Origin of the sequence: Streptomyces sp. NPDC057302 (assembly GCF_042667685.1) — a bacterium.
GTDB lineage: Bacteria > Actinomycetota > Actinomycetes > Streptomycetales > Streptomycetaceae > Streptomyces.
Window position 1 is genome coordinate 56,762 of the sequence record NZ_JBHUZJ010000026.1, and the last position, 45,101, is coordinate 101,862.

Annotated in this window: 38 protein-coding genes (1 of these 38 cut by a window edge); 13 read left to right on the top strand and 25 right to left on the bottom strand. The window is 71.1% G+C overall.

Translation table 11 applies throughout. The features are described from left to right. Nucleotides 1-909 carry the 5' portion of a sensor histidine kinase gene (locus ACFUPX_RS19990; protein WP_383323853.1) on the bottom strand. 390 nt of this gene lie to the left of the window's left edge, so the window shows 909 of its 1,299 coding nt (coding positions 1-909); its start codon is at nt 907-909; the stop codon falls past the left edge of the window. Between the two features lie 159 nt (nt 910-1,068). Here ACFUPX_RS19990 and ACFUPX_RS19995 point away from each other — a divergent pair, with 159 nt between their 5' ends. Further along, entirely contained in the window at nt 1,069-1,275 is a 207-nt protein-coding gene (locus ACFUPX_RS19995) for a hypothetical protein (RefSeq protein ID WP_383323856.1), read from the top strand. A 44-nt stretch (nt 1,276-1,319) separates the two neighbouring features. Here the strand turns inward: ACFUPX_RS19995 and ACFUPX_RS20000 are convergent, their stop codons facing one another. The 4 genes from ACFUPX_RS20000 to ACFUPX_RS20015 form a co-directional block, all read right to left on the bottom strand. Continuing rightward, nucleotides 1,320-1,739, bottom strand: coding sequence for a ribonuclease domain-containing protein (locus tag ACFUPX_RS20000; protein WP_383323859.1), 420 nt, complete (start codon nt 1,737-1,739; stop codon nt 1,320-1,322). Nucleotides 1,740-1,831: 92 nt separating this feature from the next. After that, nucleotides 1,832-2,278: a hypothetical protein gene (locus ACFUPX_RS20005; protein WP_383323862.1), complete on the bottom strand. Its 447-nt coding sequence runs from the start codon at nt 2,276-2,278 to the stop codon at nt 1,832-1,834. Between the two features lie 57 nt (nt 2,279-2,335). Next, nucleotides 2,336-3,241: a DMT family transporter gene (locus ACFUPX_RS20010; RefSeq protein WP_383323865.1), complete on the bottom strand. Its 906-nt coding sequence runs from the start codon at nt 3,239-3,241 to the stop codon at nt 2,336-2,338. A gap of 162 nt (nt 3,242-3,403) precedes the next feature. Next, entirely contained in the window at nt 3,404-4,012 is a 609-nt protein-coding gene (locus ACFUPX_RS20015; protein ID WP_383323867.1) for a dihydrofolate reductase family protein, read from the bottom strand. A gap of 215 nt (nt 4,013-4,227) precedes the next feature. Between ACFUPX_RS20015 and ACFUPX_RS20020 the strand changes: the two genes are divergently transcribed. Continuing rightward, a complete protein-coding gene (locus ACFUPX_RS20020; protein ID WP_383323870.1) occupies nt 4,228-4,968 on the top strand; it encodes an SDR family NAD(P)-dependent oxidoreductase in 741 nt (246 codons plus the stop codon). Between the two features lie 145 nt (nt 4,969-5,113). On the opposite strand, the gene alc is transcribed toward ACFUPX_RS20020, so the two are convergent. Beyond that, nucleotides 5,114-6,229 (bottom strand): allantoicase, encoded by a 1,116-nt coding sequence (gene alc / locus ACFUPX_RS20025; protein WP_383323874.1) that lies wholly within the window; start codon nt 6,227-6,229, stop codon nt 5,114-5,116. Between the two features lie 5 nt (nt 6,230-6,234). After that, nucleotides 6,235-7,569, bottom strand: coding sequence for an allantoinase AllB (gene allB, locus ACFUPX_RS20030; RefSeq protein WP_383323877.1), 1,335 nt, complete (start codon nt 7,567-7,569; stop codon nt 6,235-6,237). A 394-nt stretch (nt 7,570-7,963) separates the two neighbouring features. Here allB and ACFUPX_RS20035 point away from each other — a divergent pair, with 394 nt between their 5' ends. Continuing rightward, a complete protein-coding gene (locus ACFUPX_RS20035; protein ID WP_383323880.1) occupies nt 7,964-8,779 on the top strand; it encodes an IclR family transcriptional regulator in 816 nt (271 codons plus the stop codon). 163 nt (nt 8,780-8,942) lie between these two features. Here the strand turns inward: ACFUPX_RS20035 and ACFUPX_RS20040 are convergent, their stop codons facing one another. Then, nucleotides 8,943-9,593, bottom strand: a complete 651-nt coding sequence (locus ACFUPX_RS20040; RefSeq protein ID WP_383323883.1) for a response regulator — start codon at nt 9,591-9,593, stop codon at nt 8,943-8,945. Next, complete coding sequence (locus ACFUPX_RS20045; RefSeq protein ID WP_383323886.1) at nt 9,590-10,816, bottom strand: sensor histidine kinase; 1,227 nt, start codon at nt 10,814-10,816, stop codon at nt 9,590-9,592. The genes ACFUPX_RS20040 and ACFUPX_RS20045 overlap by 4 nt, the downstream gene beginning before the upstream one ends. 291 nt (nt 10,817-11,107) lie before the next feature. Between ACFUPX_RS20045 and ACFUPX_RS20050 the strand changes: the two genes are divergently transcribed. Beyond that, nucleotides 11,108-12,193, top strand: a complete 1,086-nt coding sequence (locus ACFUPX_RS20050; protein ID WP_383323889.1) for an ABC transporter permease — start codon at nt 11,108-11,110, stop codon at nt 12,191-12,193. Next, the gene (locus ACFUPX_RS20055) at nt 12,190-12,888 is read left to right on the top strand and encodes an ABC transporter ATP-binding protein (RefSeq protein ID WP_383323891.1); all 699 of its coding nucleotides are present in this window, start codon (nt 12,190-12,192) and stop codon (nt 12,886-12,888) included. The genes ACFUPX_RS20050 and ACFUPX_RS20055 overlap by 4 nt, the downstream gene beginning before the upstream one ends. Before the next feature lie 248 nt (nt 12,889-13,136). Here the strand turns inward: ACFUPX_RS20055 and ACFUPX_RS20060 are convergent, their stop codons facing one another. Then, complete coding sequence (locus ACFUPX_RS20060) at nt 13,137-13,439, bottom strand: DUF5955 family protein (RefSeq protein WP_383323894.1); 303 nt, start codon at nt 13,437-13,439, stop codon at nt 13,137-13,139. Between the two features lie 222 nt (nt 13,440-13,661). Here ACFUPX_RS20060 and ACFUPX_RS20065 point away from each other — a divergent pair, with 222 nt between their 5' ends. Beyond that, nucleotides 13,662-14,294: an NTP transferase domain-containing protein gene (locus tag ACFUPX_RS20065; RefSeq protein ID WP_383323897.1), complete on the top strand. Its 633-nt coding sequence runs from the start codon at nt 13,662-13,664 to the stop codon at nt 14,292-14,294. 226 nt (nt 14,295-14,520) lie between these two features. After that, a complete protein-coding gene (gene aceB, locus ACFUPX_RS20070; protein ID WP_383323900.1) occupies nt 14,521-16,140 on the top strand; it encodes a malate synthase A in 1,620 nt (539 codons plus the stop codon). Between the two features lie 111 nt (nt 16,141-16,251). Here aceB and ACFUPX_RS20075 read toward each other — a convergent pair whose 3' ends face one another. The 3 genes from ACFUPX_RS20075 to ACFUPX_RS20085 are packed head-to-tail and all read right to left on the bottom strand — an operon-like array spanning nt 16,252 to nt 19,643. After that, entirely contained in the window at nt 16,252-17,157 is a 906-nt protein-coding gene (locus tag ACFUPX_RS20075; RefSeq protein ID WP_383323903.1) for a HipA family kinase, read from the bottom strand. A gap of 33 nt (nt 17,158-17,190) precedes the next feature. Beyond that, nucleotides 17,191-18,693 (bottom strand): cytochrome P450, encoded by a 1,503-nt coding sequence (locus ACFUPX_RS20080; protein WP_383323905.1) that lies wholly within the window; start codon nt 18,691-18,693, stop codon nt 17,191-17,193. Next, the gene (locus ACFUPX_RS20085) at nt 18,690-19,643 is read right to left on the bottom strand and encodes an SDR family NAD(P)-dependent oxidoreductase (RefSeq protein WP_383323908.1); all 954 of its coding nucleotides are present in this window, start codon (nt 19,641-19,643) and stop codon (nt 18,690-18,692) included. Before ACFUPX_RS20085 ends, ACFUPX_RS20080 begins: the two co-directional genes overlap by 4 nt. Before the next feature lie 98 nt (nt 19,644-19,741). Between ACFUPX_RS20085 and ACFUPX_RS20090 the strand changes: the two genes are divergently transcribed. Continuing rightward, nucleotides 19,742-20,257, top strand: a complete 516-nt coding sequence (locus tag ACFUPX_RS20090; RefSeq protein ID WP_383323911.1) for a nuclear transport factor 2 family protein — start codon at nt 19,742-19,744, stop codon at nt 20,255-20,257. A 47-nt stretch (nt 20,258-20,304) separates the two neighbouring features. On the opposite strand, the gene ACFUPX_RS20095 is transcribed toward ACFUPX_RS20090, so the two are convergent. The 12 genes from ACFUPX_RS20095 to ACFUPX_RS20150 all read right to left on the bottom strand — a co-directional run bounded on the left by ACFUPX_RS20095 (nt 20,305) and on the right by ACFUPX_RS20150 (nt 39,581). Continuing rightward, on the bottom strand, nt 20,305-20,724 hold the full coding sequence (locus ACFUPX_RS20095; RefSeq protein ID WP_383323914.1) for an ester cyclase: 420 nt from the start codon (nt 20,722-20,724) through the stop codon (nt 20,305-20,307). An 81-nt stretch (nt 20,725-20,805) separates the two neighbouring features. Then, on the bottom strand, nt 20,806-23,217 hold the full coding sequence (locus ACFUPX_RS20100; RefSeq protein ID WP_383323917.1) for a KR domain-containing protein: 2,412 nt from the start codon (nt 23,215-23,217) through the stop codon (nt 20,806-20,808). A 42-nt stretch (nt 23,218-23,259) separates the two neighbouring features. Then, nucleotides 23,260-29,352: an SDR family oxidoreductase gene (locus ACFUPX_RS20105; protein WP_383323920.1), complete on the bottom strand. Its 6,093-nt coding sequence runs from the start codon at nt 29,350-29,352 to the stop codon at nt 23,260-23,262. 60 nt (nt 29,353-29,412) lie between these two features. Continuing rightward, on the bottom strand, nt 29,413-30,915 hold the full coding sequence (locus ACFUPX_RS20110; protein WP_383323923.1) for an acyltransferase domain-containing protein: 1,503 nt from the start codon (nt 30,913-30,915) through the stop codon (nt 29,413-29,415). Nucleotides 30,916-30,990: 75 nt separating this feature from the next. Further along, on the bottom strand, nt 30,991-32,340 hold the full coding sequence (locus ACFUPX_RS20115; protein ID WP_383323926.1) for an NAD(P)/FAD-dependent oxidoreductase: 1,350 nt from the start codon (nt 32,338-32,340) through the stop codon (nt 30,991-30,993). Between the two features lie 66 nt (nt 32,341-32,406). Beyond that, the gene (locus ACFUPX_RS20120) at nt 32,407-33,873 is read right to left on the bottom strand and encodes an MFS transporter (RefSeq protein WP_383323928.1); all 1,467 of its coding nucleotides are present in this window, start codon (nt 33,871-33,873) and stop codon (nt 32,407-32,409) included. 46 nt (nt 33,874-33,919) lie between these two features. Beyond that, complete coding sequence (locus tag ACFUPX_RS20125) at nt 33,920-35,206, bottom strand: wax ester/triacylglycerol synthase domain-containing protein (RefSeq protein WP_383323931.1); 1,287 nt, start codon at nt 35,204-35,206, stop codon at nt 33,920-33,922. A 50-nt stretch (nt 35,207-35,256) separates the two neighbouring features. Further along, the gene (locus tag ACFUPX_RS20130) at nt 35,257-35,499 is read right to left on the bottom strand and encodes an acyl-CoA carboxylase epsilon subunit (RefSeq protein WP_383323934.1); all 243 of its coding nucleotides are present in this window, start codon (nt 35,497-35,499) and stop codon (nt 35,257-35,259) included. Then, nucleotides 35,496-37,040 carry an acyl-CoA carboxylase subunit beta gene (locus ACFUPX_RS20135; RefSeq protein WP_383323964.1) on the bottom strand — a complete coding sequence of 515 codons (1,545 nt, stop codon included), beginning with the start codon at nt 37,038-37,040 and terminating at the stop codon, nt 35,496-35,498. Before ACFUPX_RS20135 ends, ACFUPX_RS20130 begins: the two co-directional genes overlap by 4 nt. Before the next feature lie 218 nt (nt 37,041-37,258). Next, on the bottom strand, nt 37,259-37,702 hold the full coding sequence (locus ACFUPX_RS20140; RefSeq protein WP_383323938.1) for a LuxR C-terminal-related transcriptional regulator: 444 nt from the start codon (nt 37,700-37,702) through the stop codon (nt 37,259-37,261). Nucleotides 37,703-37,919: 217 nt separating this feature from the next. Then, nucleotides 37,920-38,738 (bottom strand): IclR family transcriptional regulator, encoded by an 819-nt coding sequence (locus tag ACFUPX_RS20145; protein ID WP_383323941.1) that lies wholly within the window; start codon nt 38,736-38,738, stop codon nt 37,920-37,922. Between the two features lie 198 nt (nt 38,739-38,936). Next, the gene (locus ACFUPX_RS20150; RefSeq protein WP_383323944.1) at nt 38,937-39,581 is read right to left on the bottom strand and encodes a winged helix-turn-helix transcriptional regulator; all 645 of its coding nucleotides are present in this window, start codon (nt 39,579-39,581) and stop codon (nt 38,937-38,939) included. An 84-nt stretch (nt 39,582-39,665) separates the two neighbouring features. On the opposite strand from ACFUPX_RS20150, the gene ACFUPX_RS20155 reads away from it, so the two are divergent. The 5 genes from ACFUPX_RS20155 to ACFUPX_RS20175 all read left to right on the top strand — a co-directional run bounded on the left by ACFUPX_RS20155 (nt 39,666) and on the right by ACFUPX_RS20175 (nt 44,972). Further along, the gene (locus ACFUPX_RS20155) at nt 39,666-40,877 is read left to right on the top strand and encodes a pyridoxal phosphate-dependent aminotransferase (RefSeq protein WP_383323947.1); all 1,212 of its coding nucleotides are present in this window, start codon (nt 39,666-39,668) and stop codon (nt 40,875-40,877) included. Between the two features lie 23 nt (nt 40,878-40,900). Continuing rightward, nucleotides 40,901-41,509, top strand: a complete 609-nt coding sequence (locus ACFUPX_RS20160) for a peptidase (protein ID WP_383323950.1) — start codon at nt 40,901-40,903, stop codon at nt 41,507-41,509. Between the two features lie 35 nt (nt 41,510-41,544). Next, nucleotides 41,545-42,771: an FAD-dependent monooxygenase gene (locus ACFUPX_RS20165; RefSeq protein WP_383323967.1), complete on the top strand. Its 1,227-nt coding sequence runs from the start codon at nt 41,545-41,547 to the stop codon at nt 42,769-42,771. A gap of 102 nt (nt 42,772-42,873) precedes the next feature. Further along, a complete protein-coding gene (locus ACFUPX_RS20170; RefSeq protein ID WP_383323953.1) occupies nt 42,874-44,175 on the top strand; it encodes a VWA domain-containing protein in 1,302 nt (433 codons plus the stop codon). Beyond that, the gene (locus ACFUPX_RS20175; protein WP_383323956.1) at nt 44,175-44,972 is read left to right on the top strand and encodes a hypothetical protein; all 798 of its coding nucleotides are present in this window, start codon (nt 44,175-44,177) and stop codon (nt 44,970-44,972) included. Before ACFUPX_RS20170 ends, ACFUPX_RS20175 begins: the two co-directional genes overlap by 1 nt. Nucleotides 44,973-45,101: the final 129 nt, after the last annotated feature.

Sequence of the window (45,101 nt, forward strand, 5' to 3'; positions counted from 1 at the left end):
CGTCTCCAGGGCGGTGAGGGTCGGCTGCGGGCGGCCGGAGGCCTCGCCGTCACCTCCGCCGCGCAGGACGCCGATCACCTCGCGCAGATCCTGCAGCGCTTCGTGCGCGCTCTCCCGGATGACTCCGGCCGCGCGGACGATCTCCTGACGGGGGGCGTCGGGACGGAACTCCAGCGCCCCCGCGTGCACGCTGAGCAGGGTGAGGCGGTGGGCGAGCACGTCGTGCATCTCGCGGGCGATGGACTCGCGGGCCAGCCGCTGGGCCTGCTCGGCACGGAGCGCCGCCTCGTTCTCGGCGCGGATCGCACGGTCGCGCAGGCTCAGCAGGAGCTGGCGGCGCGAGCGCACGAACATGCCCCAGCCGATGACGGCGGCACTGAGCAGCGCCCCGAAGAGAACGGCGACCAGGTACGGCAGATCGGCGTCCGGCCGCAGCCAGTAGACGATCGGCAGCGTCGCGATCGAGACCCCGCCGATCCAGCCGACGTACCGGAAGGGCCGGTGCACCGCAAGGGTGAACAGGGCCACCACGCCCGCGCCACCGGCGGTCTCCGACAAGCCGCTGATCAGCACCATGGCGATGGCGAGGCCCACCGGCCAGCGCCTGCGCAGCCAGACCGCGCCGCAGGCGAGCGCGCCGACCACCTGGTCGAATGCCGCGAACCCGGACGAGATGTTCGGGTTGTCGCCGACCGTGTCCGCGCCCACCATGCCGATGACGACGGCCACGAAGAAGCAGGCGAAGTCGACCAGCCAGTCGCGCACGGTCCGCCGGGGCCTGCGCTTGCCCGTGCGCGCCGCGCGGTCCGGGTCGAACTCGGCGGCGACGGCCGAGGGCAGCGCCCAGGGGCGCCTGGCCAAGGGGGCCGATGACGCCGAGGGGACCGCCGGGGGCTCACTGCCGCTCATGGTCGACAAATCTACGCACTGTCAGGGCCTTCGGACGTCGTCCGGACCTGATCGTCGACCAAAGTCGCGCACGAGCAGACTTTCGGAGGGGGCCGAGAGGAAGAAGCCTCACCCCGTGGCCGATGTGAAGGGGAGGCCCACGGGGCGAGGCTCTTCGGTATGAAGCAGGTACTTGAGTTCTTCGGCGTCCTTCTCCTGATCCAGGGCGTGGTCACCCTGGTGCACGAGGCGACCGGCCGGCTGAGCGGCTGGGGCATCGTGCGGCGGATCGGATTCCTCGACGGCTACGAGATCTACGCGGGCGTCACGCTGATCGTGCTCGCCCTCGCCCTGTTCGCCGTCGCGGAGAGCCGAAAGGCCCGCTAGTACCGTGCCGCGGCATCAGTCGCGTGCCACGGCGGGCGGTGGGCTCAGCAGGTGTGGTCGACCAGGTCGAAGGACTCGTAGTGGTCGGCCGTGTAGTAGTCCTCCTGGTTCTTCTCACCGGTCACGATGCGGCGCGCACCACGGTCCGGTGAGCCCGGAGTCACCACGGTGTACTCGTGGTAGTAGCCGGAGCTCTGCGAGGGCAGGATGCCCTCCCTGTTCGAGAAGACGGTGTCGTCCTGCGGATACGGGTAGGGGCCGCCCGCCTCGATCAGGTCCAGGGTGTCGTGCGCCTGGGCGGGCAGCGCGGAGTAGCAGATGTCGCCGACGGCGGCGATGGAGTACGCCGTCGACACGGGGGCGTGGTGATCCGGGGCCGCGCTCGCGGAGGCGGCGACGGGGCCGCCGACGAGCAGGGCGGCGGCGAGGGCGGTGATGCTCACGATTCGTGGGGGGATTCGCATGCGACCAGTGTGACGCGCGTAGAGGTTGTCGTGTCAACGACAAGTACGGTGAATTTTCCGGGAGTTAACCAAGCGCCACCGGCCGGCCGCCGTCAGTCCTTCCCGGTTGAGTCCCTCTTCTCGGCAGAGACCCTCTTCTCGGCCAAGTCCTTCGCCGCGGCGGCCTTCTCCGCGGCGATGCGGTGCTCCGCCATGTACTCACGCATCCGCAGACTGGTGGCCCCGCTGGTGTAGAGCACCGCGCCCGCCACCGAGAGCGGCACCGAGAGCCCCAGCCAGCCCAGCATCTCGGGCCACCGGCGTTCCGCGCGGCAGTCGTCCCACGTTCCGTCGGACCAGGTCGGGGCGTCGCCCTCGTAGAACAGCATCGACTGGCACTTGCGGCTGCTGGAGTACCTGTCGTCCCCGTCGCTGAACGGCGCCATCAACTGGTAGGCGAGCACGACCCAGATGACACCCGCAGCGAACAACAGCACGCCGCCCCAGCTGCGGCGCTTCTGCGCACCCGCGGCAAACTCCTGCTCGAAGTACTCGCCCATGGTCTCCCCCTGCTTGATCGACCATTCGATCGACCATTTGATCGACCACGGAACGTATCACCGGGCCCCGCGCCCCCAACTGGTCCCCACCAGAACCAGCACACCCCCCACCAGACCCACCAGACCCAGCCGTTCCCCGCCCACCGCGATCCCCACTGCGGCGGCCCACAACGGCTCCGTGCCGAGCAGCAGGCTCACCCGCGAGGGAGACGTCCTGCGCACCGCCCACATCTGCACGAAGAAGGCGAAGAGCGTGCAGAACACGGAGAGGAAGATCAGCCCGGCCCACTCGCGCGCGCCAAAGCCCACGGCGACCGACCAGGGCGATGCCCCCGTGCCCGCGGCGGCGAGCAGCGCGAACACCGCTACCGCGCCGCCCAGTTGGACGGTCGTCAGCGAGAGGGCGTCCGCGTCCCGCACGGCCTTGATCCGGGACATCGCGAGGACGTGCACCGTGCGTGCGAGCGCAGCGAGCAGGATCAGGCCGTCCCCGGGCGACGGCCGCGTGAAGCCGCCGCCCTGGGTCAGCAGGACCACGCCGAGCACGGAGAGTCCGGCCGCCGCGAGGAAGGCGCGCGGCGGCCTCTCGCGCGTCACCGCGGCCTCGGCGAGCGGGGTGAAGATCATGGTGAGGCTGATGATGAGGCCCGCGTTGGTCGCCGAGGTGTGGACGACTCCGTACGTCTCCAGGAGGAAGATCCCGCTGAGGATCAGGCCGAGCACTCCCGCCCCGCGCCACTGCGGCGCCGTGAGGGCGCGCAGGCCGCGCCATCCGGCCACCACGAGCGCGGGCAGCACGACGGCGAACCGCAGCACCAGGACGGCGACGACCGTGTGCGTCGTCGTGATGCCCTTGGCCGCCAGATAGCTGGCGCCCCAGACCACGGCGACGAGCAGGACGGGCAGATCGGTGAGCCAGGCGCGGCGCGCTGCGGGCGCGGCGGGAGCGGCGAGCGTCGACACGGGGCGCGGTCTCCAACGGATGCGGCGGTGTGGAGACTTCGACGGCTCTCACGTGGGTCGATCACCGTATCCGGCGCGGATCGCGCCGGGAAGGGACGGCGGCGACCGTCTCACTGTGCGGTCCGCGCGGTGTCGGTCGGAGCGGCGTCGGTCCCAGAGGCGTCAGTAGGTGCCGTACTCGGGGCGGCCCGCGCGCTCGTAGGTGCTGATGACGACGCCCGTCGACGTGATGCGCGAGGCGGTGTGCCGGAACGCGGTGGGCAGTCCGCCGTCGGCGAAGAGCCGGCTGCCGCTGCCGAGGGCCACGGGGAACGTCATCAGGTGCAGGGTGTCGATCAGGTCGTGCGCCATCAGGGACTTCGCGAGGCCCGCGCTGCCGTGCAGCTGGAGTTCGCGCCCCGGCTGCTCCTTGAGGAGCCGGACGTCCTTGGCCAGGTCGTCACGGCCGATGAACCGCGTGCCGGGCCAGTCGCTGCGCGTGAGCGTGGTCGAAGCCACGTACTTGGGCAGGGAGTTGAGCCGGGACGCCACCGGGTCCGACGGGTCGGTCTTGTCGGGCCAGTACGAGGCGAAGATCTCGTACGTACGCCGTCCGAGCAGGAAGGCGTCGACCCGGTCGAAGACCTCGGTGACGAAGGCCATGAAGTCCTCGTCCCCGTAGGGCACCGACCAGCCGCCGTGCTCGAAGCCGTCGCTGCGGTCCTCCTCGGGACCGCCGGGGGCCTGGATGACGCCGTCGAGGGTCTGGAACTGGGTGAGCGTGACTTTCATGGCGAGCACCTCTCCATGTCGTGGTTGCTGCCGGTGTCGTGGTTCCTGCCGGTTCTCTCACCTACTCAGACCCCGTGCCCGCCGGGAAGTCATCGCGTCCCGCCGCTGAAATCGCTGTCCATTTCCCGCCAGCCACGACGCGCGCCGGCCGCTTTCATTGAACCCGCAAGCACTTCTCACGCATTGCGCTTCTCTCCACACAAAAAGGATCTGACATGTCTTCTCTGACCGGCAAGACGGCTCTGGTGACCGGTGGCAGCCGCGGCATAGGCGCGGCGATCGCGCTGCGGCTCGCGCAGAACGGTGCCGATGTCGCGATCACGTACGTCAACGGGGAGGCCGCCGCTCATGAGGTCGTCGCCAAGATCGAGGCGGCGGGGCAGCGCGGCTTCGCCATCCGGGCCGACGCGGCCGATCCCGGGGACGCCGCGGGCGCGGTGGAGCGCGCGGCCGACGATCTGGGCCGCCTGGACATCCTGGTGAACAACGCGGGCATCGGCGTCCTCGGCCCCATCGGGGACCTGGCGCTCTCCGATGTCGACCGGGTGCTCGACATCAACGTACGTTCGGTCTTCCTGGCCTCGCAGGCGGCGGCCGGGCGGCTTGCCGACGGGGGCCGGATCATCTCCACCGGCTCGGCGCTCACCCGGTACGCGGGCGGGGGCGGCGGCACGCTGTACGCGATGAGCAAGGCGGCGCTCGCGGGGATGAGCAAGCCGCTGGCGCGGGAGCTCGCGGGGCGCGGGATCACGGTGAACGTGGTGCATCCCGGGGCGATCGACACGGAGATGAACCCGGCCGACGGCCCGTTCGCCGAGCCGCAGAAGGCGGGGACGGCGCTTGCCCGCTTCGGCTCGGCCGACGAGGTGGCGTCCCTGGTCGCCTATCTCGCCGGGGACGACGCCGCGTTCATCACGGGCGCGGAGCTGGTGGCGGACGGGGGCTACGGAGCCTAGGAACACGGCCGCCGGACGGCTGAAGACCTTCCCGGGTCGGGGAAGTCTCGGGCCGTCCGGCGTACGAGGACGAACTCGGCGAAGTCGGTGACCGGCGGCGGCCGACCGCGGCCGACCGCGGCCGACCGCGGCCGACGGTGCCGAACTAGCCGCCGAGCTCCTGGTGACGTGCCGTCAGACGGCTCGCGCCCGCCTCGGTCAGCGAACCGAAGAGGTGCAGCCGGGAGATGCCACCGTCCGGGAAGATGTCGATGCGCACGTGCGTGCCGACGACCGGGGCGTCCAGGACGAAGCGGTGGTTGGTGTCGGGCTGGAGGCGGGTGCGGGGCAGCGCCTCGACCCACTCGCCGCTCTCGCCGTCACGGACCGAAAGCGCGGCCCAGCCCGCCGAGTTGCCCTTGAGGTACGCCGTGTCGATCTCGACGGTGCGGATCTCGGACTGGGCGACCAGCTGGTAGCGGATCCAGTCGTTGCCGTTGTCGCGGCGACGCCGGGTCTCCCAGCCGTCGTCCATCTTGCGGGAGCGGCCCGGCTGGATGGTGTTGGTGGCCGGGGAGTAGAAGCGGTCCGACGCGTCCTCGACCTGGCCGCCGTTCTCCAGGGCGAGCACGTCGAACGTGCCGAGCGCGGTGAGCCACTTGGGGTCGGCGACGACCTCGCCGTAGACCCGCAGGCGTGCGATGCCGCCGTCCGGGTGCTGGTTGACGCGCAGGTGCGTGAAGCGCTGCTCGACGTCGACGGCGAAGCCGTTGGCCGCGTGGCCGCCGACTGCCGTGCGGGGTACGAGAGTCGTCCACTTCACGTCGCCCGAGAGGAGCTCATCGGGGGTCGGCGAACCGTCGACGCTCGCGCCCTCGACGGACACGGCCTGCGGGTAGTTGCCGCGGAAGTGGGCGGTGTCGATGACGATGCCGCGTACGACGCCGGGGGCGCCCAGGCGCACGAGCGCCCAGTCGTGGTCGTCGGCGGTGGGCCACGGGTGCTCGCCCGAGACGCCACGGCGACGGCGGGTCTCCCAGCCGTCCATGACCTTGCCCTTGTGACCGAAGTGCTCCGGGTCGAACACGGCGGCGTGCGCGAGGAGCAGGTTCTCGCGCATGGCGAAGAACTCGTCGTTGGCGGCGATCACACCGGCGCCGAGCTGCCGGTCGGCAAGGTTGGCGTACTGGGTGAAGGGGAAGTCCGCGGTGCGGTAGTCCGCGTAGGGGTCGCCGCCGCCGTAGGGGCTCGCGTCGCCGGTGAAGGTGGCTATCGCCGTCACAGTGATCAGTTCTTCCTTTCCAGAAGTCGGCCTGCGGGTTCACTGAACTCGCCGCCGTGCAGGATGCGTTCGCCGCGCAGCCAGGTGGACTTCACGACGCCGCTGAGGGTCTTGCCCGCGTACGCCGTGACTCGGTTCCGGTGCTGCAGCTCCGCGGGGTCCACGGTGAAGGTCTCGTCGGGCGCGAGGACCGCGAAGTCGGCGTCGCGGCCGGCCTCGATGGCGCCCTTCTGGTCGAGTCCGACCAGTTCGGAGGTGCGTGTCGACATCCAGCGCACCACGTCCTCGAGGCTGTGGCCGCGCTTGCGGGCCTCGGTCCAGATCGCGGGGAGGCTGAGCTGGAGCCCGGAGATGCCGCCCCACGCGGTCGCGAAGTCGTCGGTCTTGAGCTCCGCGGTGGACGGGGAGTGGTCCGTCACGATGCAGTCGATGGTGCCGTCGGCGAGCGCGTCCCAGAGCAGGTCCTGGTTGGCGGCCTCGCGGATGGGCGGGCAGCACTTGAACTCGCTCGCGCCGTCCGGCACTTCCTCCGCGGTGAGCGTGAGGTAGTGCGGGCAGGTCTCGACGGTGAGCTTGACGCCCTCGCGCTTGGCGGCGGCGATCAGGGGCAGCGCGTCCGACGACGACAGGTGCAGTACGTGGACGCGGGCGCCGAGCCGCTTGGCGAGGCCGATGAGGCCCTCGATCGCGGCGTCCTCCGAGACGCGCGGCCGGGTTTCCAGGTAGTCCGTGTACTTGGGGCCGCTCTTGTGCGGGGCCGCGTCCAGCTCGTGCGGGTCCTCGGCGTGCACGATCAGCAGGCCGCCGAAGCCGGCGATCTCCGCCATGGAGGTGGCGAGGCGGTCCTGGTCCAGGTGCGGGAACTCGTCCACGCCGGACGGCGAGAGGAAGCACTTGAAGCCGTAGACACCGGCGTCGTGCAGCGGCTTGAGGTCACCGACGTTGTCGGGCAGGGCGCCGCCCCAGAAGCCGATGTCGATGTGCGCCTTGGTGCGGGCGACTTCCTGCTTCGTCCGCAGGTTGTCGACGGTGGTCGTCGGCGGAAGGGAGTTGAGCGGCATGTCGACGAGGGTGGTGATGCCACCGGCAGCCGCGGCACGGGTGGCGGTCCAGAAGCCCTCCCACTCCGTGCGGCCGGGGTCGTTCACATGGACGTGCGTGTCGACGATCCCGGGCAGCAGGACGTCGTCACCCAGGTCCTCGACCCTGGCCCCCGCCGGTACGTCGGCGTCGTACGCGAGCACGGCCGCGATCTTTCCCCCGGAGACCGTGACCGACGCGGCCCGGGTTCCCTGCGGGGTGATCACGCGAGTCGAGCGCAGCACCAGTTCTACGTCCACGTCCTCAACGCCCTCTCTTCGCTTCTTCGCTCTTGCTTGCCTGTTCGTTCTTTTCCGCTACACAGACCATTCGATTCCGCTAAACGGAATTCAACGTTCTGTTGAATGAGTCTTCACGGCCGACCCCGAACCGTCAAGAGGTCACTCAATGCGCCCCCCATGCGCTCTGGACGTTTCCACAAAGTGGAATTAGAATTCCGCAGACCAGAACGTAGCTACGCACAACCGGGCCGTCAAACGATCACCAGACGTGACGGCGGAGAAGCGGACAAAGGCTCCCCGACCGGTCCCTGACCGGCCCTGACCGGCTCGGACGCCAGGGCCGGTCAAGGACCCGACGGGGAACCGCCCGGTAGGCTGCAGCCTTGCCCGTCAGCCCCGAAAGGACTGCGCCGTGCCGACGTCAAGCGCCAGCGACGCCTCCACCGAAGTCGCCGCCTCCAAGCCGCCCGCTGCCAGCGGTGGTGTCCAGTCCCTCGAGCGCGCCTTCGACCTCCTCGAACGGATGGCGGACGCCGGAGGCGAGGTCGGCCTGAGTGAGCTCTCAGCCAGCAGCGGCCTCCCGCTTCCCACGATCCACCGCCTGATGCGCACCCTGGTGGCCTGCGGCTACGTACGCCAGCAGCCCAACCGCCGCTACTCCCTGGGCCCGCGCCTGATCCGCCTCGGCGAATCGGCATCGCGCCTCCTCGGCACCTGGGCGCGGCCCTACCTCGCGCGCCTGGTCGAGGAGACCGGCGAGACCGCGAACATGGCCCTGCTCGACGGCGACGAGATCGTGTACGTCGCGCAGGTGCCGTCCAAGCACTCCATGCGGATGTTCACCGAGGTGGGCCGCCGGGTCCTGCCCCACTCCACGGGCGTGGGCAAGGCACTCCTCGCGCACACGCCGCCGGAGGAGGTGCGCGCCCTGCTCTCCCGCACCGGGATGCCCGCGGCCACGGAGAAGACGATCACCACGCCCGAGGGTTTCCTCGACGCGCTGGAGGAGGTCCGCAAGGCGGGCTTCGCGGTCGACGACAACGAACAGGAGATCGGGGTGCGCTGCCTGGCGGTATCGGTCCCGAACTCCCCCACGGCGGCGGCCATTTCGATCTCCGGCCCGGCGGGCCGTGTGACCGAGGCCGCGGTGGAGAAGATCGTGCCGGTGCTCCAGGAAGTGGCGGTGGAGCTTTCCGCCGCGCTGGCCAGCTCGGGGCCCCAGGCCTAGGGCGGGACTGCGAACTCCGGACGCCGAACTTCGGACGCCGGACGCCAGACGCCGGACGCCGGACGCCGGACGCCGGACGGGCTGAACCATCCAGCCTGTCCGGCATTTTCATGCCGGTTGCGTGCGGCTCCATACAGGCGGAGAGCTACGACTGCCCTCCTCCTCAGCCGCCGCCCCGGATCAGCCCACGCCCCGTCGCCACCGCCACCGCGGCCGTACGCGAGTCGACCCCCAACTTCGCGTAGATGTGCACCAGATGCGACTTCACGGTGGCCTGGCTCAGGAAGAGGCGCTTGCTGACCTCCTGGTTGGACAGGCCCTCCCGCACCAGCCGCAGCACCTCCAGCTCCCGCCCGGTCAGCGCCTCGCCGGGCGCCCGCATCCGGTCCATCAGCCGGTGCGCGATCGCGGGGGCGAGCGCCGACTGCCCCGCGGCGGCGGTCCGCACCGCCGCGGCGAGTTCCTCCGGCGGCGCGTCCTTGAGGAGATAGCCCGCCGCGCCCGCCTCCACCGCGGCGAGGATGTCGGCGTCCGTGTCGTACGTCGTCAGGACGAGCACCCGTGGCGCCCCCGCCACCGCGGTGATCGCGGCCGTGGCCTGCGCCCCGTGCATCCCCGCCCCGAACTGAAGGTCCATCAGTACGACGTCGAACCCGCCCGCGGCGGCGAGCGACACCGCGGCCTCGGCCGTCGCCGCCTCCGCCACGACGGCGAAGTCGGGCTCGGTGTCGAGCACCGCGCGAAGGCCCGCGCGCACGACGGGGTGATCGTCGGCGAGGAGCAGCCGAATGGGCCCCGGAGTCGCGGCGCTCACAGCGCGGCCCCCGCCAGGACGGCCGCCGTCGGAAGCGGCAGCGTGACCGCGACGGCGGTCCCCTGCCCCGGCGCCGACTCCACGCTCAGCGTCCCGCCGAGCGACCGGGCCCGCGCCCGCATGGCGGGCAGCCCGAATCCCCCGCCCTCGCTGGACGTGGTCGACGCCGGATCGAAGCCCCGCCCGTCGTCGACCACGTCCAGGGACACCGACGTGTCCATGAAGCTGAGGGTGATCTCGGCGCGTCCGGCACGCGCGTGCTGGACGGTGTTGGCGAGGGCGGACTGAGCGGTGCGGAGCAGGGCGACTTCGTACGGGGTGGGGAGCTCGGCGGGCGTACCGCTGACGGTGAACTGGACCTGTACGTCGGAGCCTGCGGACGCCGAGAGCCGCTCCAGCGCCCCGGCCAGCGAGCCGTGTTCCAGGTCCGGCGGACTGAGGGCCCGCACGAAGCGCCGCGCCTCGGCGAGGTTGTCCTGTGCGGCGGCGCGGGCCTGCTCGATGTGCGGCGCGGCGGGCGAGCCCGCGGGCAGTGCGCGTTGCGCGGCGCGCAGCAGGAGCTGGATGGAGGAGAGGCCCTGCGCGAGGGTGTCGTGGATCTCGCGGGCGAGGCGCTCGCGCTCGGCGAGGGTGCCCGCGGTGCGTTCGGCTGCGGCGAGCTCGGCGCGGGTCGCCATGAGCTCGTCGATCAGCTCGCGGCGCCGCTCGCTCTCCCGGTACAGCGCCTCGTACCCGAGCACGGTGGCGATCGCCATGGCCGCGCCGAGCAGCGGCCCGATGAAGCTGCCGGGCGAGAGGGGCGAGCCGTGCAGCACGAAGCTGGCGATGGCGGCCGCGGCGGTCAGCGCGACGGCGGGCAGGGCCCAGCGCAGGGGCAGCAGATGCAGTTGCAGGAAGTACAGGGGGAAGGCCGTCCACAGGCCGGCCGGCGACAGGACGAGCAGCGCCGCCCAGCACAGGCCGAGCGCCGCGAGCCACACGGCCGCCGCACGCTGCGAGCGCGCCACGGCCGGGCTGAGGGTGCCCGCCGCGTAGACACCCCCCATGGCAACCACGACCGCCACGACAACCCCGCCGCGCCCCGCACCGTCGCCCACGGCCCGCACGGCGGCAAGCGCCAGCAGCCCGACGAGCAGCGCGTGCAGGCAGAGGCGCAGGGTCAGGGCTACGGGGGTGATGCGGGAGGGGCTCGGTGAGCCACTCGGAGAGGGGGCGGAGAGCATGGGGGCCTCGGTGGGGGTGCGGGGTCGGGGGCGGGTGCGGAGGCCGGCGTTCCCCACCGGCCGGTGCCCGGCCCCCGGTTGCGACGATGCCGCGACCACCGGCACATCGAGCTGAGCTACCCGGCCGGGAGGTGGTGGCTCCGTGGAGGTGTTCATCGGACCGTCCAGCGTAGGCGCAGCCGCCCCCGTTTCCGTCAACCGAAAGGTTGACCGCGTGCTCCCTCCTTCGATTCGGGTGAAGCGTGCTGTGGCGCGATGCCGTGGGCCCCTTCGCGGACGGAGGGTGAGGGCATGTTCGTCGCATGGAGAGACCTTCGGTTCGCCAAGGGGCGGTTCGCCCTGATGGGAGCCGTCGTCGTGCTCATCACTCTGCTCGTGGGGCTGCTGTCCGGGCTCACGGCCGGGCTCGCGAGGGAGAACACCTCCGCGATCACCGGCCTGCCCGCCGACCGCCTCGCCTTCGCCGCGCCACCGGCAGGACAGTCCGCCTCCTTCACCGGCTCCCAGGTGGAGCAGCGCGCCTGGGAGAGCTGGGCGGGGCAGCCGGGCGTACGGTCCGCCGAGCCCATCGGCATCAGCACCCTGAACGCCACCGCGGGCGACCGCTCGGCCGCGGTCTCCGCCTTCGGGGTCGAGCCGGACGCGGGGATCGCTCCGCGGGGCGTCGCACCGGGCGAGGCCGTGCTCTCCGAGAAGGCCGCGGCGGACCTCGGCGTCGGTCCCGGGGACACCGTGCGGCTCGGCGGCGGCGGAGTCGAGGAGCGCGTCGCCCGGGTCGCGTCGGACGCCTCGTACAGCCACACCCCTGTCGTGTGGACCGCGCTCGACGACTGGCAGGGGCTCGGCCACCGGGGTACGTCGCTGGACGAGCAGGCCACGGTCATCGCGCTGCGGACCGGCGGCGGGGTGGATGTCGCCGCCGGGGACAAGGCGGCGGGCACGGAGACGAGGTCCCTGGACGACGCGCTCACGGCCATCGGCTCCTACCAGGCGGAGAACGGTTCGCTGCAGCTCATGCGCGGCTTCCTCTTCGTCATCTCCGCGCTCGTCATAGGGGCGTTCTTCACGGTGTGGACGATCCAGCGCGCCGGTGACATCGCGGTCCTGAAGGCCCTCGGCGCCTCCACTCCCTACCTGCTCAGGGACGCTCTCGGCCAGGCCGTCCTGATGCTCGCCGCCGGGACGGCCCTGGGGACGGGGATCGCGGCGGTCGTCGGCTCCGTGATCAGCGGCGGTGACGTCCCCTTCGTCCTCGATCCACCGACCGTCCTGTGGCCCGCCGCCGTGATGATCGCCCTCGGGGCGTTGGGCGCGGGCCTCTCCGTCCGGCGGATCACCGCCGTCGATCCGCTGACCGCGCTGGGGAGTACCCGATGAGCCTGTCCCTCGAAGACATCACGCTGACGTACCCGGACGGGGAGGGGTATCTCACGGCGCTCGACGGGGTCGGGCTCGACGTCCCCGCGGGGACGCTGACGGCGGTCGTCGGCCCCTCCGGCTCCGGGAAGTCCAGCCTGCTGGCGGTGGCGGCGACGCTCGTGACCCCCGATCGGGGGCGGGTCATGGTCGGCGGTACGGAGACGGGGGCGCTGTCGGCCGCCGAGCGGGCGGAGCTGCGGCGCGGGAGGATGGGCATCGTCTTCCAGCAGCCGAATCTCCTCGCGTCGCTGACCGCGCTCGAACAGGTGGAACTGATGGCACGCCTCGACGGACGCGGGCGTTCGAGCGAGGTCAGGGAGCGGGCACGGGAGCTGCTGGACACGGTGGGCCTGGCAGGACTGGCACATCGGCGCCCGCACCAGCTGTCGGGCGGGCAACGCCAACGGGTCGGTATCGCACGGGCGTTGATGAACGCCCCCGCGGTCCTCCTGGTGGACGAGCCGACCAGCGCCCTCGATCACGAACGGGGCGCGGCGGTCCTCGACCTCCTGGGACGGCTCACGCGGGAGTGGGGAACGGCAACGGTCCTGGTCACCCACGACCGCGCCCGCTTGGCCGTGGCCGACCGGGTGGTGGAACTGGTGGACGGAAGGGTGCTCGCGGAGGCCACTGCGGAGGGCGTTGCTCCCTGAGACCGACGGGGGCTTTGCCGCCCTCTGAGACCGCGGAGGGTGCCCCCGGGGATGACGGACGGCTTTGCCCGCTGAGGCCACGGAGGGCTTTGCACCCTGAGACCGGGGACGGCTCTGCCCGCGGAGACCGCGGAGGTATGCCCCCGCTGAGGTCGCGAACGCCTCCGCCCCCTCCGGCCACGGACGGCTATCCCTACCCCCGGCCGCCATCCCCCACCGGCGAAGCCCCTGATCGGCGGCGCGACAAGCTACCTGGGGCCCGGCTCTCCGAAGAGCTCCACCGCGCACCGGACCGCCGCGAGGCCCGCGGCCAGTGCGCTGACCGAGCCGATCGCGCCCGCGACGAGCAGCAGCGAACGGCGCAGCCTGGGCACCTCAGGGGCGCCGCTCAGCACCATCGCGGCCAGGGCCGCCAGCTCGTCCTCGGCGATGCCCCGGTCGGGGAACTCCACCGGATGTGCGGCGAGCTCACGGCGCAGCCGGGACACCGCGGTGCCCAACTCCGCGACTCGCGGATCCTCATCACTGCCGGCCACTTGCCTCTGCCCCATGCTCTGCAACACAGCTCTCCCCCTCGCACCACGTCGTGCGCAAGTCCTCGTGCGATTTTCGCCGGCCCCACGACGGCGTTGGTCAGACGCCTGGGGGCCGCGGGCCAGTAAACGCCACACGGAGCAGGACGCGCCACTTTATGGCCGGAAGACACGCCCTCGGCCGCCGAAGGCTCCCCAGGCCGTGGCGACCCGGCGGACCCGGTGCGGTATGCAGGAGCCATGACGACGAATCCGATGATCGCCGGGCTCCTCCTCGCGGCGGGCGGCGGGCGACGCCTCGGCGGCCGGCCCAAAGCGCTCCTGGACCACCAGGGGCGCCCCCTCGTGGAGCACGCGGTCCGTGTACTGCGCGAGGGCGGGTGCACGCGCGTGCACGTGGTGCTGGGGGCGGACGCCGACGTCGTACGCGAGAAGGCCTCGCTCCCCGGCTGCGTACTCATCGACAACCCCGAGTGGGCGCAGGGCATGGGTTCCTCGCTGCGGGCGGGGCTGAATTCCCTGCGCGAGCACGGCACCGACACCAGCACCGGAACCGGAACCGGCACCAGCCCTGACGCCGCACTCGTCTCGCTCGTCGATCAGCCGGGCATCGGCCCCGCCGCGATCGCCCGCGTCCACGCCGCCTACCGCTCGCCCGCCACCCTCGCGGCCGCCGCGTACGACGGAGAGCGCGGCCACCCGGTCCTCTTCGGCGCGGACCACTGGGCGGGCATCGCGGCGAGCGCGGTGGGCGACCGCGGGGCGCGCGCCTATCTGAAGGAACACGCCGCGCAGATCACGCTCGTCGAGTGCGCGGACGTGGCCCAGGCGTACGACATCGACACGCCCGCCGACCTGATCCACCTTGAGTGACCGGCATGGCACTCAGCGACACGTTCTGTCGACGGAGAGAATCTCGATATCAACAGACGATTGAACTTCCACTATGAGGAAACTAGTATCCACTGTTCAGAAGCACCCGTTCCCTCATGTGGGGCCCACGGCCGTATCTCGGCTCCGGTGGCACTGAGTGTCACTGCGAATGCCCGGCGGTCGCCACGGCACCACCTGTGAAGCTCGCTGAAGGAAGTGACAGCTCATGTCCGCACCAGCGCAGTCCCCGCTGGCCATCGTCGACGCGGAGCCTCTGCCGCGGCAGGAGGAGGTCCTCACCGATGCGGCCCTCGCCTTTGTGGCCGAGCTGCACCGGCTCTTCACGCCCCGCCGTGACGAGCTCCTCACCCGCCGCTCCGAGCGCCGCGCCGAGATCGCAAGCACCTCCACGCTCGACTTCCTTCCGGAGACCGCGGCGATCCGCGCGGACGACTCCTGGAAGGTGGCGCCGGCCCCGGCGGCCCTGAACGACCGCCGTGTCGAGATCACCGGGCCGACCGACCGGAAGATGACCATCAACGCCCTGAACTCGGGCGCCAAGGTCTGGCTCGCGGACTTCGAGGACGCCTCGGCACCCACCTGGGAGAACGTGGTCCTCGGCCAGCTGAACCTCGCCGACGCCTACGAGCGCCGCGTCGACTTCACGGACGAGCGCACCGGCAAGTCGTACGCCCTCAAGGACGCCGACGAGCTCGCCACCGTCGTCATGCGCCCGCGCGGCTGGCACCTGGACGAGCGCCACCTGCAGTTCGAGGGCACCCCGATCCCCGGCGCGCTCGTCGACTTCGGCCTCTACTTCTTCCACAACGCCAAGCGCCTGATCGAGCTCGGCAAGGGCCCGTACTTCTACCTCCCGAAGACCGAGTCGTACCTGGAGGCCCGCCTCTGGAACGACATCTTCGTCTTCGCGCAGGACTACGTCGGCATCCCGCAGGGCACCGTCCGCGCCACCGTCCTCATCGAGACGATCACGGCCGCGTACGAGATGGAGGAGATCCTCTACGAGCTCCGCGACCACGCGGCGGGCCTGAACGCGGGACGCTGGGACTACCTCTTCTCCATCGTCAAGAACTTCCGTGACGGCGGCTCGAAGTTCGTCCTGCCGGACCGCAACCTCGTGACGATGACGGCCCCCTTCATGCGGGCCTACACCGAACTGCTCGTGCGCACCTGCCACAAGCGCGGCGCGCACGCGATCGGCGGCATGGCCGCGTTCATCCCGTCCCGCAAGGACGCGGAGGTCAACAAGGTCGCCTTCGAGAAGGTCAAGAACGACAAGGACCGCGAGGCGGGCGACGGCTTCGACGGCTCCTGGGTCGCACACCCGGACCTGGTCCCGATCGCGATGAAGTCGTTCGACGCGGTCCTGGGCGAGAAGCCCAACCAGAAGGACCGCCTGCGCGAGGACGTCTCCGTGGCCCCGGGCGACCTGATCGCCATCGACTCCCTCGACGCGAAGCCCACGTACGACGGCCTGGTCAACGCCGTCCAGGTCGGCATCCGTTACATCGAGGCCTGGCTGCGGGGCCTGGGCGCCGTCGCCATCTTCAACCTCATGGAGGACGCGGCCACCGCCGAGATCTCGCGCTCGCAGATCTGGCAGTGGATCAACGCGGGCGTCGTCTTCGAGAACGGCAAGACCGCCACCGCCGACCTCGCCCGCGAGGTGGCCGCCGCCGAACTGGCCGCCATCCGCGCCGAGATCGGCGAGGAGGCCTTCGCGGCCGGCAAATGGCAGCAGGCCCACGACCTCCTCCTCCAGGTCTCCCTGGACGCGGACTACGCGGACTTCCTGACGCTCCCGGCATACGAGCAGCTGCGCTGATCCGTACCCCGGACATGACCAGGCCCCCGGCACCGCACAGCGCCGGGGGCCCAGTCATGTCCCCGTAGGGGGGCGCGGGGAACCGCGCGACCAGCCGCATACGACCCGCGGCTAACCGATGTGTCGCGACCAGTCCTGCTCGGCCGCAGGCTCCCCGTGCAGATCAGGAACCCGCTTCAACCAGGCCGGACGGCCCCGCTCGGTAGCCGCAGCACGCCGCGCGTCGGCGGCGGCGAGCTCGCCCCGGCTGGGAAAGTCCACCGGGAGCCAGGCCGCGGAGGCACGGGCACGGGCCAGAAGGAAGTCGACGTACGCATCCCGCACCGCGTCGGGAGACGGGAAACCGGGCTCATCGCCGAGCCACGCGTCGGGGACGAGCGCGGCGATCTCCCGGAGCATGCCTTCGGTGACGAGGGGGGCCAGAGCGGCATCGGCCGCCCGGGTGTCCGGCCCGTACCCGCCCAACGCGTGATGCCGGAAGTCGTACACCTTGTCGGGCGCCGTCGCGCCCCACCGGTGATGGAAGACAAGGGCCGCCCCGTGGTCGATGAGCCACAGCTTCGGCGGCTGGAGGCCGAACGTCGGCCAGACCATCAGGTTCGAACTGTGCACCGTGCGGTCGACGTTCGCGGTCAGAGCGTCGAGCCACACCACCTTGCCCGCCTCCAGCGGGTCCACGTCGAGCGCCTCGGGGGTGAAGTCCACGGCGCCCGGCAGGAGGTCCATGCCCAGGTTGAGCCCGGCGCTGGCGTGCAGCAGGTCCTGCACCTCCTGGTGGGGCTCGTCCGCCGCGACCGCCGGGTCGAAGTGGACCAGGACGAGTTCGGGGAAGCGCAGGCCGAGGCGGCGGGCCAGTTCGCCGACGATGATCTCGGCGACCAGCGCCTTGCGGCCCTGCGCGGAGCCGGTGAACTTCACGACGTACGTACCCAGGTCGTCGGTCTCGACGACGCCGGGCACGGAGCCTCCGGTCCGCAGCGGATTCACGTACCGGATCGCGGTGACTTCTCTGAGCACGCCTCAAGGCTATACGCCGCCGTCACCTCGTCATCAGCCGCCCGAGCCGCCGGTGACCGGGCATTTCCGCACGGACGCGACGCCGTCGGCGGCCCCGGCGGTGTCGTGGCCGACCTCGGCCGCGGGTGCGGGCGCGGGGCGGCTCCCGACGTGGGTGCGTTCGCGCGGCGTCAGGCGCACCATGACGTCCTGCAAGGGGCGCAGCGAGATCACCGGTGAGCCGTACTGCAGGGAGTGGCCCGGGATCATGCTCAGCTTGAACCGCTGGTTGATCATCGTGACGATGGTCCGCAGTTCGAGCAGCGCCATGGTGTTGCCGATGCACTGCCGCGGCCCCGCGCCGAACGGGAAGTAGGCCATGCGCGGGCGCTCCTTCACGGCCTGCTCGGTGAAGCGGTACGGGTCGAAGGCGAGCGGGTTGTCCCAGTGCAGCGGGTTGTGGTGGGACACGAGCGGTGACAGCAGGATCGACGAACCGGCTTCGATGTCGTAACCGCCGAGGCTGTCCGGTTCGACGGCGGCCCGGGGGAAGATCCAGATCGGCGGGTGCATCCGCAGGCTCTCGTCCACCACCATCCTGGTGTACGTCAGCGCGTCCGTGTTCTGCCGGTCCGGCAGGCCGCCGCCGAGGACTTGGTCGATCTCGGCGTCCACCTCCTCCTGCACGGGCGGGTGGTTGGCGATCGAGAGCAGGGTCCAGCACAGCGACACCGCGGTCGTCTCGTGTCCTGCCAGGTAGATGGTCAGGAGCTCGTCACGCAGCTCCTGGTCCGTCCAGGGCTCACCGGTGGCGGGGTCCACGGCCTGTTCCATCAGGGAGATCAGCGAACCCTCGCCGGTGCGCGCGTAGCTCTTGCGGACATCGGCGACGATCTTGTCGAAGACCCGGTGGATGCGGGCGATCTTGTGCTTGCGGTCGGTGGGCAGCCAGGACGGCAGCATCTCGGACGGCGTGCCGCGCCGGAACATCACCTCGACGACGTCGTCGACGATGTGCTTGAGCACCTTGGACGAGGGCTTGATGTCGTAGGCGAACAGCGAGCGGCTGAGCGTGATCAGGGTGAGCCTGAGCATCTCGGTCATCAGGTCGACCGGCTCGTCGTGCGCGGCCTTGGCCTCCCACTCGTCGAGCATCTCGTTCGTGGCGGTGACGATGTTCGGGACGATGTCGAGGATGGTGTTCTTCTGGAACGCGGGCTGGACCGCCCTGCGGTGCCCGCGCCAGTAGTCGCCGTCCGTGGTGAGCAGGCCCTTGCCCATGACGACGCTGAACTGCTCGTAGAGCGGGCCGCGCACGTAGTTGCCGTTGTTCTTCACCAGGACCTGCTGCACCGCTTCGGGGCCGGTGACCTGATGGACCGTCATCGGGCCGAGCCTCATGCGTACGGTCTCGCCGTAGTCGCGCTGGAGGCCGAGCAGGAACTCGGCGGTGTTGCGGCGCCAGGAACCGAGGCTGCCGAGCAGCGGCGCTCCCTTGGGGCCGGGCGCGCGGGCGGCGTCACGGGGTGTGGCGGCGGGGGCTGTGGTGGCGGTCATCGGCGTTCTCCTTCGTGACGGGGCTGCGGGGAGGGAGTCGTTGTCCGGCGGGCCCGGTCGATCGGTGTGGCCCCGCCGGGGCCGCGGCGGGCCTCGTCGCGGGGCACCGGGAACACGCGCCGCACGAAGAGGTTGTCGAAGACGACGTCCGGGGCGAGGCGGCGCAGCAGGAGGGTGCTGCGGGCGAGGAATCCGACGGGCCTGCGGGCGCCGGGGCGGGCGCTGCGGACCGTCCGCTCCACCACCTTGGCGACGTCGTCGGCCTGGATGGCGAAGGTGCCCGCCAGGCTGCGGCGGCTGCCGGTGTAGATGGCGTCGAAGTACTCGGCCGTGCGCCGGCGGAACGCGTCGTAGTCCTTGCCGACGGACTTGAAGTTGGCCACGTAGGTGGCGCCGAAGTCGGTCGTGCGCACCGGCCCCGGCTCGATGAGGACGACGCGGACGCCGAAGTCCGCCACCTCCAGGCGCAGGGCGTCGCTGAGCGCTTCGACCGCGTGCTTGGACGCCTGGTAGAAGCCGCCGCCGGGGACCGCGTAACGGCCGAAGATCGACGAGATGTTGACGATGGTTCCGCGCCGAGCGGCCCGCATCGCGGGCAGCACCAGCTGGCTGAGGCGGGCGAGGCCGAACACGTTGGTCTCGAACTGCCGTCGCATGTCGTCGAGGCCGGCCTCTTCCACGACGCCCGACATCGCGTATCCGGCGCTGTTGACCAGGGCGCCGACCGAACCGTGTTCGGCCTCGATGAGGTCGACGACCTCGCGCATGCTCGCTTCGTCGGTGACGTCGAGACGCAGCGTCCGGATTCCTTCGGCGGCCAGGGGGGCAAGGGTTTCCGGCCTGCGGGCCGTGGCGTACACGGTCAGACCGGACCGGTGCATCCGCAGGGCGCAGGCGCGGCCGATCCCGGAGGAACAGCCGGTGATGAGCACGGGCAGGGGTGTCGTCATCCCACTCTCCTATTCTCCGCCCCGATCATCGGGGTATTTCTCTGTACGGGGCGCCGTGGTATCAATTGAAGCGTCAGCGGAAAATAATTCGGTGGGCCGTGGAAAAAGCGACCCACCTGTTCGGGAGGCAGTTTATGTATCACCGAATCGTTGCCGCCAAGCTCCGCAAGGCTTTTGCCGACATCAACGCCGGGAACTGGCAGTCCATGGTGGACACTCTGGCACCGGATTTCACTTACGTGTTCTACGGCGAGCACGCGCTCTCCGGCGAGCGGCATACGGTCGAGGCGATGAGCCTGTGGTGGCAGCGGGTTTTCCGGCTGATTCCCGACGCCGGTTTCGAGCCGCTGGAAATCATCATTTCCGGCGGCCCCTGGATGACCAAGGTGGCGACCCGCGTCCGCATCGGCGGGCCGCTGCCCGACGGCACGCGCTACGACAACATCATGACCCAGTTCATGCATCTGAAGTGGGGCAGGATCACCGAGATCCACACCCTGGAGGACACCGTCGTCCTCCAGCGGGCACTGGACTCCATCGCCGCATCCGGTAACGCGGAGGCACACGCCGAACCCATCACCGACGCGTACGCGCGCTCCGTCCGCCAGGGCTGAACGTCGCGCGCCGGCCCCGGCACCCTGGGGTGCCGGGGCCGGTGGCCTCATCCCAGGGCGCCGAGCTGCTTGGCCAGTTCGAGCCCGTCGAGGGAGAACCAGCTCTCGACGATCTTGCCGCCGTCGAAGGCGTCGATCACGATGCCGCTGACGGCGAACTCGCGCCCGATGGCCGGCACGCCCTCGTAGGGCTCCCCGGTGTGGGTGCCGCGCGCGGTGAACCGGCTGACGACCTTCTCGTCCTCCAGGATCCAGTCGTCGACCGTCACGTGGAGGTCGGGGAACGACGCGCGCTGCAGGCGCACCCACTCCTTGAGGTGCTCGACGCCCTCCTTGCCGTTCGGAGCCGTTCCGTGGCTGATGTGGTCGTCACCGGCGCCCTCGTAGATCACATCGAGGTTGCCCTTGTTGAGGCACTCCTCGTAGTAGCGCTCCAGTACGGCCTTGTTCTCCAGCAGCTTCGACATGTGTACCTTCCTCGATCTCCGTGCGGTGCATTTACCTGCATTATTTTGATGGGTGCTGCATTTCGGTTCCCGAAAGGGTGGTCAGCCGTTTCCGACCGGCCCACGCAGGCCGGAAACGGTCATGACAGGAGCCCCGGAATCCGAATTCTTCACTCGCCACACCCCGAGGGCGGGATCTCCCTCGATGAGGGAATTGCCGTACTCCTCGGAGTGGAATGCGATACGGCCGATGACCAGGGGGTCCTTCGCGACCGAAACGCCCTCGCCCTGGCTGGCGCAGGCCCTGATCACGTTCTCCAGGGCGGAGACGGACAGTGCCGTGCGCGGCGCGTGGAGCGTCGCCCACAGATCGTTGGGGACGCACGGCCGCACCACGGCGGTCAGGCCGCTGTCCGCTCCCTCGGACCAGACGGCGGCGGGCACCACCGAGGCGCGCCAGCTCAGCAGCGGCGGGCCGGAGCGCCAGACGGTCGTCGGCTTCACGTCGCGCCGCGGCGGGGCGGGTGAGCGGGTGTCGGCCGACTCGTGGACGACGCGCAGGGTGGCCTCGGGCCCCTCCCCGGCGTCCGACACCCTCCGGAACCGCACCGCGACGACCCAGGCGTCGCCCTCGAAGGCGCCGCTCACCTCCCGCTCCCACACGGCAGGACCCGAGTCGAGCCGCAGCAGGTCCAGCGGTACGACGACCTCCTCCACGCAGCCGGCCCGCAGCACCCGGAAGTCCTCCGGGACGATCCACTCCGCGCCGCGCACCGCACTCTCCAGGAGAATGCTCACGGGGACGGCGGCCGTGCCGTCCACCAGGAAGTCGCCCAGAACCGGGGCCCGTTCGGGGTCGAACGTCACGTGCGACACCATGCGGACGTGCGGTTGGTAGGTGGTCACCTCTCCGAGGTGGAAGATCCGCGGGTAGGTGCCGGTGAAGCCCGGCAGGTCGGGCACGACGGGGTAGTCGGTCGCCTGTCCTGGACTCATCGCCCTGCCCAGCGGCCCCACGAAGGTGACCTCGCCCTCGGATCCCGCCCGCAGCTCGGCCTGCCACTTGGCGAGTCCCTCGGTGATGTCGATGGCCGCCATGTAGCGCAGCGTCGCCGAGAAGTTGGAGATGAGGCCGATGCGGTCCCAGGTCGGCCAGGCGAGCGTCATCACGGGGAAGTCGGCGCGGCGCTGCGCCCACCGGCCGAGCCGGGCAAGACCCTCGTTGGCCGCCGCGTACTCGAGCTGGCCGACCATCCCGCCGAGCCGGCCGGTGAGGGAGCCGACGCTGCAGAAGAACTTGAGCTGCCCGTCGCCCAGTTCGCGTACTTCCTCGAAGAGGTTGAGGAAGCCCCCGATCTTGGTGCGGACGGTCCGCAGGATCTCCTCGTCGCTCTTCTTGGGCAGCCTCGCCGCGGTGTCCACCCCCGCGTTGTGCACGACTCCGGTCAGCGCGGCGCCCTCGCGCGCCAGGAGGGCGCGCACCTGCTCCGGGTCGGTGAAGTCGCACCGGGCGTAGTCGACGCGCAGCCCGCTGCTTCTGGCTTCGGTGATGTTGGTGGCCAGTTCCCACAGGCGGCGGACGCGGGCGATGTCCCGCCGGATGTCGGTCGGTGTCACCCCCTGCCGCAGCCCGGCCCACAACTCCTTCTCGTACGCCTTGCGTTCGCTCTCGCCGACGCCGAACCACGGTTCGTCGCCGGTGGGGAAGTCCTCCCGGCCCGTCACCACGACCCGCAGGCCGTAGGTGGCGGCGAGCGAGCGGGCCAGTTCCCAGCCGATGCCCCGGCCGCCGCCCGAGATCAGCACGCAGTCGTCGGGGCCCAGCGGGACGGTGGGCTCCCCGGCCGCCTTGGCGACGGGGGTGAGGGTCAGCCGCTGTCCGTCGCGGTGTCCGACCTCCAGCTCGCCGGGCCGCCCCAGTTCGGCGGCGACGATGCCCGGCAGGTCCCGCGCGGCGGTCAGGCTCGTGTCGACGACGCGGGCGTTGCAGTTCGGCAGTTCGCGGTGCAGCGTCTTGGCGAGGCCCGCCCAGACGCCACCGAGCGGCTGCGCCAGATCGTCCTCGGGATGGTGGCCCATCCCGCCGCCCAGGTAGGTCACGGCCAGGTAGTACAGGCGTCGCGCCGATGTCTCGGTGGACCAGTCGTCGTAGTGCGCGCGCAGCGCGGCCACCGTCTCCATCAGCGGCTCGCGCCAGGCTTCGCCCGGGTCGGCGGACGCGGAGCCCACCGTCAGGTCGACGATCGCGTCGACGGCGCCGCCCTCGTCCCCCAAGGCCGCCGGGTGACGGCGCACCAGGGCTCCGTGCCCGGCCAGTTCGCGCTCCACGGCTGCGGCGCTCTCCCGGTCGCCGCCGAGCAGCAGGACCCGCATCCCGCTGAGCCGCGCGGGGTCGGCGGTGGCCGCCGGCAGGGCGGTGAGCTGCCACTCCATCCGGCTCACCGCCTGTACGGGGGCGTTGCCCGCGTCGTCGGCGGACACCGGCGGGGGCGGCTGTTCGCGTACGGATGTCATGCTGCGATTCCTTCCTCGTCGGTCATGGGCAGCCGCCTGTGGTCAGTCACGGTCGGCCGCGACGGCTTCGCCGGTCCGTGCGTCGACATAGCCGATCAACGTCGCCTGCATGTCCTTCATCTGCAGGACCATCCGGCCGTCCCGCCGGGTCGCGACGAACCGGTTGTCGACCAGGTCCGCGGCCAGGTCGAAGCCGGGCGGCGTGGCGTACAGCTCGATGTCCTCGCCGGATCCGGACAGGGTCAGGTCGTTCGTGTCCTCGTACAGATCGATGCGACGGATCGACAGCGGCGCCGCGACGGGGATCAGATGGCCGTCGACGAGGTCGAGGACCCCGACCCTGGCCAGGCCGTCCAGCAGGATGCTGGGGACGGTGAACCGCTGCCACGTCGGGTCGTCGGCGGGCAGCGACAGGGCGTAGCGGCCCCGCTTGCCGTTGGGGTGGATACGGGTGTCCGTGGTCGACACGAACGGCCCGGTGAGCTGTACCGGTGAGCCGGGCTGGTGGTAGGGATCGGGCACCGGGGTGTCGTCCGCGGTGTCCCACGCCTCCCAGTGCGGGGCGGCGGGGAGTGCGTCGGCGAGCAGGACCCGGGCGGTGAAGTGCACCCGGTCCTTGACGAGTACGACGCCGGTCGGTGAGACCACGTCCTCGGTGATCCGCACCTCGACGGCGGTCGTGGAGCCGTCGGACGCGGCGATCCGGGCGTGCAGCCGCTTGGGCGCCGTCGGCAGGTCGCGGTAGACGCGCAGGAAGTGCTCGAAGCGCAGGTCCTCGAAGGCGACCACACGCTGGTCGGGGACCAGGTGCCGGGCGGCCTCCGCGGCCATCTCCGTGACGAACGTGCCGGGCAGGGTCGGCTCGCCGCGCACCGTGTGGTGCTCCAGATAGCCGTCGGTGTCCAGGTCGAAGCGGCACTCGAACTCGGCGGACGTCGCCGACGACTCGACGACCCGGCGCAGGAAGAAGCCGGGCTCCGGCGCGGCGGGAGCCGCGTCGACGGCGGCCGGGTCCTGCGTGAGGTACCCGGGGTAGAACTCCTCGACGGTGGCGCGTTCGGCGTCCCCCAGGTGGACGAGCGATGCCCGCCGCACGGGCGCGTGCAGTTCCTGCACGAAGTGGTGCACGCCCTCGGGGACCGCCATGCTGCTGTAGGACCCGGCCCGCTCGTAGTACGCCTTGGTCAGTTCGTTGGCGCCCATGCCGACACCGGCCCACAGCGTCCAGCCGATGGTGAACTCGTCGAGCTCGGACGAGGCCGCCGCATAGGTGGCCGCGCTGCCCAGGAAGTCGTTGGCCGACGCGTAGTCGGACTCGCCGAGTTGTCCGAAGTACCCCAGCAGCGAACCGAAGTTGCACCAGGTGCGGGGCGGGGCATCGCGCAGCGCGTACTTGAGGTTGAGATACGACTCGACCTTCAGGTCACGGATGGAGGTGAACTCCGCGAAGTCCTTGTCCTTGATGAGCGCGGAGCGCTGGAGCCCCGCGGCGTTCACCAACAGGTCGATCCGCCCGTGCTCCTGGAGCACCGCGCCGACGGCCTTCTCCACCTGGGCGCCGTCGCGCATGTCGCACTGCACGTAGCTGACCCGGCCCGCGCCGCTGTGCTCCGCCATCACGTCGAGGTTGTGGCGGGCGTCCCTGGCGTTCAGCATCCGGTCGAAGGACTTGTTGAGGTCCGCGACCGACGGGCGCTTGCCCGCGCCGCCGCCCTTGCCCTTCGTCTTGCCCTTGCCCTTGGACTTGGCCAGTTCCGTCTTGATGTACGCCGCCCGGCCGGCCGCGAACTCCTCGTCGCTGCCTTCGAAGACCGACGGCGGGTAGCTGTCCAGGTCGTTGCTGCCGAACACATGGATGCGGGGGCCGAACTCGGCGGCCACCGCCTTGAGCACTTCGGCGGTGATGCCCCGGGCGCCACCGGCGACGACGACCACGGAGTCCCGGTCGAGCACGGCCGGGGTGGCGGCGTCCAGGGCGGCCGGCTCGTCGTGCAGCCGGGGGGTGCGGCGCACTCCCCCGGCGTCGACGACGACGGGGAAGTCCCGGTACGCCCTGCTCTCCTCCTCCACGCGCCGTATCCCGTCGGCCGCTTCGGTGGCCGAGGTGAGGAGCGCGAAGCTGGTGCTGTCGGTCAGTTCGCGTCCCGCGCTCTTGAGCAGCCCGGTGAACAGGCCGGAGAAGGGATGCGGGGTGCCGCCGGGCACCGCGTCGAGGAACAGCATGACGAGGGTGGAATCGGCCGTGGAGAGACCGGCGTGCGCCTGCTGGAGTGCGAGGTAGGTCGCGTCGTGCAGGGCGAGCACGGGCGCCGAGCCCTCGGTGAGCGGCTGCCCGGCGGGTGCGGAGCTGCCGAGACCCGCGAGGACCCGCAGGTGCGTGACCGGTCGCCCGGAGTCCCCCAGGGCCGCGCGGACGGCGTCCGGGGTGACCTCGGGCAGGTGGTGCCAGCCGGGCCGTGCGGCCGCCAGCGGGGTGGTGGACAGCACGGTCAGCGTCGTGTCGGGATCCACCGCTTCGGCCAGCGGACCCGGGATGTCGGTGACGACGAGGGCGCCGTCCGGCAGGAACGCGATCGGCTCCCGCACCTGCCTGGCCGGTGTCTCGTCGAGCACCGGAACCTGGCGGCGCACCCGCAGGGGGACGCCGTCGCCGGTGTGCGTGGCCGACACGAAGCTCTCCGGCAGGGTGGCGGTGACGCTCTCCGGCAGGGTGCCGGTGACGTCGGTGTCGCGCTCCTTGCCCTGTGCCGGGCCGGGAGTAGCGGGACCCGGGACCGTGAGCCGCAGCCTGGCGCCCGGTGCGCCGCCGGTCTGGTCGCAGGAGACCTCCACCGTGCCGGCGGGCCCGTGCAGGGCCTTCAGTACGGCAAGGCCTCCGGCGGCGCCCAGGTAGCGGGCGTTCTCGGGCTCCGTGCACCGCACGGAGTCCTCCGCGTGTGCGGCACCGGCGTGCGCGGTCGCGCTGCCGAGCGGCTCGTCGACGTACGCGAGGATCGGCAGACCCTCGCGCTCGGCCCGCTCCTCGGTGGCGAGGGCGAACAGGAACGCGCCCTCGGCGAGTTCCCGCTCCTGCTCAGGCAGCAGGCCGCCGATCAGGGAGCGGTACTCGGGCAGGCTGTTGCCGTTGATGCCGCCCGCCAGCGCGAAGTCGAGCTCGCCGGTGCGCAGATAGCGTCCGGCCGACGTGATCGACGACAGCGCGGAGGCGAATCCGGAGTCCATGGTCATGTTCGGGCCGTGGAGGTCGAAGTAGTTCGACACCCGGGCGGAGATGATGTTGGGCATCTGTCCGGGGAACGCGTCCTCGTTGGACTCCGGGATCATCGACCTGACCTGGTCGCGCAGCCGCTCGAGCACCTGCCCCGCGGCGGGTGAACCGGCCAGCGGCGAGTCCGCTACGGCCTGCCCGATGTCGTCGAGGTAGCAGCGGTTCGCGTACAGCATGGCGGCCCGGGTCGGGCCCATGTGCCCGACGAAGACACCGGTGTTGTCGGCCTGCTCGTCCCAGAAATCGGGCAGCTGGTCGCGGAGGCGGTGGGCGCACTGGAGGATCATCAGCTGGCACCGGTCCAGGGCCCTGATGGTCTTGGGCGGCAGCCTGACCTCGTTGAACGGCGGCGAAGGGTAGGCGGCGCCGAAGCTGTCGAGCGGCGGCTGCCCGCCCGCCAGCCAGCCCGAGACCTCGTCGCGGTCCGCGAGGCCGGGCAGGTGCGAGGACCAGCCGACGATCACCACACGGCTGTCGGGGTCCGGCTTCTTGGTGGCGGGGATCGTCCCGGCGGGCGCCTCCAGCGGTTCAGGTGCCTTCGCCTGGGGCTGAGACACCGTCACCTGGGCCGTCGCCACGCGGGGTTGGTTCTCGGCGACGATCAGGTGTGCGTTGGTCCCGCCGAAGCCGAATCCGGACACGGCGGCGAGGCGGGGCCTGTCGCTGCGCCCGGCCCACTCCTGCGCCTGGAACGGAATGTCCAGCTGGGTCTCGGCGAGGCGGAAGTCCTCACGCGGGTTGGTGAAGCGGAACTGGCCGGGAATGGTCTGCTTCTCCAGGCCCTTGAGGTTCTCGATGAGCGAGACCACACCGGCCGCCCAACCGGTGTGCCCGATCAGGGACTTGTTGGAGGTGACCGCGGTCGCCCGCTCCGTGCCGAAGTGTTCCCGCAGGGTGGAGAACTCCGCGAGGTCGCCGGCGGGAGTACCGGTCGCGTGCGCGTTGATCCAGTCCACGTCGTCGCCGTCGACGTCGCCGTTCTCCAGCGCGCGCCGCACGGCGAGGCTCTGGCCCGCCGAGTTCGGCGCGTAGATCGCCTTGCCCTTGCCGTCCGACGACGAACCGAACGCCCGCAGCACGCCGAGGACCTGGTCGCCGTCCTCCTGGGCCTTGCTGAGCCGCTTGAGCACGACCAGGGCGGCGCCGTCGGCGAAGATCACGCCGTCGGCCGCCTCGTCCAAGGAGTGCACCTGGCCGCTCTTGGAAAGGCCCTGGAGCTTGGAGAAGAGCACGGTGCCGCGCGGCGCCAGGGCGAACGCCCCGCCGCACACGGCGATGTCCTGCTTGCCCATCAGCAGGCCCTTGGCCGCGATGTCGATGGCGTACAGCGAGGAGGAGCACGCGGTGTCGACCATGTGGAGCTCGGTGGACGACGGCAGGATGCCCTGCATGGCCAGCTCTCCGACCCGGTGCGGCAGGAACCGGGAGGGGTTCTGGCCGCCGCGCCGGTAGCGGCGGGCCAGGGACTCGTCCATGCCGCCGCGCAGCTCCTGCCGCTCGCCGTCGGACAGCGCCAGGTCGTCGATGATGTCGTGCGTCATCCTGCTGACGCTGTCGAGGACCCCGGCCTCCTCCAGGTGCTGGCTGCCGTCCGGGGTGTAGCCGACGACGAAGGAGCAGTTGTCGGTGTCGGTGCGGCGGACCCCGTCGAGCGCCTGGACCAGGCTGTGGCGCAGCCACTGGGTGGTGAGCTCCTGGTCGTCGGCGCTCCCCTCCATGCCGTCCAGGGCGCCCTCTGCGGGCTCGAATCCGGTGATGAACACGCAGCGGTCGGCGTACGCCTTGTCCTCGGCGGCGGTGTCCGCCGAGTGGAAGCTCTCGTGCTGCCAGCGGTCCGCGGGGACCTCGACGAACAGCTCGTCCCCGGTCATGCGGAGCTTCCAGAACTCCTCGGGGCTGTTGGCCCCGGCGACGGCGAGACCCATGCCGACGACGGCGATCGAGTCGTCCCCGAACTCCGCCTCCGAGACCTCGGCTTCGGATACCTCGGCTTCGGAGGAATCGGAATCGGCCACCGCAAGCGGTGCTTCGGCTGTCGGCTCCGGTGTACCGACCGTGGCCGCCGGTGCCTGCACCGCCCGGTCCTCCGCGGGAGGCGACAGCAGGGCCGCGCCGAGCGTGAGCCCGCCGTCGGCGAGTACGACCTGGCCGGTGATCCAGCGGGAGTCGTCGGAGGCGAGGAAGGCCACCACCCCGGCGAACTCCTCCGGCGTGCCGAGCCGCCCCCACGGCGTGGCCCGCGCGATGACGTCCTGCATCCGGGCCGCGTCGGGGAACTTGTCCGCCACCTCGCTGCTCAGCATGGCCGCGGACGCCGTGTTGACCCGGATCCCCAGCGGGGCGAGCTCCACCGCCAGGTACCGCGAAGCGGCCTCGGCCGCGGCCTTCGCCGGTGCGCAGGCCAGGTAGTTGGCCATCACCATCTGGGAGCCGCCGAGTGCGGAGACCGTGACGATCGAGCCGCCACCGCCCCTGGCCATCAGCGGCGCGGCGGCGCGTGCGCAGCGCAGCCCGCCCTTGTAGTTGATCTCGATGGCCTTGTCGAGGTGTTCGTCGGTGACCGACGCCGACGGCAGCAGAGCGCCGTCGGCGGCGCTGTTGACGAGGATGTCGAGCCGGCCGTGCAGCCGGTCGATCTCCGCGAACATCCGGTCGACCTGCTCCTGCCTGGCCACCGACGCACGGATCAGGTCGACCCGGTGGCCCTCTGCGGTCAGTTCGTCGCGGGTGGCCTTGGCCTGGTCGTGGGAGTGGAAGTAGTTGAGGACGATCGCGGCGCCGCGCGTGGCGAGTTCACGCGCGATCGCCTTGCCTATCCCCTTCGATCCGCCGGTGACCAGGGCCACCTTGCCTGTGAGGTCGTTCATGGAACACGTGCCCTTCTGGAGCCGGGAGGACGAGCGGAAGCCGCGGGACGCCGCAGGCCCTCAGCCCGCCGCGACCGCCTCCCGGCCGGACAGCTCCGAGACCACGAAGTCGACGATCTTGTCCATGGTGTTGTAGTTCTCCAGGCGGAAACCGGCCTCCCGGGTGGGCAGGCCGTACTGCTTGGACGCGCGGGCGAGCAGCTCGACCTGCTTGACCGAGTCGACACCCAGTTCGGCCTCCAGCTGCACGCCGTCCTCGAAGACCTCCTCGGGGTACTCCAGGGCCTCGGCGTACAGGGTCCGCAGCTCGGCGTGGATCTCGGCACGGTCCGGCGCCGCGTCGGAGGGAGCCGGTGCGGCGGGGGTGGCGGGAGCGGCGGCGGGCGCCGGTGTCGGCGCGGCCTTCGCTGCCTCCGCGGCCTTCGGCGCGGGGAAGGCGCTCAGGTCGTCGGCGATGCGCCGGAGCACCTCGTCGCCGTGCTCGGTCCAGTACGCCTCGAACACGTCGGCGGGCACCGTGGGGGCGAGGAGTTCGGCGAGGCCCGGGGCCTCGGCCGCACCGGCGAGGCCGGCGTCCCGAAGGATCCGCAGGGTGGCGTCGAGCGCGAGGCCGCCGTCACCGTCGATCGAGAGCGAGGGCAGGGCGCGTACGTCCGAGCCCTTGGTGAGCCGGACGACGAGCTTGGTCAGCGCGGCCCGCCCGCCCGCTTCCACGAACGTCGTGACACCCGCGGCCTGGAGATGGCGCACGGCGGCCGCGAACCGCACCGGGGTGACGAAGTGCTCGGCGAGGCGGTCGGCCAGTGCGTCGTCGGGCTCGTAGTACCGCTGGAGGATCGGCGAGTACACCAGGTGCTGCAAGGGGTGCTGGTCCAACTTGCGTACGTAGGCGGCGAATTCGGGTACGGCGGGGGCGAGCGCCGGGGTGTGGAAGGGGAAGGGGGCGTCGATCTCGATGGCGCCGATGCCCAGCTGTCCGGCGATCGCGATCACCCGGTCGAGGGCGTCGCCGGGACCGCTCACCACGGTCTGCTCGTCGTGGTTCTCGGTGGCGACGGCCAGCAGCGGGTCGTCGAGGAGGTCGAGGAGGCGCCCGGAGCGGTCGGCGTCCGCCGACAACGCCACCATGCGGCCCTCGATGCCGTTCTGCCGCTGGATGACCGCCACCCGCTGGGCGACGATCCGCACTCCGTCCTCGACGGAGAACGCTCCAGCGGCGACCAGTGCGGTGATCTCGCCGAGGCTGTGCCCCGCGAGGACGTCGGGACGCACGCCCTGGGCGTCCAGGATCTCGTAGGAGGCCAGACCGGCGGCGTAGATGGCGACCTGGGAGGCCCAGGCGTCGTCGTCGAGGAGGTCCCGCAGATCCCTGTGGTGGTCCCCGAAGAGCACGTCGGTTATTCGGCGCGAGAACAGGTTCATGGTCTCCGCATCGATACGCTCGAAGACCTGCCTGACCTGCGGGTACTTGTCCTTGGCCAGGCGCAGCGCCTCGCCGTCGAAGCCGCCCTGTCCGGGGAAGAGGAAGGTGGTGCGCAGGTCCGTCGATGTGTGGACGGTCATGGTCGTGCCTCCATGCTGGTGATGAGGAAAGACGAGGGAAAGGGATGAGCGCTCGCGGCGCGGGGCGGGCCTGGCTCAGGCCAGGTACTGCCCCATGGGCCCGAGGTTCTTCGCCACGAGGCGGTCGGCCGTGCGGGTGGCGCCGGGTATGTGCCGGGGCACTCCGCGGGCCAGCCAGCGCACCATGCGCAGTTTCCAGCCGGGTCCCGCGCCGGGCTCCAGGTGGTCGAGCAGGGCGTGGATGCTGGCCGGTGAGTAGAACTCCGCCGGGTGGACGATCGTGGCGAACATGCCGACCATGTCGCGGCCGTGCGTGGGGCTGCGGTTCATGGCCTGGATGAACGCCAGTTCCTCCCGCGAGTGGCTGGCGATCGTCGCGTGGTCGCGGGTGTAGCGGTAGTGGCCGGTGACCAGGGCGTCGCGGTCACGGGCGTAGCCCGCGAGGGCGTCCCGCAGCGGTTCGTCGCCCGCCAGGCCCGACTCGATGGCGGCGGCGAGGAGTTCGGCGCCGCGAAGCCCGTCGGTGATCCCGGCGGCGGTGATCGGGTCCCGGGTGTATCCGGCGTCCCCGGCCAGGGCCCAGCCGGGGCCGTACGAGCGGCGCAGGAAGTTGGGCACGGACCCGGTCATCCAGCGGTCGACCCGCGTGGTCGCGCGCAGCAGCTCGGCGCGCTCGGGGTCCACCTCGTCGAACGCGGAGATGACCGTACGGTCGCGGTCCTCGTCGCTGGTGGCCTTGAAGTCGGCCACCGGCAGGGCCACTCCGACGATGGTGAGCCCGTCGTGGGTGGGCCAGGTGAACGCGTGCTTGCCCGCGTGGCGGTAGGTGCGCACCCGCCCGTCGTGCGGCAGGCCCTCCCAGTAGGACCAGTGGCTCTTGTTGAGCACCGGGTGGGCCTCGTACTTCGGTGCGTCCAGGAGCCGGGCCACGGTCGAGTTGGAGCCGTCGGCCCCGACCACGACGCGGGCGTGTTCGACGACGGGGGTACGGTCCGACGTCTCGCCCCGCACACCGGTCACCGTGCCGGTGTCGTCGGTGATCAGCTCCCGGACCGAGACGCCGGCCCGCAGTTCCGCACCGGCCTTGACCGCGGCGTCGAGCAGGATCTGGTCGAGCCTGCTGCGCTCGGGCGAGTACGCCTCGCCCACTCCGTCCACGGCGGGCAGCCGGGCCATCAGCTCCACCGGCCCGCTGCGCAGCCCGTACTCGGTGATGGGCGGGCAGCCGGTGGCCGTCAACTCGTCGAGCAGGCCCCAGCGTTTGAGGCGCAGGATGCCCGGCGGGTGGACCAGGTTGGTGGCGGCGGCCTTGCCGCCGGGGAACACGGCCCGGTCGAGCAGCAGCACCTTGTGGCCCGCCCGTGCGAGCAGCATGGCCGTGGAGGCGCCACTGATCCGTGCGCCGACAACTATTGCGTCGTACATCTCGACTCCCTGCCACTGGCTGGTCGACTGCGGGCGATTGCGTGCTGGGTCCGGGGCCGGGGGCCCTCAGCGCTGTGAGGGCTCCAGGAGGTCGTCCGCTTGGTCCGTCTTCTCGGTGTCCGGGCGCTCCTCGTCCTGCCACGCGGAGTTGTTCTCCTTGGACCGGCGCGGTGCGGTGAGGATGGCGACGCAGCCGAGGGCGGCGATGCCCGCGCCGATCCAGGTGGCGGGGACGAGCCCGTCCACGAAGTTCTGCGGCGAGGCGTATCCGCCCTGTGCGGTGAACACCGACGTCAGTACGGCCACGCCGAGCACACCGCCGAGCTCCCGGAAGGTGTTGTTGGCTCCGGACGCGATGCCCTGGTCGCGCGGGGCGACGATGTTCATGGCCATCTCGGCGACGGGCGCGAAGAAGAGGCCGAGGCCGATGCCGCCGAGCACGAGGCCGGGGACCTGGTCGGCGTAGTCGGTGTGCACCTCGGTCACCATGGCGAGCCAGCCGAGACCGACGGCCTCGAACAGCAGCCCCGCGGCGACCACGAGCCGGTTGCCCAGACGGCCGGACAGCAGGGCGGTGAGCGGCGCGACAAGGACCGGCATCGCGGTCCAGGGCAGCATCCGCACGCCCGCTTCGAGCGGCGAGAAGCCCTGGATGTTCTGCATGAACTGGGTCAGCAGGAACACCAGCCCGAACATGGCGGCGAACATCAGCAGGCTGGCGGAGTTGACGGCGCTGAACGAACGGTTGCGGAACAGCCGCATCGGCAGCATCGGGTGGCGGGTGCGCAGCTCCCAGAGGACGAAGGCCGCGAGGATCGCCACGCCGCCGATCAGGTAGGGCAGCACCTGGCTGCCGCCCCAGCCGTACTCGGTGGTCCGTACGAGGGCGAACACCACGCCGAACATGCCGAGGCTCACCAGGACGGTGCCCACCGGGTCGAGCGTGCTCTGCGGGTGCTTGCTCTCGGCGAGCTTCCACAGGCTGAGGGCGAGGACCACCACGCCGATCGGCACATTGACCCAGAAGATCCACTCCCAGGAGATCTTCTCGACGACGGCGCCGCCGATGAGCGGTCCCAGCGCCACGGCGAGGCCGCTCAGCGCGCCCCAGATGCCGAGCGCGATGGCGCGCCTGCGGGGCGGCACGGCGACGGTGAGGAGGGTCAGCGTCAGCGGCATGACGATGGCGGCGCCGAAGCCCTGCACGGCGCGGGCGATGATCAGTTGCTGGGAGCTGTCGGCGAGGGCGCAGGCCGCGGACGCCGCGGTGAAGACGACGAGGCCGATCACGAACATCCGGCGGCGGCCGAAGCGGTCACCGGCCGCCGCGCCTGCCATCAGGAAGACCGCGAAGGACAGGGTGTAGGCGTTCACCGTCCATTCCAGGTCCTGCAGGCTCGTGTCGAGGGATTCCTGGATGGCGGGCAGGGCCGTGATGACGACCAGGTTGTCCAGCGCGGCCATGAAGACGGCGAGGCCGGTCACGATCAGGGTCCACACGGCATGACCGCGTGTACTTGACGGACTCGACATGAGAGAACCCTCCGAAGAGTGGGTGGCTGAGGGGGGGGACGGCCGTTCAGGCGGCCGGAAGTGCGTCCATCGAGTCGAATCCGTCGAGGGCCTCGCGCCACAGCGCCGCGAGCCGCTGGGCACCCGGCAGCCTGCGGTCGTACAGGAAGCTCACCTGCACCCGGGATCCGCAGGACAGCAGCGTCACCGACAGGGCGTTGCCCGGAAGCAGCACCCCGAGCGGCACGGCGTCCACGACCGGGTCGTCGCGGAAGGAAAGACAGGCGGGCAGTGCGTAGTTGGAGGCGTACAGCGGTGACGAGCGAGGGCTGAGCAGGCGCCTGACCGTCCAGCGGATCAGGGCCTTGGGCAGCAGGGCGACCAGGGCCCTGCTGGCCGGCCGCAGACCGTTGGAGCGCATCCGCTGGGTGCTGCCGACGAGCTGCGTGAACGCTTCGGCGGGCGGCACTTGCTGACCGGGCAGCGTGACCACGGTCGTCGTGAGGTGGTTGCCGACGGCGTCCTCCTCGCCCTCGTGCCGGGTGCTCAGCGGCATCCGGACCGGTACGGGTGACGCGCGGAACACCGAGCGCACATCGCGGTGGCCGTCGCCCGTCGCGCTCCAGGCGGCCAGCGCGCCCCACACGGCCATGAGGAAGGCGTCGTTGACCGTGCCGCCGAACCCCCGGCCGAGTTCGCTCAGTTCACGCCGGGTCGCGCTCGTGGTGCACATGGCCAGGTTCTCCGGAGCGGGAGCCTGGGCCCGGGGCCAGAGCCTGCCGGGCGCGAGGCCGCGCGTCATGCCGACGCCCACGCTGAGCGCACCGTGCAGCAGTTCACGGGGTCCTGCGGTGAACAGCGGCCCGGTGCGCCGCCCGTTGCGCTCCCCGCCCCGGGTGCGGTCCGGGTGCGGGGTGCCGAACAGGACGGCGGCGACGTGGGCCGCCCCCATCCCGTCCTCGAGGCCGTGGTGGACCCGGTAGCAGATGGCGTACTCCTCGTCGGAGTAGCCGTGCACGAGGTGGATCGTCCACAGGGGGCCGCTCTCGCACAGCGGCCTGCGCACCATGGCCGTGAGCACCTCGTCGAGCGAGGTGCCCGCCGGGAGCCTCATCTCCTGTACGTGGGCGCGCAGATCGAAGCCGGAGCTGGGGGCACGGAACGCTCCGCGCCGCCCGGTCACCGCCCGGTGGGTCAGCCGGGGCAGGCCGGGCAGCCGCTGCGCCAGGTGCTCGTGGAGCTGGTCCACCGAGGGGGCCTGTCCACGGAAGCGCAGGAACTGCCCTTGGACCAGGCCGATGTCCTGGTCCATGTCCAGGAAGACCTCGTCGATCGGGTTGAGTGGATGTTTCACTATCCGCTCCCAGTCGATTGGTGTGGGGGAAACCGGCGTCGTACGACAGCTCACGCCATGGCTCGGGCGCGGCCTGCGGGGCCCGGCCGGTGTCTGCCGCCGGAGCGCCAGGAACCGGCGGGACGGGTACGGCCATCGCCTGCCCAGCGCGCGTGCGCGGGGTCCGGCGTGGGAGGTGCGGGTGCCTGAGCCTGTTGGGCCATCGCCTTCAGGACGGCGGTGACGGCGGCCAGTTCGAGGTCGTCGGGCCGTCCTCGCACCACCGCGAGCGCGGTGTTCCGGGTGCCGGTCATGCCGGCGGGTTGCCGTGCTTGCGCGACGGCAGGTCGACGTCCTTGGTCCGCAGGACACGCAGCGCCTCGATGAGGGACGAGCGGGTCAGCGCGGGATCTATGACGTCGTCGACGAGTCCGCGTTCAACGGCGTAGTAAGGGTGCATCAGCTCTGTTCTGTACTCCTTGACCAGTTGGGTCCGGGTCGCCTCCGGGTCGTCGGAGGCGGCGATCTCCCGGCGGAAGACGACGTTCGCCGCGCCCTCGGCGCCCATCACCGCGATCTCGTTCGTCGGCCAGGCGTACGTCAGGTCGGCGCCGATGGACTGGGAGTCCATGACGATGTACGCCCCGCCGTAGGCCTTGCGCAGCACCAGGGAGACGCGCGGCACGGTGGCGTTGCAGTACGCGTACAGGAGCTTCGCGCCGTGCCGGATGATGCCGTCGTGCTCCTGGGCCACACCGGGCAGGAACCCCGGCACGTCCACGAGGGTGACCAGCGGGATGTTGAAGGCGTCGCAGGTGGAGATGAAGCGGGCGGCCTTCTCGGAGGCGTGGATGTCCAGGGCGCCGGCCAGCAGGGAGGGCTGGTTGGCGACGATGCCGACGACTTGGCCGTCGAGGCGGGCGAGCGCGCAGATGATGTTGCCCGCCCAGCCCGCGTGCGTTTCGAGGAGCTCTCCGTCGTCGACGATCTCCTGGATGACCGTGCGCATGTCGTAGGGCCGGTTCCCCTCGGCGGGGACCAGGTCGGCGAGCGTGTCGGTCCGGCGGTCGGCGGGGTCATCCGTCTGGTGGGACGGCGGCATTTCCCGGTTGTTGGAGGGCAGCAGCGACAGCAGGTAGCGCACTTCCTCCAGGCATTCGGCCTCGTCGTCGTAGACGAACGCGGCGACGCCGGAGACCGTGCCGTGGACGTCGGCGCCGCCCAGGCCGTTCTGGGTGATCTCCTCACCCGTCACCGCCTGGACCACGTCGGGTCCCGTGATGAACATCTGGGAGGTCTCGCGGACCATGAAGACGAAGTCGGTCAGGGCGGGAGAGTAGGCGGCGCCGCCCGCGCACGGGCCGAGCATCACCGAGATCTGCGGGATGACGCCGGAGGCCCTGGTGTTGCGCCGGAAGATGCCGCCGTATCCGGCGAGGGCGGACACGCCCTCCTGGATACGGGCCCCGGCACCGTCGTTGAGCGACACCAGCGGGGCGCCCGCCTTGACGGCCATGTCCATGATCTTGTGGATCTTCGTGGCGTGCGCCTCACCGAGGGAGCCGCCGAAGATGCGGAAGTCGTGGGCGTAGGCGAAGACCGTGCGCCCGTGGACCGTTCCCCAGCCGGTGACGACGCCGTCGGTGTGGGGCCTGCGGTTCTCCAGGCCGAAGCCGGAGGCGCGGTGCCTGCGCAACTGCTCGACCTCGGTGAACGAGCCCTCGTCGAAGAGGAGTTCCAGACGTTCGCGGACGGTCCTCTTGCCCCGGGCGTGCTGCTGCTCGGTGGCGCGCGCGCCGGGCCCCTCTTCGGCGGCTGCGCGAGTGGCGTGCAGGGTGGCGACGCGGTCGCGCATGCCGGGCCCTGCGGGCTCGGGCGGATGCGCCGTGGAGGGCTTCGTCGGGCTCTCGGTGAGAGCGGCGGTCCTGGCCGGCATGGGCGTGTCCTTTCTCCGTCACCACGAAGTGGAAGAGCGGCGAGTCCACGGAAACCGGGGCCTGCGCGGCGCGCGCCTCCGGAGAGTCTGGAGAAAGACCGGGCCCGTGACCTCGTGTCTTTCCTTCCAGAAATAAACTATCCGGCATTCATTCGGCGCGGAACTGCACTTTGGTACAGGCGCCGACCGGAGAAGGCGACAAGGCCTGCTTGTAATCTGGATTCAACACCCAATTTACTCAGCACTTGCGCCACATGAAACTTGACCGTCCGTTCGGCGATGTCGAGTCGCCGCGCGATACTGCGGTTGGAATAGCCCTCACCGAGCAGCTGGAACACTTCGGTCTCCCGCGCCGAGAGCAACGGGACCCTTCTCAACTCCGCCTCCCATGAGGCCTGTTCACCACGGCCCTCGCGAACGGGGCCAGCACCTCCCGCCCCGTCTTGCGACGTGTGCGGGCGGACAGCGACTACGCGGACCAAGACAACCCCCCCGTGACGGCGAATCCGGAGCGCGAGCACTCCGGCTTTCCACTTCCCGAGTATTGGCCACCGGCACCTCGGTTTGTCAAGAAAGGCCATCCCTCTCCCGCAGGACGAGAATGCGGGCGAGGCGAATCCCGGCACGTGAGAAACGGGCGCCGTTTCTCACGTGCCGAGATACGAATATTGTGTGAACGCCGCGACACGGCAAGATACCCGCCCGGCTATTTTGTTGCGGCGGGATGACACGGCGATTTCGGCGTCGATTCCACCGGCTGCCTTCGCGTGCGAAGGCAGCCGGACGGCCGGGCAGTCATCAGAAGGAGCTGGGAGTCTGCGCCGACCAGGCGCCGCCGCCCGTCTCGGTGAACACTCCGGCGGCCTCCCGCATGGCGCGCACGACGCCGGCCGGCCACTGCGGCATGGCCTCGTCGGGCTTGAGCACCGCGACCGAGCCCATGATCAGCCCGTCCCAGCGGACCGGCGCGGCAAGGCCGTTCCAGCCGGCCGCGCACTCCTCCGAGTCGGTGGCCACCCCTTGCTCGCGCACGGACTTGAGGGAGGCGAGCAGGGCGCCTTCGTCCCTGAACACCCCCGGGCCCGCCTCCACGGGCGGCGGCTCGGCCAGCACGCCCTCCTGGATGACCTCCGGCAGGTGCGCGAGGATCGCCCGCCCGCAGGCGCCCGTACGCAACGACTGAAAGACCGTCAGGAGGGCGCGGCGGCTGATGCCGAGCTCCGCCAGGTCCGAGTCGCCGACGGCCATGTCCAGGCACTGCTTCCTGGCCCCGCCGAAGGGTGCGAGGCCGAAGAGGAACACCAGGCCCCCGTCGGTGACCTTGCGCAGGCCCTCCAGCACCTCGTGCGTCACCTCTATGTTGGGCGCGTGCGTGAGGGCTTTCAGACCCAGCCGCGCGGCCCCGGGACCCAGCCGGTACAGGCCGCGTCCCTCGCGGACGAAGACCCCGTCATGAATGCCGGACTGCAGAATGCGATGCACCGTCGAGTCGTCGAGGCCGGTCGCCTCGGCCAATTCCCCGGGTCCGTGTACCTGCCCCTCCAGCTCGGTGAAGGCACTTTGGACCCGGAAGACCCGGACGGCGTGATTGCTTCCCTGGTTACCGTTCTTGGCCATGTTCCCCGTTCCCCTGTTGAGCGCCGTGGCTGGCGCCGTCGCCCACGCCAAAAGACGACATGGACCCTTACGACCCTAGTGCTGCTCGGCCCCTGTGTTCGAGTGACCGATCATGAACACTGCGGCACATGCGTCAGGACGTTCGGAGGAGACCCGCGGGCCCAACCCCGCTTGGCCACGGCCGGGTTACCACGGGGTTCAGGACGCGCGCAGCGCCTTCGCGAGCACTCCGTCGCCCGACAGCTCGACGCGGCCCGCCCGGACGCCCTCCCCCACCGTCAGGACGCCCCCGCTCACCGCCACGCACGTCTCGGCGTCCATGACGACGCGGGCGTCCGGTTCCACGGGCGCGGGACCGTCGCCGTACGACTCCCCCGCTTCCCCGACACGTACGTGGAACTCCCCCTCACCCAGGCGGACTTCCACCACGCCCGCCGCCCCGAGCCCGGCCAGGGCCCGCAGCAGCGGCAGCGCGAACCAGTGGGCGCGGACCGCGTCCGTCGGGGCGCGCTCCTGGAGGGCGGGCGTGCCCCAGGTGGCGAGGGCCCGCAGGACCGGGAGCAACTCGCGTCCCCGCCCGGTCAGTTCATAGACGTACGCAGCCGACGGCGGGGGCAGGCGGCGGCGCGTCGTCAGGCCATCGCGCTCCATGTCCTTGAGCCGGGAGGCCAGGACGTCCGTGCTCACGCCCGGCAGATCGGCGTGCAGGTCGGTGTAGCGGCGCGGGCCGACCAGGAGCTCCCGGACGATCAGCAGGGTCCAGCGGTCACCCACGGCGTCGAGGGCACGGGCGGCAGCGCAGTACTGGTCATAGCTTCGGCGAGGCCTGGGTGCAGGTGGCATGCGACTCAGTCTATGCAAGTTGTTGGACTTTCCAAGCTCCAGCTTGGTAAAACCAAGTAACTCACGTCACGGGAGGCACAGCGCATGGAGTTCCGGCAGTCCAGCAAGCTCAGCGAGGTCTGTTACGAGATCCGGGGTCCGGTCATCGAGCACGCCAACGCCCTGGAGGAGGCGGGCCACAGCGTCCTGCGCCTGAACACCGGCAATCCCGCGCTCTTCGGCTTCGAGGCGCCCGAGGAGATCGTCCAGGACATGATCCGGATGCTGCCCCAGGCGCACGGCTACACGGACTCGCGCGGCATCCTCTCGGCCCGCCGAGCCGTCGCCCAGCGCTACCAGGCGCTCGGACTCGACGAGGTCTCCGTGGACGACGTCTTCCTCGGCAACGGAGTGTCCGAACTGGTCACCATGGCGGTCCAGGCCCTCCTGGAGGACGGTGACGAAGTCCTCATCCCCGCACCGGACTTCCCGCTGTGGACCGCCGTGACGACCCTCTCCGGAGGCAAAGCCGTCCACTACACGTGCGACGAGTCCGCGGACTGGTACCCGGACCTGGACGACATGGCGTCGAAGATCACCGACCGCACGAAGGCCGTCGTGATCATCAACCCGAACAACCCCACGGGCGCCGTGTACCCCAAGGAGATCCTGGAGGGCATCCTGGACCTCGCGCGCCGCCACGGCCTGATGGTCTTCGCCGACGAGATCTACGACCAGATCCTGTACGACGACGCCGTGCACCACAGCGTGGCCGCCCTCGCCCCGGACCTCGTCGTCCTCACCTTCTGCGGGCTCTCCAAGACCTATCGCGTGGCGGGCTTCCGCTCGGGCTGGCTGGTCGTCACGGGCCCGCGGCAGCACGCGAAGAGCTACCTGGAGGGGCTGACCATGCTCGCCTCCATGCGCCTGTGCCCCAACGCCCCCGCCCAGTACGCCATCCAGGCCGCGCTCGGCGGCCGGCAGTCCATCCGCGAGCTCACCGCTCCGGGCGGCAGGCTGCACGAGCAGCGCGACATGGCGTGGCGCAAGCTGAACGAGATCCCCGGCGTCTCGTGCGTGAAGCCGAAGGGCGCCCTGTACGCCTTCGCGCGGCTGGACCCCAAGGTCCACCCCATCCACGACGACGAGAAGTTCGTCCTGGACCTGCTCCTCCAGGAGAAGATCCAGGTCGTCCAGGGCACAGGCTTCAACTGGCCGCGCCCCGACCACTTCCGCATCCTGACCCTCCCTTACGCTGACGACCTCGACGCGGCGATCAGCCGCATCGGCCGCTTCCTCAGCGGCTACCGCCAGTGACATCGCCGTACGACGGGGGTCGTGTGTCTGTCTGTTCCGCCTGCCGGGTCCCTTCCCTCACCCAGTTCGCGTCGCCCGACCTCGTCGAGCGGATCGTGTACGGCGGGCTCGACCGCGCGGCCGACCCGGCCTGGGCGGAATCGGGCGCGCTCACCCTGGAGGACTACGCGCGCTGGTGCAGCCACCTGTGCGGTCTGGCGTGTCTGCGGATGGCGCTCGGCCCGTCCGCGCCCTCACTCTTCGAGCTGCGGGACGGCGCGCTGAAGTACGGCGCGTACACGCAGGGCACGGACGGCACGATCCACGGCCTGATCTACGCCCCGTTCGCGCAGTACGTGCGTGACGTGCACGGCGTCAACGCCACGGTGCACCGGCACCTCACCGTGGAGGAGATCACCGGCCTGCTCGACGAGGGCTGCTCGGTGATGGTCTCGGTGCACTGCGAGATCCGCCGCCCGCACCGCCCCGCACCCGGCCGGGGCGGCCATCTGGTGCTGGTCACGGGGCGTTCGGCGGACGGTGGCCTGCACCTGCACAACTCGTCCGGGATCGACGCCGGGACGCGGATGGCGGACATCACACTTTCGGACTTCGAGCCGTTCTTCGCCGGACGCGGGGTGTCCCTGCGCTGACAGAGGGTCATCCTTGCTGCCAGGATGGCGCGATGATGCGTGGAGGCAGGGTCGCCGTCGTGGGCGGGAGCATCGCGGGATGCGCCGCCGCACTCGCCGCTTACCGCGGTGGCGCCGATGAGATCACGGTGTACGAGCGGGCCGCGGGGCACCTCGCCGACCGAGGCGTCGGACTCGCGGTGCACAACTCCCGGTACGCGGAGCTGGACTCCGCCGGGTATCTGGACGCGGACATGCCGTGGGTGCAGCTGGAGCGGCGCCGCTGGTACGTGCGGGACGGAGCGGCCGCCGGGCCCCTCGGCCACGAGATCGGGACCATGCCGTTCCCTTTCCGTACGTACAACTGGGGTCCTCTGTGGCGCGAGTTGCGCGGCCGGGTGCCCGAGTCCGTGGTCTTCCGGTCGGGCGTGGCGGTGGAACAGGTGCGTCCGGGCGATGACGACGCCGCGGTGGACACCGCCGCGGGCACCGAGCGCTTCGACCTCGTGATCGGCGCCGACGGCTACCGCTCGGTGGTCCGTACGGCGGCGTTCGGCGGCGTGCGGCCCGCGTACGCCGGCTATCTCGCCTGGCGCGGCGCCTTCCCCGCCGACCGCCTCGTGGACCCGGAGCTGTGGGACCGGGAGGACTGCGCGTACGTCGTCTTCCCCGGCGGCCACGTCATCGTGTACCGCATCCCGGACGGCATCGGCGGTCACCGTGTCAACTGGGTCCTGTACACGGCGCCGCCGCCCGGCCTCGACCTGGGGCTCGGCCTCGACCTGCGGCTCACCGCCCCCACCAGCCTGCCGCCCGGCGGGCTCACGGAGGCCCTCGCCTCGCATCTCACGTACGTGTGCGACGAGTTGCTGCCGCCCTACTGGGGCGACCTCGTCCGCGCCACCACCCCCGACGAGCTCTTCCTCCAGCCGATGTACGACTTCACGGCGCCCCGCTACACCACGGGCCGGGTGCTCCTGATGGGCGACGCCGCCACCGTCGTCCGGCCGCACACCGGGGCGGGCGCGGTCAAGGCGCTGCAGGACGCGACGGTCCTGGAGTCCGCCTTCGCGACGGCCACGAACTGGCCGGACGCCCTCGACACGTACGACACGGACCGCACCGTCGCCGGGGCCGCGATGGTCGATCTCGGGAGGCGCCTTGGCCTCGCGCTCGTCGAGGAGACTCCGCTCTGGCGGTCCATGGACCAGACGGGGCTCGAGACGTGGTGGAAGCAGGCCGACGGGGGCGGGGCGTTCGGGGGCCGCGAGTTGAAGGGGTGAGCCGAAAGGGGCCGGCCGGGGCGACGCCGTGAGCCGAGGCGGGGAAGACTGATACCCACCTGCCGGTTTGGGTATGCACGCCAAGATCAATAAGATCCGGCGATGATCACAAGACATCGGCTGGCGGCCGGGGCCTTCGCCCTGCTCGCCGCCTTGACCGCCGGACTCGGCACGGCGGGTTCCGCCGCCGCCGACGACGAAGAACCGGCACGGCCCTCGCCCAAGGTCGAGCTGCTCCTCGACGTCAGCGGTTCGATGCGGGCCCGCGACATCGACGGCAAGTCCCGGATGGCGGCGGCGAAGCAGGCGTTCAACGAGGTACTCGACGCCACGCCGGACGAAGTCCAGCTGGGCATACGCACGTTGGGCGCCAACTACCGCGGCGACGACCGCAAGACGGGCTGCAAGGATACCGAGCTCCTCTACCCGGTGGCCGAGCTCGACCAAGCGGGTCGCACCGAAGCGAAGACCGCGGTGGCCACCCTCGCGCCCACCGGGTGGACGCCGATCGGCCCCACGCTCCTGAAGGCCGCCGACGACCTCAAGGACGACAGCGCCGAGCGCAGCCGACGCATCGTCCTCATCTCCGACGGCGAGGACACCTGCCAGCCGCTCGATCCCTGCGAGGTGGCCCGCAAGATCTCCGCCGAGGGCATCCACCTCACGGTCGACACGCTCGGCCTGGTGCCGGACGCCAAGACCCGCGACCAGCTGAGCTGCATCGCCGAGGCCACCGGAGGTACGTACACATCGGTGCGGCACACCGATGAACTCTCCGGCCGGGTCAAGCAGTTGGTGGACCGCGCGGCGGACCCCGTGGCCACCCCGGTGGCCGCCGAGGGCGCCGCCCAGTGCTCCAAAGCCCCGAAGCTGAACGCGGGCGTCTACACCGACCGGGAGAAGTTCGGCGAGCACCGCTGGTACCGCGTGGACGTCAAGCCCGGCCAGGAGCTGCGCGCCTCCGTCAGCGTCGGCGCCGACCGCGCGGTGAACCAGGACTACGGCGTACTGCTGCGGGCCTCGACCACGCACGGACGCGAGATCGTGCGCGGATCCGAGGCGGGCGACGGGCGTACGGACGTGATCTCCACCGGTCTGCGCTACCCGAAGCCGGAGGAGGACGACGACGAGGAGACCGACGGGGGCGAGCCCGCCCCCGAGACCGTGTGCCTCCAGGTCAGCAACTCCTTCTCGGCACCTTCCTCCGTCAAGACGACTCCGGGTCTGCCCGTAGAACTGGCCGTCGACCTGGTGGACGCGCCCGACGAGGCCTCGGACGTGGCGTCCTTCGGCCTGGGCAACGGCTGGTGGCTCCTCGGCGTGCTGGTCCTCACCGGCTTCGTCGCCGGTCTGGTCTGGGGCTGGGTCTCGCGCTGGCGCTTCGCGGTCTGGAGGACCAACTGATGGATGCGACACGCGTGTTGAGAAGGACCGGAGTGCTGGCGGGGGCCACGCTGCTCGCCCTGTGCGGGACGGTGGGCGCCGCGGCAGCCGCCGCGGCCGACTCCGGTGACGACGAGAAGAGTGCCGCGCCGACCGAGGCCGGTACGTCCTTCCGTACGGCGACCGCGATCCCGCTGGACCAGGAGGCGACGGCGGAGGCGTCCACCGGCGACTACCTGTACTGGTCGTTCCCGGCGGACACCGGGCAGCGCCCCACCGTGCACGCCACGGTGAAGCTGCCCGACGCGGCCACCAGGCACGGCGAATCCACCTGGCAGCTCGATGTGTACGACGGGCTGCGGCGCCACCAGGCGTGCCGGTTCGGCGCGCAGACCAAGGCGGCGGCTCAGGACGCCGGCACGGTCGAGCTGTCCTGCACCCTGCGCACGGTGCGCGGATGGGCCGAGCCGTGGGCCAACGACCCGCTGCCCGGCACGTACTACGCGCGCCTGACGGTCACCGGCCTCAAGGCGGACGACCTGGGCCTGCCGATGCGGGCGGCGACGAAGGTCACGTCGAACGACGCGGGCGGTGCGCAGGCGGTGGACGGCGCGCTGGCGGAGCCCTTGGTGCCGGGGGTCGGCACGAAGATGGCGGCGGCCTCCAGTGCGCCGGAGGACGGCTGGGCGTCCGGCTGGTGGTCGTCCCGCTGGCTGTGGACCGCGGCCGGCGGTGTGCTCGGCGCCCTCGCGGGCATCGGGGGGTACTGCCTGACGCGCGGCTCGGGCCGCCCGGCGCGCGCACCTGCGGGGATCTAATCTCGGTGGTGGCCGGACCGGGCCGTGCGGTGCGGGCCCCACCCACCGAACAGGGAGTTGTGGACCATGGGGGGGCGGCGCCGCGGGCGGCACGGCGGGTCCCAGCGGTGTCGTATTAACAACTGACGC

Coding starts and splice junctions, on each gene's coding strand:
- ACFUPX_RS20080 (WP_383323905.1), bottom strand. CDS start 18,693: ATGACCGCCACCACAGCCCCCGCCGCCACACCCCGTGACGCCGCCCGC.
- ACFUPX_RS20015 (WP_383323867.1), bottom strand. CDS start 4,012: ATGAAAGTCACGCTCACCCAGTTCCAGACCCTCGACGGCGTCATCCAG.
- ACFUPX_RS20105 (WP_383323920.1), bottom strand. CDS start 29,352: ATGAACGACCTCACAGGCAAGGTGGCCCTGGTCACCGGCGGATCGAAG.
- ACFUPX_RS19995 (WP_383323856.1), top strand. CDS start 1,069: ATGAAGCAGGTACTTGAGTTCTTCGGCGTCCTTCTCCTGATCCAGGGC.
- ACFUPX_RS20165 (WP_383323967.1), top strand. CDS start 41,545: ATGCGTGGAGGCAGGGTCGCCGTCGTGGGCGGGAGCATCGCGGGATGC.
- ACFUPX_RS20135 (WP_383323964.1), bottom strand. CDS start 37,040: ATGCGCGACCGCGTCGCCACCCTGCACGCCACTCGCGCAGCCGCCGAA.
- ACFUPX_RS20155 (WP_383323947.1), top strand. CDS start 39,666: ATGGAGTTCCGGCAGTCCAGCAAGCTCAGCGAGGTCTGTTACGAGATC.
- ACFUPX_RS20085 (WP_383323908.1), bottom strand. CDS start 19,643: ATGACGACACCCCTGCCCGTGCTCATCACCGGCTGTTCCTCCGGGATC.
- ACFUPX_RS20115 (WP_383323926.1), bottom strand. CDS start 32,340: ATGTACGACGCAATAGTTGTCGGCGCACGGATCAGTGGCGCCTCCACG.
- ACFUPX_RS20120 (WP_383323928.1), bottom strand. CDS start 33,873: ATGTCGAGTCCGTCAAGTACACGCGGTCATGCCGTGTGGACCCTGATC.
- ACFUPX_RS20145 (WP_383323941.1), bottom strand. CDS start 38,738: ATGGCCAAGAACGGTAACCAGGGAAGCAATCACGCCGTCCGGGTCTTC.
- ACFUPX_RS20095 (WP_383323914.1), bottom strand. CDS start 20,724: ATGTCGAAGCTGCTGGAGAACAAGGCCGTACTGGAGCGCTACTACGAG.
- ACFUPX_RS20140 (WP_383323938.1), bottom strand. CDS start 37,702: ATGGCCTTTCTTGACAAACCGAGGTGCCGGTGGCCAATACTCGGGAAG.
- ACFUPX_RS20150 (WP_383323944.1), bottom strand. CDS start 39,581: ATGCCACCTGCACCCAGGCCTCGCCGAAGCTATGACCAGTACTGCGCT.
- ACFUPX_RS20045 (WP_383323886.1), bottom strand. CDS start 10,816: ATGCTCTCCGCCCCCTCTCCGAGTGGCTCACCGAGCCCCTCCCGCATC.
- aceB (WP_383323900.1), top strand. CDS start 14,521: ATGTCCGCACCAGCGCAGTCCCCGCTGGCCATCGTCGACGCGGAGCCT.
- ACFUPX_RS20055 (WP_383323891.1), top strand. CDS start 12,190: ATGAGCCTGTCCCTCGAAGACATCACGCTGACGTACCCGGACGGGGAG.
- ACFUPX_RS20065 (WP_383323897.1), top strand. CDS start 13,662: ATGACGACGAATCCGATGATCGCCGGGCTCCTCCTCGCGGCGGGCGGC.
- ACFUPX_RS20175 (WP_383323956.1), top strand. CDS start 44,175: ATGGATGCGACACGCGTGTTGAGAAGGACCGGAGTGCTGGCGGGGGCC.
- ACFUPX_RS20100 (WP_383323917.1), bottom strand. CDS start 23,217: ATGACATCCGTACGCGAACAGCCGCCCCCGCCGGTGTCCGCCGACGAC.
- ACFUPX_RS20170 (WP_383323953.1), top strand. CDS start 42,874: ATGATCACAAGACATCGGCTGGCGGCCGGGGCCTTCGCCCTGCTCGCC.
- ACFUPX_RS20005 (WP_383323862.1), bottom strand. CDS start 2,278: ATGGGCGAGTACTTCGAGCAGGAGTTTGCCGCGGGTGCGCAGAAGCGC.
- ACFUPX_RS20110 (WP_383323923.1), bottom strand. CDS start 30,915: ATGACCGTCCACACATCGACGGACCTGCGCACCACCTTCCTCTTCCCC.
- ACFUPX_RS20130 (WP_383323934.1), bottom strand. CDS start 35,499: ATGACCGGCACCCGGAACACCGCGCTCGCGGTGGTGCGAGGACGGCCC.
- ACFUPX_RS20060 (WP_383323894.1), bottom strand. CDS start 13,439: ATGGGGCAGAGGCAAGTGGCCGGCAGTGATGAGGATCCGCGAGTCGCG.
- ACFUPX_RS20020 (WP_383323870.1), top strand. CDS start 4,228: ATGTCTTCTCTGACCGGCAAGACGGCTCTGGTGACCGGTGGCAGCCGC.
- ACFUPX_RS20050 (WP_383323889.1), top strand. CDS start 11,108: ATGTTCGTCGCATGGAGAGACCTTCGGTTCGCCAAGGGGCGGTTCGCC.
- ACFUPX_RS20000 (WP_383323859.1), bottom strand. CDS start 1,739: ATGCGAATCCCCCCACGAATCGTGAGCATCACCGCCCTCGCCGCCGCC.